General features: G+C 60.6%; 50 protein-coding genes and 1 tRNA gene (1 of these 51 only partly in view). 16 read left to right on the top strand and 35 right to left on the bottom strand.

The annotated features are described in order from the left end of the window. Both GRI69_RS13030 and GRI69_RS13035 read left to right on the top strand, forming a co-directional pair. Positions 1 to 1,078, top strand: partial view of an ABCB family ABC transporter ATP-binding protein/permease gene (locus GRI69_RS13030; protein ID WP_160728714.1) — the 3' portion only. Its footprint begins 743 nt before the window's first position; only the last 1,078 of its 1,821 coding nucleotides appear in the window; its start codon lies beyond the left edge, outside the window; it ends in the stop codon at positions 1,076 to 1,078. Positions 1,079 to 1,178: 100 nt separating this feature from the next. Then, a complete protein-coding gene (locus GRI69_RS13035) occupies positions 1,179 to 2,684 on the top strand; it encodes a SulP family inorganic anion transporter (RefSeq protein ID WP_160728715.1) in 1,506 nt (501 codons plus the stop codon). Positions 2,685 to 3,143: 459 nt separating this feature from the next. On the opposite strand, the gene hslU is transcribed toward GRI69_RS13035, so the two are convergent. Genes hslU through GRI69_RS13050 form a run of 3 tightly spaced genes read right to left on the bottom strand, consistent with a single transcriptional unit; the run spans position 3,144 to position 5,545 of the window. Continuing rightward, positions 3,144 to 4,442: an ATP-dependent protease ATPase subunit HslU gene (gene hslU / locus GRI69_RS13040; RefSeq protein ID WP_160728716.1), complete on the bottom strand. Its 1,299-nt coding sequence runs from the start codon at positions 4,440 to 4,442 to the stop codon at positions 3,144 to 3,146. Positions 4,443 to 4,462: 20 nt separating this feature from the next. Beyond that, entirely contained in the window at positions 4,463 to 5,023 is a 561-nt protein-coding gene (hslV, locus tag GRI69_RS13045; protein ID WP_160728717.1) for an ATP-dependent protease subunit HslV, read from the bottom strand. A gap of 42 nt (positions 5,024 to 5,065) precedes the next feature. Continuing rightward, on the bottom strand, positions 5,066 to 5,545 hold the full coding sequence (locus GRI69_RS13050) for an outer membrane protein assembly factor BamE (protein ID WP_160728718.1): 480 nt from the start codon (positions 5,543 to 5,545) through the stop codon (positions 5,066 to 5,068). A gap of 174 nt (positions 5,546 to 5,719) precedes the next feature. Here GRI69_RS13050 and GRI69_RS13055 point away from each other — a divergent pair, with 174 nt between their 5' ends. Then, positions 5,720 to 6,238, top strand: a complete 519-nt coding sequence (locus GRI69_RS13055) for a ubiquinol-cytochrome C chaperone family protein (protein WP_160728719.1) — start codon at positions 5,720 to 5,722, stop codon at positions 6,236 to 6,238. Next, the gene (locus tag GRI69_RS13060) at positions 6,235 to 6,768 is read left to right on the top strand and encodes a YceD family protein (RefSeq protein ID WP_160728720.1); all 534 of its coding nucleotides are present in this window, start codon (positions 6,235 to 6,237) and stop codon (positions 6,766 to 6,768) included. The genes GRI69_RS13055 and GRI69_RS13060 overlap by 4 nt, the downstream gene beginning before the upstream one ends. A gap of 94 nt (positions 6,769 to 6,862) precedes the next feature. On the opposite strand, the gene GRI69_RS13065 is transcribed toward GRI69_RS13060, so the two are convergent. The 12 genes from GRI69_RS13065 to GRI69_RS13120 all read right to left on the bottom strand — a co-directional run bounded on the left by GRI69_RS13065 (position 6,863) and on the right by GRI69_RS13120 (position 25,453). After that, complete coding sequence (locus GRI69_RS13065; RefSeq protein WP_160728721.1) at positions 6,863 to 13,369, bottom strand: peroxidase family protein; 6,507 nt, start codon at positions 13,367 to 13,369, stop codon at positions 6,863 to 6,865. 423 nt (positions 13,370 to 13,792) lie between these two features. After that, complete coding sequence (locus tag GRI69_RS13070) at positions 13,793 to 14,428, bottom strand: response regulator transcription factor (RefSeq protein WP_160728722.1); 636 nt, start codon at positions 14,426 to 14,428, stop codon at positions 13,793 to 13,795. A 337-nt stretch (positions 14,429 to 14,765) separates the two neighbouring features. Continuing rightward, positions 14,766 to 15,491, bottom strand: a complete 726-nt coding sequence (locus GRI69_RS13075) for an SCO family protein (RefSeq protein ID WP_160728723.1) — start codon at positions 15,489 to 15,491, stop codon at positions 14,766 to 14,768. Beyond that, a complete protein-coding gene (locus GRI69_RS13080; RefSeq protein ID WP_160728724.1) occupies positions 15,488 to 16,519 on the bottom strand; it encodes a copper oxidase in 1,032 nt (343 codons plus the stop codon). The genes GRI69_RS13075 and GRI69_RS13080 overlap by 4 nt, the downstream gene beginning before the upstream one ends. Before the next feature lie 24 nt (positions 16,520 to 16,543). Then, positions 16,544 to 17,695 (bottom strand): multicopper oxidase domain-containing protein, encoded by a 1,152-nt coding sequence (locus GRI69_RS13085; RefSeq protein WP_160728725.1) that lies wholly within the window; start codon positions 17,693 to 17,695, stop codon positions 16,544 to 16,546. Positions 17,696 to 17,968: 273 nt separating this feature from the next. Beyond that, positions 17,969 to 18,934 carry a P-type DNA transfer ATPase VirB11 gene (virB11, locus tag GRI69_RS13090; protein ID WP_160728726.1) on the bottom strand — a complete coding sequence of 322 codons (966 nt, stop codon included), beginning with the start codon at positions 18,932 to 18,934 and terminating at the stop codon, positions 17,969 to 17,971. After that, on the bottom strand, positions 18,931 to 19,983 hold the full coding sequence (locus GRI69_RS13095) for a TrbI/VirB10 family protein (RefSeq protein ID WP_237453112.1): 1,053 nt from the start codon (positions 19,981 to 19,983) through the stop codon (positions 18,931 to 18,933). Before GRI69_RS13095 ends, virB11 begins: the two co-directional genes overlap by 4 nt. Further along, positions 19,980 to 20,669, bottom strand: a complete 690-nt coding sequence (locus GRI69_RS13100; protein WP_160728727.1) for a TrbG/VirB9 family P-type conjugative transfer protein — start codon at positions 20,667 to 20,669, stop codon at positions 19,980 to 19,982. Before GRI69_RS13100 ends, GRI69_RS13095 begins: the two co-directional genes overlap by 4 nt. Then, positions 20,666 to 21,496 carry a VirB8 family type IV secretion system protein gene (locus GRI69_RS13105; protein ID WP_160728728.1) on the bottom strand — a complete coding sequence of 277 codons (831 nt, stop codon included), beginning with the start codon at positions 21,494 to 21,496 and terminating at the stop codon, positions 20,666 to 20,668. The genes GRI69_RS13100 and GRI69_RS13105 overlap by 4 nt, the downstream gene beginning before the upstream one ends. Next, a complete protein-coding gene (locus GRI69_RS13110; protein ID WP_160728729.1) occupies positions 21,493 to 22,662 on the bottom strand; it encodes a TrbL/VirB6 family protein in 1,170 nt (389 codons plus the stop codon). The genes GRI69_RS13105 and GRI69_RS13110 overlap by 4 nt, the downstream gene beginning before the upstream one ends. A 1-nt stretch (position 22,663) precedes the next feature. Beyond that, positions 22,664 to 25,036, bottom strand: a complete 2,373-nt coding sequence (locus GRI69_RS13115) for a VirB4 family type IV secretion/conjugal transfer ATPase (RefSeq protein WP_160728730.1) — start codon at positions 25,034 to 25,036, stop codon at positions 22,664 to 22,666. 138 nt (positions 25,037 to 25,174) lie between these two features. Then, positions 25,175 to 25,453, bottom strand: coding sequence for a TrbC/VirB2 family protein (locus GRI69_RS13120; protein WP_160728807.1), 279 nt, complete (start codon positions 25,451 to 25,453; stop codon positions 25,175 to 25,177). Between the two features lie 233 nt (positions 25,454 to 25,686). Between GRI69_RS13120 and GRI69_RS13125 the strand changes: the two genes are divergently transcribed. Both GRI69_RS13125 and fumC read left to right on the top strand, forming a co-directional pair. Next, entirely contained in the window at positions 25,687 to 25,974 is a 288-nt protein-coding gene (locus tag GRI69_RS13125) for a VirB3 family type IV secretion system protein (RefSeq protein WP_160728731.1), read from the top strand. Between the two features lie 60 nt (positions 25,975 to 26,034). Beyond that, entirely contained in the window at positions 26,035 to 27,426 is a 1,392-nt protein-coding gene (gene fumC, locus GRI69_RS13130; RefSeq protein WP_160728732.1) for a class II fumarate hydratase, read from the top strand. 18 nt (positions 27,427 to 27,444) lie between these two features. Here fumC and GRI69_RS13135 read toward each other — a convergent pair whose 3' ends face one another. Genes GRI69_RS13135 through GRI69_RS13145 form a run of 3 tightly spaced genes read right to left on the bottom strand, consistent with a single transcriptional unit; the run spans position 27,445 to position 33,326 of the window. Then, the gene (locus GRI69_RS13135) at positions 27,445 to 28,905 is read right to left on the bottom strand and encodes an efflux transporter outer membrane subunit (protein WP_160728733.1); all 1,461 of its coding nucleotides are present in this window, start codon (positions 28,903 to 28,905) and stop codon (positions 27,445 to 27,447) included. Continuing rightward, the gene (locus tag GRI69_RS13140; RefSeq protein ID WP_160728734.1) at positions 28,902 to 32,156 is read right to left on the bottom strand and encodes an efflux RND transporter permease subunit; all 3,255 of its coding nucleotides are present in this window, start codon (positions 32,154 to 32,156) and stop codon (positions 28,902 to 28,904) included. Before GRI69_RS13140 ends, GRI69_RS13135 begins: the two co-directional genes overlap by 4 nt. A 3-nt stretch (positions 32,157 to 32,159) precedes the next feature. Then, positions 32,160 to 33,326, bottom strand: a complete 1,167-nt coding sequence (locus GRI69_RS13145; RefSeq protein WP_160728735.1) for an efflux RND transporter periplasmic adaptor subunit — start codon at positions 33,324 to 33,326, stop codon at positions 32,160 to 32,162. A gap of 95 nt (positions 33,327 to 33,421) precedes the next feature. Here GRI69_RS13145 and GRI69_RS13150 point away from each other — a divergent pair, with 95 nt between their 5' ends. Next, positions 33,422 to 34,039 (top strand): TetR/AcrR family transcriptional regulator, encoded by a 618-nt coding sequence (locus GRI69_RS13150; RefSeq protein ID WP_160728736.1) that lies wholly within the window; start codon positions 33,422 to 33,424, stop codon positions 34,037 to 34,039. Between the two features lie 206 nt (positions 34,040 to 34,245). Here GRI69_RS13150 and ssb read toward each other — a convergent pair whose 3' ends face one another. From ssb to GRI69_RS13175, 5 genes are all read right to left on the bottom strand, one after another. After that, positions 34,246 to 34,773 carry a single-stranded DNA-binding protein gene (gene ssb / locus GRI69_RS13155; RefSeq protein WP_160728737.1) on the bottom strand — a complete coding sequence of 176 codons (528 nt, stop codon included), beginning with the start codon at positions 34,771 to 34,773 and terminating at the stop codon, positions 34,246 to 34,248. 91 nt (positions 34,774 to 34,864) lie between these two features. Next, entirely contained in the window at positions 34,865 to 36,712 is a 1,848-nt protein-coding gene (gene feoB / locus GRI69_RS13160) for a ferrous iron transporter B (RefSeq protein ID WP_160728738.1), read from the bottom strand. Next, positions 36,709 to 36,948 (bottom strand): FeoA family protein, encoded by a 240-nt coding sequence (locus GRI69_RS13165; RefSeq protein WP_160728739.1) that lies wholly within the window; start codon positions 36,946 to 36,948, stop codon positions 36,709 to 36,711. Before GRI69_RS13165 ends, feoB begins: the two co-directional genes overlap by 4 nt. A gap of 53 nt (positions 36,949 to 37,001) precedes the next feature. Then, entirely contained in the window at positions 37,002 to 37,673 is a 672-nt protein-coding gene (locus GRI69_RS13170) for a COQ9 family protein (protein WP_160728740.1), read from the bottom strand. Further along, entirely contained in the window at positions 37,673 to 38,257 is a 585-nt protein-coding gene (locus GRI69_RS13175; RefSeq protein ID WP_237453113.1) for an ankyrin repeat domain-containing protein, read from the bottom strand. Before GRI69_RS13175 ends, GRI69_RS13170 begins: the two co-directional genes overlap by 1 nt. Positions 38,258 to 38,371: 114 nt before the next feature. Between GRI69_RS13175 and GRI69_RS13180 the strand changes: the two genes are divergently transcribed. From GRI69_RS13180 to GRI69_RS13205, 6 genes are read left to right on the top strand one after another with little or no spacing between them, the layout of a single operon-like run. Beyond that, entirely contained in the window at positions 38,372 to 38,965 is a 594-nt protein-coding gene (locus tag GRI69_RS13180; RefSeq protein ID WP_237453114.1) for an SCO family protein, read from the top strand. Next, positions 38,953 to 39,423, top strand: coding sequence for a YcgN family cysteine cluster protein (locus GRI69_RS13185; protein ID WP_160728742.1), 471 nt, complete (start codon positions 38,953 to 38,955; stop codon positions 39,421 to 39,423). The genes GRI69_RS13180 and GRI69_RS13185 overlap by 13 nt, the downstream gene beginning before the upstream one ends. Continuing rightward, the gene (locus GRI69_RS13190; protein ID WP_160728743.1) at positions 39,420 to 40,142 is read left to right on the top strand and encodes a M48 family metallopeptidase; all 723 of its coding nucleotides are present in this window, start codon (positions 39,420 to 39,422) and stop codon (positions 40,140 to 40,142) included. Before GRI69_RS13185 ends, GRI69_RS13190 begins: the two co-directional genes overlap by 4 nt. A 32-nt stretch (positions 40,143 to 40,174) precedes the next feature. Next, the gene (locus GRI69_RS13195; protein WP_160728744.1) at positions 40,175 to 40,645 is read left to right on the top strand and encodes a hypothetical protein; all 471 of its coding nucleotides are present in this window, start codon (positions 40,175 to 40,177) and stop codon (positions 40,643 to 40,645) included. Position 40,646: 1 nt separating this feature from the next. Then, positions 40,647 to 41,609: a bifunctional diaminohydroxyphosphoribosylaminopyrimidine deaminase/5-amino-6-(5-phosphoribosylamino)uracil reductase RibD gene (gene ribD / locus GRI69_RS13200; protein WP_160728745.1), complete on the top strand. Its 963-nt coding sequence runs from the start codon at positions 40,647 to 40,649 to the stop codon at positions 41,607 to 41,609. A gap of 7 nt (positions 41,610 to 41,616) precedes the next feature. Beyond that, positions 41,617 to 42,234 carry a riboflavin synthase gene (locus tag GRI69_RS13205; protein WP_160728746.1) on the top strand — a complete coding sequence of 206 codons (618 nt, stop codon included), beginning with the start codon at positions 41,617 to 41,619 and terminating at the stop codon, positions 42,232 to 42,234. Between the two features lie 33 nt (positions 42,235 to 42,267). On the opposite strand, the gene GRI69_RS13210 is transcribed toward GRI69_RS13205, so the two are convergent. Beyond that, entirely contained in the window at positions 42,268 to 43,023 is a 756-nt protein-coding gene (locus tag GRI69_RS13210) for a hypothetical protein (protein WP_160728747.1), read from the bottom strand. A 108-nt stretch (positions 43,024 to 43,131) separates the two neighbouring features. Here GRI69_RS13210 and GRI69_RS13215 point away from each other — a divergent pair, with 108 nt between their 5' ends. Beyond that, positions 43,132 to 43,716 (top strand): helix-turn-helix domain-containing protein, encoded by a 585-nt coding sequence (locus tag GRI69_RS13215; protein ID WP_160728748.1) that lies wholly within the window; start codon positions 43,132 to 43,134, stop codon positions 43,714 to 43,716. A gap of 19 nt (positions 43,717 to 43,735) precedes the next feature. Here the strand turns inward: GRI69_RS13215 and GRI69_RS13220 are convergent, their stop codons facing one another. From GRI69_RS13220 to GRI69_RS13230, 3 genes are all read right to left on the bottom strand, one after another. Then, positions 43,736 to 44,290, bottom strand: a complete 555-nt coding sequence (locus tag GRI69_RS13220) for a GNAT family N-acetyltransferase (protein WP_160728749.1) — start codon at positions 44,288 to 44,290, stop codon at positions 43,736 to 43,738. A gap of 6 nt (positions 44,291 to 44,296) precedes the next feature. Continuing rightward, positions 44,297 to 45,478 carry an amino acid aminotransferase gene (locus tag GRI69_RS13225; protein WP_160728750.1) on the bottom strand — a complete coding sequence of 394 codons (1,182 nt, stop codon included), beginning with the start codon at positions 45,476 to 45,478 and terminating at the stop codon, positions 44,297 to 44,299. An 87-nt stretch (positions 45,479 to 45,565) separates the two neighbouring features. Then, complete coding sequence (locus GRI69_RS13230; protein ID WP_160728751.1) at positions 45,566 to 46,366, bottom strand: DUF1134 domain-containing protein; 801 nt, start codon at positions 46,364 to 46,366, stop codon at positions 45,566 to 45,568. Positions 46,367 to 46,593: 227 nt separating this feature from the next. Between GRI69_RS13230 and GRI69_RS13235 the strand changes: the two genes are divergently transcribed. Continuing rightward, positions 46,594 to 46,685 (top strand) — tRNA-Ser (locus GRI69_RS13235). Between the two features lie 390 nt (positions 46,686 to 47,075). Here the strand turns inward: GRI69_RS13235 and GRI69_RS13240 are convergent. After that, entirely contained in the window at positions 47,076 to 47,753 is a 678-nt protein-coding gene (locus tag GRI69_RS13240) for a phytanoyl-CoA dioxygenase family protein (protein WP_160728752.1), read from the bottom strand. 504 nt (positions 47,754 to 48,257) lie between these two features. Here GRI69_RS13240 and GRI69_RS13250 point away from each other — a divergent pair. Next, positions 48,258 to 48,632: a hypothetical protein gene (locus tag GRI69_RS13250; RefSeq protein ID WP_160728754.1), complete on the top strand. Its 375-nt coding sequence runs from the start codon at positions 48,258 to 48,260 to the stop codon at positions 48,630 to 48,632. Between the two features lie 613 nt (positions 48,633 to 49,245). On the opposite strand, the gene GRI69_RS13255 is transcribed toward GRI69_RS13250, so the two are convergent. The 7 genes from GRI69_RS13255 to GRI69_RS13285 all read right to left on the bottom strand — a co-directional run bounded on the left by GRI69_RS13255 (position 49,246) and on the right by GRI69_RS13285 (position 57,469). After that, positions 49,246 to 49,605 carry a hypothetical protein gene (locus GRI69_RS13255; RefSeq protein ID WP_160728755.1) on the bottom strand — a complete coding sequence of 120 codons (360 nt, stop codon included), beginning with the start codon at positions 49,603 to 49,605 and terminating at the stop codon, positions 49,246 to 49,248. 269 nt (positions 49,606 to 49,874) lie between these two features. Further along, positions 49,875 to 50,393 carry a hypothetical protein gene (locus tag GRI69_RS13260; RefSeq protein WP_160728756.1) on the bottom strand — a complete coding sequence of 173 codons (519 nt, stop codon included), beginning with the start codon at positions 50,391 to 50,393 and terminating at the stop codon, positions 49,875 to 49,877. Positions 50,394 to 50,747: 354 nt separating this feature from the next. Continuing rightward, positions 50,748 to 50,957 carry a PC4/YdbC family ssDNA-binding protein gene (locus GRI69_RS13265; RefSeq protein ID WP_160728757.1) on the bottom strand — a complete coding sequence of 70 codons (210 nt, stop codon included), beginning with the start codon at positions 50,955 to 50,957 and terminating at the stop codon, positions 50,748 to 50,750. A 578-nt stretch (positions 50,958 to 51,535) separates the two neighbouring features. Next, positions 51,536 to 51,745, bottom strand: a complete 210-nt coding sequence (locus tag GRI69_RS13270) for a helix-turn-helix domain-containing protein (protein WP_160728758.1) — start codon at positions 51,743 to 51,745, stop codon at positions 51,536 to 51,538. 183 nt (positions 51,746 to 51,928) lie between these two features. Further along, positions 51,929 to 53,263, bottom strand: a complete 1,335-nt coding sequence (locus GRI69_RS13275; RefSeq protein ID WP_160728759.1) for a tyrosine-type recombinase/integrase — start codon at positions 53,261 to 53,263, stop codon at positions 51,929 to 51,931. 199 nt (positions 53,264 to 53,462) lie between these two features. After that, a complete protein-coding gene (gene acs, locus GRI69_RS13280) occupies positions 53,463 to 55,349 on the bottom strand; it encodes an acetate--CoA ligase (RefSeq protein WP_160728760.1) in 1,887 nt (628 codons plus the stop codon). A 71-nt stretch (positions 55,350 to 55,420) separates the two neighbouring features. After that, complete coding sequence (locus tag GRI69_RS13285; protein WP_237453115.1) at positions 55,421 to 57,469, bottom strand: TonB-dependent receptor plug domain-containing protein; 2,049 nt, start codon at positions 57,467 to 57,469, stop codon at positions 55,421 to 55,423. Between the last annotated feature and the right edge of the window lie 202 nt (positions 57,470 to 57,671).

A 57,671-nucleotide genomic window follows, 5' to 3' on the forward strand; every position in this document is an offset into this window, starting at 1 on the left:
GGCGCGCGCCTATAGCGAGGCGGCGATCAAGTCCGACGCGTCACTCGGCATGCTCAATATCGCGCAGGCTTTCATAACCGGCGGCCTCATGGCCGGGGCCATGGCCTATACGGTATGGGGCTGGAGCCGCGGGGAATTGACGGTGGGCGATCTCGTTTTCGTGAACACCTATCTCGTCCAGCTCTTCCGACCGCTCGATCTGCTTGGGTTCGTATATCGCACTATTCGTCAGGGACTGGTCGACATGGCCGAGATGTACCGGCTGATCGATGCACCGGTAGAAGTCGAAGACGCGCCGGGCGCCCCTGCGCTGATTGTGAAACGCCCCTCGATCATCTTCGACAATGTCGTTTTCGGCTACGAGCCGGAACGCACCATTCTTCACGGCCTCACCTTCGAAGTCCCGGCCGGTAGCCACGTGGCCATCGTTGGTCCGTCCGGTGCGGGCAAAAGCACGATCGCGCGGCTGCTGTTCCGCTTCTACGATCCGCAGAAGGGCCGCATCCTGATCGACGGGCAGGATATTTCGCGGGTGGCGCAGCAAAGCCTTCGGTCCCACATCGGCATCGTCCCCCAGGACAGCGTCCTGTTCAACGATACGATCGGCTATAACATCGCCTATGGCCGCGAGGATGCGAGCGTCGAAGATATCGAGCGCGCATCCCGCGCTGCATCGATCATGCCGTTCATCGAACGCCTGCTCGACGGCTTCGAGACCGAGGTGGGAGAACGGGGTCTGAAATTGTCCGGCGGCGAGAAGCAGCGCGTCGCCATTGCGCGGACGCTGGTCAAGGATCCACCCATCCTCCTGCTCGACGAGGCGACCAGCGCTCTCGACAGCCGGACCGAGCAGGACATCCTGCGCACGCTTCACAAAGTGAGCGAACACCGCACCACCCTCGCCATCGCGCATCGTCTGTCCACCATCGCCGATGCCGACCGCATCCTCGTGCTCGACCACGGACGGCTAGCCGAAACGGGGACGCATCGGGAGCTGTTGAGGAAAGGCGAGCTCTATGCCGAGATGTGGGCGCGCCAGCAGGCGGAGGAAAGCGAAGAAGAGACGGCTCCTACCTGAAATTCCCCTCCGGCTTGTGGTGCAGTGCACAATCGCTAAAGAGGAGCGGATTTTTGCGGGCCCCTGCCCGCCTCTTCCTTTTCAAGGCCGGATAGCTGCAATGCCCAACCTCGATACGGTCAAACGCGATTGGTTCTCCAACGTCCGTGCAGACATCCTCGCCGGGATCGTCGTGGCGCTGGCGCTGATCCCCGAAGCCATCGGCTTCTCCATCATCGCCGGTGTCGATCCGCGGGTGGGCCTGTACGCCTCGGTCGCGATCGCCATGGTCATCGCTTTCACCGGCGGCCGTCCGGGCATGATCAGCGCCGCGACCGCCGCGGTCGCCGTGGTCGTGGTGCCTCTGGTCCGCGATCACGGGGTCGAATATCTCTTCGCAGCGACGATCCTGATGGGTGTATTCCAAGGCATTGCGGCACTCCTGCGGCTCGACCTGTTGATGCAGTTCGTTTCGCGCTCGGTCATCACCGGTTTCGTCAACGCGCTCGCCATACTCATCTTCATGGCACAGCTGCCGCAGCTGGATCCCACGGCCAGCGGCATCGGCTGGATGACCTATACGATGGTGATTGCCGGCCTCGCCATGATATACATTATTCCACGCTTCACGACGGCCCTGCCCAGCCCGTTGATCGCCATCATCATACTGACTGCGCTGACCATCTGGCTGGATGCGCCGGTCAACACGGTGTCCGACATGGGCGAGCTTCCCGAAGGCCTGCCCTACTTCATGCTGCCCGATGTGCCGCTGACGTGGGAGACGCTGGCCATCATCGCACCCTATTCTGCGACCATGGCGGCGGTCGGCCTGCTCGAATCGCTGCTGACCGCGCAGATCGTCGACGACATGACGCACACCGGCTCGAACAAGCGCCGCGAGAGCGCTGGCCAGGGGGTTGCGAATATTGCCGCAGCCCTGGTCGGCGGCATGGGCGGCTGCGCAATGATCGGCCAGTCTGTCATTAACGTGACAAGCGGAGGCCGCGGGCGTCTTTCGACATTCACTGCGGGCCTTTCGCTGCTTATCCTGCTCGCCGTGCTCGGCGGGCTTGTCGGCCAGGTTCCCATGCCCGCGCTGGTGGCGATCATGATCATGGTTTCGATCGGGACCTTTTCCTGGAATTCGATCCCCAATCTGTCCAAGCATCCCTGGCAGTCGAGCGTGGTCATGCTCACCACAGTTGTGGTCGTGGTGGCGACGCACAATCTTGCTTTGGGCGTGCTTGCAGGTGTCGTCCTTTCGGGCGTGTTCTTTACTCACAAGGTAATGACGATGTTCGAGGTCGTGCGCGAACGCCATGGCGAGACAGCGATCTACCGGGCAAAGGGCCAGATCTTCTACGCCAGCGTCGAGCGCTTCGAAGCCGCACTAGGCCCTGAAAGCATCCTGCCGGATCCGGCCGACCACGTAATCATCGATGTCAGCAAGGCACACTTCTGGGACATTTCCGCGGTGGGCGCGTTGGACAAGGTCGTCGAACGCATGCGGAGGAACGGTCGCAGCGTCCAGGTTCGCGGGCTCAACCGGGCCAGCAGCGACCTTGTCGACAAGTTCGCACTGACCGACAAGACCGGGGTCGAGATCGGGCTGGCGCCCCATCCTTGAATTATAAAGAAGGTGGCCAACGAGCGATCATCGCCCTTGGAAAGTTTGGGGACGTTCGGCAAATCCGTAGCGTTACCGTTCGGAACAGCCGGAGCGTCCCCGACACCCATTTAGGGCAGCAAGTTTTCAGAAACTCCCTAGAAACGGGGTAACCCCAAGGTTAATTTCCATGGTTAATTTGTTTATCAGATTGGTCGCAGCACGAAGTTTGATCGAGGTGAGGAAACAATTAAGGAGACATTTCCAATCATATCGAGCCATGCAACGTGGCACACGACCGGCCTATCAATCGTCGCGATCCCAAGCCTACAACGTGGTCCTACAGCGGCATAAGGACAGCAAACGCAGTGGCGCAAAGGCCCTCGATCATCTCGGGATTGGGGTATAAGCGCGCAAATAGGGCGCTGAATTCTTCCATCCGGCCTGCATCGCAGAAACGGGGCGAACCGATCCGCTAATCTACAGGATATACTTACTCAGATCCGCGTCACCTGCGAGATCGTCGAGCCGTTCGCGCACATAGGCGGCGTCGACGGTGATCGTCTCGCCCTTATGCTCCTCGGCTTCGAAGCTGATATCCTCGAGCAGGCGCTCCATAACCGTCTGCAGGCGCCGGGCACCGATATTCTCGACGCTTTCGTTCACGCGCGCGGCGATCTTCGCCACTTCGGTGATCGCCTCGTCGGTAATGACGAGTGTTACGTCCTCGGTCCCGATCAGCGCCGTGTACTGCTGCGGCAGGTTTGCCCGCGTCTCGGTCAGGATGCGGACGAAATCTTCTTCGGTCAGCGCGCGCAATTCGACGCGGATCGGCAGGCGGCCTTGGAGTTCGGGGAGCATGTCCGACGGTTTCGAGACGTGAAAGGCACCGCTGGCAATAAAGAGCACGTGATCGGTCTTCATCGGTCCGTATTTGGTGGCAACCGTGGTGCCTTCGATGAGCGGCAACAGGTCGCGCTGAACGCCTTCACGGCTTGCAGAGCCGCCGCGCACATCGCTGACGGCAATCTTGTCGATCTCATCCAGGAAGACGATGCCGTTGGTTTCCGCATTCTCCAGTGCGACGCGGTTCACATCGTCCTGATCCATGCGCTTTTCGGCCTCTTCTTCTACCAGCCGGTCCCAGGCTTCGGGGACCTTGAGCTTGCGCCGCTTGAGATTGGACTTGCCCATCGCCTTACCGAGCATGTCGCTGAGGTCGATCATGCCGACGTTGCCGGGCATGCCGGGAATTTCCATGTTGCCCGCAGGTTGGTCCTTGACCTCGATTTCGACCTCGGTGTCGTTCATCGCGTTCTGGACCACGCGTTCGCGGAAGGCCTCGCGTGTCGCCTCGCTGGCGTTCTCACCGACCAAGGCATTGAGGAGCCGTTCCATAGCCGCCTGGCTGGCGCTTTCGCGGACGGCCTCGCGGCGGCGTTCCTTCTCCAGCCGGATAGCTTCCTCGGCAAGGTCGCGCGCGATCTGTTCGACATCCCGGCCGACATAGCCGACTTCAGTGAACTTGGTCGCTTCTACCTTCACGAAAGGAGCTTCGGCGAGCTTCGCCAGCCGGCGGCTGATTTCGGTTTTGCCGCAACCGGTGGGGCCGATCATGAGGATGTTCTTGGGCGTTACTTCGTCACGCAAGTCGCGATCAAGTCGCTGGCGGCGCCAGCGGTTGCGCAGGGCCACGGCGACAGCGCGCTTGGCGTCCTTCTGGCCGATGATGTGTTCGTCAAGGGCGGCGACGATCGCCTTGGGGGTCAAATTGTCCATGAAATCTTTCAGACCGCTGTTTAGACGGTTTCTAGGGTCACATTGCCATTGGTGAAAACGCAAATTTCGGCGGCGACCTGCATCGCCTTGCGCGCGATAACCTCTGGATCGTCCTCATATTCGGAAATCGCCTTGGCAGCGGCGAGCGCATAGTTCCCGCCAGATCCAATCGCGGTAATCCCGCCTTCGGGTTCGAGCACGTCGCCATTGCCGGTTAGGACGAGAAGGTTTTCCTTGTCCGCCACGATCATCAATGCCTCGAGATTGCGCAGGTACTTGTCGGTGCGCCAGTCCTTGGTCAGTTCGACCGCGGCACGCAGCAGCTGCCCGCTATATTGTTCGAGCTTCTTTTCGAGCCGTTCGAACAGGGTGAAAGCGTCTGCCGTCGCACCTGCGAACCCGGCGACGACTTTGCCGCCCTCACCAATCCGGCGGACCTTGCGGGCATTGGGTTTCATTACCGTATTGCCCATGGAGACCTGCCCGTCCCCGGCAATGACGATCCGGTCGCCCTTACGAACGCCGATGATGGTGGTTCCGTGCCACTGGGTCAGCCCGTGGCGATTGTCCTGATCACTCATGCCGCGCGATATGGGGTGCGCGGAATTAGGGTCAAGACGCGCTCAGGTTCCGGGGCCGCCGGGACCGCCCTGTCCGCCGAGACCCGGCTGGCCGACCGTGCCGATATTGCCGAACAAGTCTTCGAGGAAGCCGCGTTCACGGCCCAGGGTAGGAGTCTCGTCGCCATCCGGCGTGAGATAGACCACCTGATCGAGCCCGGAACGCTCAGCCGACACGACATCACCGTCCGGACCGAACTTTACCGCCAGAACCTGATGCGCCTGGACGCGCGGGCGCACGAAAGGCTTACGACCCGTGGTCGAGGACACGTAATACCAGGTCGGATCGCCGAACTGGCTGGTGAAAGTCGGACGGCCAAGCGTCATTTCAACGCTGCGCTGGTTGTCGATCCCCGGCTGTACCGAGCTCAGCAAGACATTGTCGACGACATAGCCCCGCGATTCGCGGATCGAGGAGCACGCGCCCAGTGTCAGGCCGACTGCGACCATCAAGGTGGCACCAAGGATTTTCGTGGTCCTCATGGGAACTGCTTCAACTCCGTATCTCCGGCGCGCTTGGCCTGTGAGGCCTTGCGCCCTATATGCGCGAGCGAGGCCCTAAACCGCCGCGCCGCCGCTTGCAACGTGCGTGTTCTCGCGCGGTGGGGATGGCGATTTGAATTGCCGCTGAACGAACCGCAACGAAAGCACTTTCTCATGTCTCTTTTCGCCCGTCTATTCGGCACCCAGCCAAATCCGCGCGAGCAGTGGCGACCGCTCTGGCATACGATTGTGGAGCAGGCCCGCGAGCCGGACTGGTACCGCATGTGCGGTGTGGCTGACACGGTCGAAGGCCGCTTCGACATGATTACGCTGGTGCTGAGCCTGGTGCTGTTGCGGATGGAAAAGGACGAGGAGCTCGCCCCGCATACCTCGCTGGTTACCGAACTGTTCGTCGAGGATATGGAAGGCCAGTTGCGCGAGGCTGGGATCGGCGACCCCACGGTTGGCAAGAAGATCGGCAACCTCATGAGCAGCATGGGCGGACGCTTGGGTACCTACCGTCAAAGGCTGGCAGATGAGGACCGCGCCGCGCTGGCCGACGCTCTGAAGCGCAATGTCACCATGGCGCAGGAAGACGAAGCGGAAGCGCTGGCCGACCGTATGATAAGGCTGCACAAGCGGCTTGAGCGCACCGACGCAGAGCAGCTTCGGGCCGGGGAAATTGCCGCGTGACCGAGGGCAGAGAGCTTGTCCGGCTGGTGAAGCCGCGTGCCTTGCCAGCCGGCGCCTTGACCGTGGAAGCAAGCGAAGCGGAGTGTGCCGCGCTGGCGCAGCGGTTCAGTGTCACGGCCATCCATGCCCTGAAGGCAAAGGTCGACTTCGACGAGAAAGATGACGCCGTCCTGGTCGACGGCACGCTTACCGCGACGATCGAACAGCCCTGCGCCGTCACGCGCGACAGCCTGACCTATAAAGCTTCAGAGCCGTTTTCACTCTGTTTCGTGCCCGCAGGTCGAATGCCCGAATATGACGAGGACGCGGAATTCGAACTGTCCGAAGAGGATCTCGACGAGATCGAGTACGAGGGTGGAAGTTTCGACCTTGGCGAGGCGATTGCGCAGACCCTTGGTCTTGCCATCGACCCTTATCGCGAAGGCCCCGGCGCCGATGCATTGCGGGAAAAAGTTGGGATCGAAACCGACGAGGAAGCTCGTCCGACCGGACCTATGGCAGAGGCGCTCGCGGCGCTGAAGAAGGAATGAATTCGGTCAGGGGTCTCCGTACGAGACATACGATCGCCTCTTGCAACGTAGAAACCGGAGCCCAGGGCTTAGCCTGGGCTCCGGCAGGGCGACCTTAGAAAAGGAAGGTCTCGAAGATCATGTCTTCGAAGGGGGCAGTCTCCGCAATTCCAAAATCGTCCCTTGGTTGATGGGTAGGCGAGAGCCCGAATGGGCTGCCGGCGCTTTCATTGAAAGCCTGATTGATAGGTCGTTCCCATGCGACCAAATCAAACTCTCCGTTGAATCTCCCACCTCGCATCCCGAAGTCGAACCAATCTGAGAAACCTCCGAAGAGTTCGTATTTCGGCGTCCAGTCCTCGAAGCCGTCGACAAGCTCGCGAACCGGGCGGTTGAACAGCGCATCCTCACCTTCCGGGAACAGTATGGTGTCCTGAGGCCGTATAGTCCCGATTACCTGATCGAATCCTTGGCTTGCATCGAACACGAGGCGGTGGCCCGAGCTAAGTTGGCTGATATCGACCGTATCGTTCCCGGAACCTCCGTTCACCGTGATGGTGTTGAGATCGAGGCTGGTAGAATTGAAGTTCCCGACAACGGTAATCGATGCGCCGCTAGCGGTAGGCCCGCCATTCACGCCGCCGCCCGAAGCGACATCTACCGAGTCGATCACGATCTCCTCGATATTGTCGAGTTCGGCGATGATCGAGGCATTGTCCGATCCATTGAGGGTCACCACGATCTCGGTATTCCCGGCCAGTCCCGTCATGCCCGCGGCGATTGCTTCGCTCCGGGTATAGATGGTGTAATCCTCACCAGCACCGGCATTGAGCTGCCAGGTATCGATTCCGGCGCCGCCGTTGATCCAGTCGCGGCCATCGGTGGCCCCCGTCTGGACGATGGTGTCGTTACCGGCACCGCCCTGGATTACGTCGTTACCGGCCCCGCCGACGATTGTATCGTCACCAGCAAGGCCCCAGAGCCGGTCGTCGCCAGCACCACCATTCAAGGTGTTTGCGCCGGAGTTGCCCCATAGCGTATTGGCGATTTCATTGCCGGTTAGCTGGAGATTTCCAGTCCCCTTGGCGAACATTACTTCGACTTCCACACCGGCGGCGAGGACGTAATTCGCGCCCGAATATATCCGGTCAAAACCTTCCCCTGCCGCTTCCAGGACGATGTCGCCGGCGCTGTTGACGTGGAAGACATCATTTCCTAGCCCGCCACTGACGGTATCGTTACCTCCGCCGCCATCCATGAAGTCGTCCCCTGCTCCGCCCTGAAGGTTGTCGTTCCCTCCCTGACCGCGAAGCGTATCGTTTCCATCGCCACCGATGAGGGTATCTGCTCCGGCCAGACCAGCCAGAGTGTCGTCACCTCCACCTCCGTCGAGCGTGTTGGCTCCGGCGTTACCGCGGATGAAGTTCGCAAATTCATTACCCGTCAGCGAGAGATTGTTGGCACCTTTCGCAAACATCATTTCGACTTCCGAGCCGGCCACAAGAACGTAGTTTACAGAGGAGTAGAGCCGATCGGCATCGCCCTCGCCGACAGCTTCCAGCACCACATCAGCTACGTTGTCGACATGATGGGTATCGTTTCCAAGCCCGCCTGTCGAATTGTCGGCTCCTACTCCGCCCCAAAGGACGTCGTCGCCTACGCCGCCAAAGAGCGTGTCATCGCCGGCAAGCCCGCGAAGCTCGTCATTACCCGAGCCTCCGTCGAGAATGTTGGCGCCGGAATTACCCCATAAGGTATTTCCGAACTCATTGCCGGTTAGCGAGAGGTCGTCAGCGCCCCTTGCAAACATGATCTCGACTTCGGACCCTGCGGTCAGAACATAGTTGACGGAAGAGTAGACTCGGTCTGCATTGCCCTCACCCACAGCCTCGACGACGATATCATTCACGCTCTCGACATGGTGCGTGTCGTTGCCAAGCCCACCGATGGTCGTATCGTTACCGGTGTAGCCACTAAGCAGGTCATCTCCACCGCCGCCGATGAGCAAGTCATTACCGGCAAAGCCAAGCAATTCTTCGCCAAATGCGCTTCCGACTGCAATATCGTCACCATCGGTGCCGATGAAGTTCGTCGCAACTGCCGCCTCCCAATTGGCACCGACAGGCGCGGTTGAGGGCGTGACGACCGAACCCGTGAAACCAAGGCCGTCGACATAGTTGAACGAGGCCCTGACCATCAGACCGGCCTGCGCGCCGAAGGTGGTGCCTGGCAGGTCTTCCGGCGTAAACTCGTTGCCTGTAGCCCCCGGAATGTCGGTCCAGTCGACACCATTGGCAGACTGCTGCCACTGGATCGTCGCAGACGCGATCCCGTTGCTGGCGGCAATCGTGCTGACATCAACAGTGAGTGCCTGACCTTCCGTGGGGGTCATGTCATCCAATGTCGCTGCCCCGGTGATTGTCGGGTTAAGCGTCGAAACATCGATCGTCTGATCGGCAAACTGCAGGAATTCGACGTTGCGAACAGTATCCATCCCATCCGAAAGGCGTGCTCGACCAGTAAATGGATCGATCACTCCATCAGTCGGGGTGATATGTGTGACCAGCAGGCCACCTCCTGGCGCAGCGGTGATCTGATAGTTGGCAAAATCATCGTAGAATACTGCGGTATCTACATCGCCGTTCTCACCGTCGTCCACGATCTCGCGGACGATGTGCATTTGTCCTGGTGACACCGTCCCATCGATCAGGTGCGCGCTCAATGGCTTGGTTACACCGTCAATCGTTACGATATTCCGCAAGCTAGTGACCGTAGCAATTTCGTTCTCGCCGCCCTGTTCGGTGATGCTGATGCGGACATGAAGACGCAGGTCGCCGTCGATGATGTCGTCACCACCGCGACCTTCGATGAAGTCGCTGCCCCCACCGCCGAACAGGATGTTCCCCGAGTCGAACACCACCTCATCATCCGGCGCATCGCCGCGTGGTGCCAGACCCAGCGCTTCGCGCAAGCCATCGATCCGATCGACACCCGCCTGAGTCAGTTCGTGACCTTCCATGTCGACTTCTGGATCCACGACATCCGTAGTGCCGCGATCGTCGCCGCGCAGGATGTCGTTGTGATCCGACCCCGAAAGTGCTTCCACTTGGTCGAACCGGTTGCGCAGCACATCCGCCTGGTCATTGACGAAGATGCTCACCGTCATGTCTGCATTGGCCGACACCGGGCTCCCCTGATGGCTTGCCCAGTCGAATCCACTCATGCCCTCGTTGCGCATAACGCTGACACCCTGGACCATGATGTCATCGCCGGCTTCCGCATCGAAATCGTTTTCATCGGCACCCGCGAACATCACGTCGTGGCCAATGATCGTCGAGTTGAAGAACAGTTCCGAATTGTCGCCGGAGATAACGTCGAAGCCGCCGCCGCCTTCGATCCAGTCATTGCCCTCGTTGCCCATCAGGCCGTCACCATCGTCACCGCCAAGGATGAAGTCGTCACCTTCACCGCCGAAGACTTCGGTCAGATCGACACCGACAATGAAGGCGTCCTTGCCATCTCCACCCATCAAAATGTCAAGACCATTGGAATTGGCGATTACGTCGTCGCCATCTTCACCCTTTATGAAGTCTCCGCTGTCGCCACTGTCGGTGATAATATCGTTACCGGCACCGCCAAGAATGAGATCCACACCCTGGCCGCCCTCAATCCGGTCGTTGCCAAGACCGCCCCAAATACCGTCATCGCCAGCGCCGGATATGATCGTGTCATCTCCGTCGGTGCCGTTGATGGCAATATGTTCGTCGCCAATGAACTTGATGTAGTTCGTTTCGACACCAGGAGTGGCGAGATCGTCGCGTTGGACCAGGGTCTGGCCGATGGCATTCAGTATCGGATCATCATGTTGAGGATCCGGCCCCACCTGCTTCGAAGGATCCACATGAAGGATATAATCCGGCATAGCGAAGGCATCGACGTGACCGTGGAAGTTTAGGATATCGTCAGCCGTCCCGCGAATACCGTCAGCCCCCGCATCTGCCATGTCGGTATTGGCCAAGATGAGCTTGGAAAACGCGTTGTTTTCTAGCTCGTTGAGTAGATTGAGCCCTTGCGTTCGAGTCAAATAATAGAATCGGTCGTTATCTTGCAGGATCTCCATCTGGGCTTCGAAGACGGCGTTGAAGGTGGCCCCGAGGAACCCCCCGAACAACATCGGCGCTTCCGCAAGGCCGCCCACCCAGAAATCAATGTCATTGACCCCGGTTTCTGCGGCAGGTCCATTGAGGAAAGCCAAGCGGTCTGCAGTTTGCTGGGCTGTCTCGCCCACGGCACCAAGGACGAGGTCGGTCGCAGCCGCCCTGCGATCTTCCACATTGTCGCCAGCGTCGATGATCGATTGATGCGTGCCGTATGCCGCAATGAAATTTATCACTGACAGAGGGTTCTTCAAATTCTCTGCGAACTCCGCCCAGCTACCGTAAGGTGCTACGAAGGTCGAACCCGTGGCGTCGAAGAGTTGGGCCCGCGCTTCGTTCAATGTCGGCATCCCGGTATCGCGGCCGCGAGCGATATTGATCGCAGCGAGGTCCAGCGGAAGGCCGAGAAGGTTGTTGCGCAGCGCATCGGTGACGAATTCATCGATATGGTTGCCGTGCTCGCGGCTCAGGCCGCGAAAGATTGCACCCGCAGCCTGATCCGCCGTGATTGCGCCATCCAGGTCGTAATCGACCGGGTTCAGGAAGGCTTCGATCAAGCCCATGTTGTTGCCCCAGGCCGACATATCGGTGACAGGAGTCTCGTTCCCGAACTCGTCGTAGAAGACAGGCTCCCCAGCATCGTTCAGGAACATTCGATTCACATCTTCGGTCAGCATGGAATGACCGAAGCGATAGACGACGTGGGCGAACTCGGCGAAGATCGCCGGGTCGATATCGGTCGTAGTATTGAAGACGAAGGGATCGATGTTCGGCTGAAGCTTCCGGCCGAACTCCTCGAAAACGAGGTGCTGGTATTGCATCTCCGTCGCGAACTTCGCCACTTGGAACAACCGTTCGCCATCCCAGTCGAGCATCGCACCATAAGCGGCGAGCTGTGCGTCGCTCATGCTGCCCAGTCCGCTGACTTCGGGCTGAGTCAGGTCGATATCGAGCCATTCATTGATGAACTCAAGATCGCCGGACTTCAGGATTTCGACCTTGTTAGCCTCGACCTGCCGGTTGTGTTCGGAATGGAAGACGTGGTGAACCGCGGTAAGCGCAATGTTTTCGTTGCCGCGCCCGTCACCGGTAATGAAATGGCGGTCCAGAAGCTCATCATCGTACTCGAGGTTTTCGCCCCTCGTGCCAACAGGAACCGAATTGCCGGTAAGCGTGTCCGCATCGGCAGCTAGCGATCCATCTGCGTTGAAGACCGGAACCGCATTGTGCGCGATGTCGTCCAAGAATGCATGAGCTGTTCGAACAGCATAGGCGTAAATTCCGCCATCGGCTGGTTCTGCATCACCCGGCATCAACAGTTGTACGGGATTATCCGGCGTACCGCTCACAAAAGCGTTAGGGACGCCGTTTTCATCGAACCCGACGACTACCTGAGCGAAACCGTTCTCATCCGGAATGAAATTTCCGTACGGATCCGAAAGTATCAGGGGAATCCCGCCGATATCCGCGTCGGTCAGCTCGATACCGAGCATCTCGAGCGCCTGCGCCTTTATGTCGGCCCAAGTGGCGAGTCCGCCGCTGGAACCTTCGAGCAGATGGCCCGTGGCCTGCGGCGCACCATCGACAATCTCGTACTCGCGCATGAAAATCTGCTTCGATGCGTGTGAGCCATAGGTCTGGTTCTGGTCGACAAAAGGAGTCGTCGTGTTCACGGTCTCGCCGTTTTCGTCGATCTGCGCACGGGTCATCGCCATGAAGTTCGTCCGGCCGTCGTCGGCTGTGAACGGAATTCCGTCAAAGCCAGCGTCGAACAGCGGGTCATCCGGCTGCAAAGGGATGTAGACCGTACCATTATCGGCCTTCGGGATAAGATCGAGGCCGTGATCGAAGAACTGGCCGAAATAGGTCATCCAGGCATTGAAGGGTGCAGACAGGCCTTCGTCCGGAGCACTATTGGGAATCATCAGGGTGTCGCCCTGCATCGACAGTCCATAGGTTTCTGCCAAGGCGACAAAGTCTTCAAATGTATTGATCGCCGGATCGGCTTCATGAGCATTCCAGGCAGCGTTCAACGCCTGAACTGCAGCCATTACGTCGCCTTCATATCCCGTTTGCGTGAGCGCTGCGGAAATTGCAGCAGGATTGCCTGCGGTCTGGTCGACGATCAGATTTGAAATGATGCGTGGGTCGACATCGGCTACGTCGCCTGCTGCCCCGTAATCGTTGTTCGTAATGGTCATGCCAGGACCGAACGACATTGTGTCGCCGTCCTGGTCATTACGATAGTACTGCGTGAACATGCGCGGCAGGATCTCGTCCGCCGCGCCCCAGCGCTCGCGCCCCTCGACCAGGTTGTTGTAACTGCCGTCCACCGTTCGGAGACCGTAGGGGAGATGATAGTTGCCGATGATGTCGACTAGGCTCTCACCAGCGGCATGGCGCTCGGCGATCTTGATCTGGTCAAGAATGAACTTCAGGTCGTGAAGGTTGAGCTTAACAGCCATTGTACTTCCCCCTAAAAATGGCGGCGGAAGGACAAACTCTCATGGGCGCAAAAGCGCACACTGCCTAAAGCATCATGAAATCCCTCCGCGCCCGTTTATCACGAAATGAGTCTTTCGTGGATTGATGAGAGATATTCATACTGTTTGCTAAATTAGTCTACACGCATGATGGATTAATTCGTAACGCCAATTGTACATAGTGCAAAATCTATATCTTTACTCTAAAGTATATAGATAGATCGGCATATGATCCGAAATGCACCTGAATCTACAGGAAAGGTAGCGCGCGGAGCGTCCATATCCGTCGAAAATCAGTGACCTGAAATTGGAAAAAACCATCCGCCCCGTCGCGAGCCCGGAGATCGCCAGTCCTCGATTACATCGCCACTAATCTAGCGTGGACCTTGCGAGGTAAATCTAACGTCAAGCAGCTACTGGAGAATGCCCTCGGTCACGCAGGACCGAGACCGCCGCGACACGATTGTGCACGCCTAGAGCGCGATACGCCGCGTTTACATGGACCTTTACCGTACCCTCACAGATACCCAGCTCCCTGGCGATTTCCTTATTGGATTTACCCGCCGCCATGACGGTCAAGACTTTGCGTTGCTGACGCGTAAGAGCACCGGCAGGGGCCGCCTCCAATCCGCAATCGGAACTGGTTTCGCCGAGCTTCGAAAGATAAGGTCGGCCTTCGGAGATCGCGGCAATTGCATCCAGGATCTCTGCAGCGGTGCACGATTTATCAACATACCCCATTACGCCGACATCCAGATATTCTGAAACGATCTCGCGCGTCACCACGTCGAACAAGACGCAGACCTTCAGGCTAGGGTGGTCTTGCAGAATTTTACTCAAACCGTCTGGCCCATTCAGACCAGGCAAATGAATGTCGACGATGGCGATGTCGGAACTTTCATCCGGAATCGCAGCGGCAAGTTCTGAGAAACTGGTGGCATCCCCAATCGGCTCGCGGAATCCCCCATCCCTGAGAACTGCTCTCAAACCTATACGGCTCAAGCTATCGCTATCCGCGACAACAATCGAAAAGAACGTCATTATCCTGCCCCTAAGCGTCGAAACACAGAGGCGACCCCACCTATCGGTGCAGCAGCTGATTACATATTTGGGTGTATCAGCATGTCTTGCAGTATTGATTATGGCCTAAGCATACCAAAGCTGACCGATTCCAACAACACGCTTGAGGCGGTTTCAAACTATCTCGGAATTTCATTGCTTTACTTGAAACAGAAGCGGTCTTGCTTGGCGGGTTCGGGCGAATCGACACCGAGAACGTATTGGTTTTCTTCGCAATAATCCTCTGCCAAGCAGCTATGTCGGCGTTGCCTTTTTTGTCACAACCGCGCGGAATTCCGCGTCACCGAAACGAAAAACGTTACGCAGCGCTCCCGCAGGCGCCCCGCAAATAGCGTCGCTTCGCTGCAGCAAAATCGATTGCGGCACGTTCGACTCGGTCGAGTTCCCGCACGAGTGATACCAGCGCTCGCGCGCCGATATCGTGATAGCCGTAGGCAGCGACGAAGGTATCGCGCCCGAGGAGGTAGATCATCGAACTGTGATTAATGCTCATGGCCTCCTCCCCCGGTCGCGCCGTCGTGTGTTCACGCAGCACATGATAGGCCATGGTCGCTTGGGCCAGCTGCACCCGATTGCCGGTGAGCACATCGATTTGTCCTGAGTGTCTGTCGAAAAGGTCCGACTGAGCCATGCGCATGGACCAGTTGTAGGAATGCCGGTGTTCCTCACCAGTCCTTTTGATCGGCTGCGGAGCGGTGACAGGGTGCGTCTCGATGTCGACAAACGCTGCCCGCGCCGGAAATCCGGCCGCTCGTAACTCGCTGGCCGCTTGTGCCAGGACCGGCGCGGCGGCCCGGCACGAGCCCATGCACCTGCTGTATCCGAAATACAGCATCGTCCAGCGGCCAAGGAAATAGGACTGATCGATCTTTCGCCCCCGCCAGTCAGTGAAATCGAAATATCCGCCCATCTCGTCGGGCGCGACCTGCGCAGCGCCGTAGACAATGTCCGATTTCTCAAGCGCCGACCGCTGCGATTCCGGAACGATGTAGGATTCGGAGATGCGTATTGCCGAATGTCTCATGTCACCCTCACCTTCGCCTTGAGCTGGCCCTTGCCGTTGTCGTGTACCTTGTTAGTGATCCAGTGCCGGAACTGCATGAAGACCGGGAAGTGGCCAGTCTTTGTCGGCTCCACGATGATGTCGTACCGCTGCGCCGTGACCAACTCGAGCACGGTATTAGCAGGTACCCGCCGCGTAGTGGGGCACCATGTTTCACGGCCCCATGAATGCCCATCAGCTGCGACGATCTCGATGGGGCAGGTGAACTTCACTCGCAGGATTGTATAGCTGGCATTCAGAAGACGGATGAGGACACGCTCGCCGACCTGCGCCTTTATAAGGGTGGTGGGGTCATAGTGGGCACGGTTCCCCCATACTCCCGACAGCATGAAGTACTTCGGCTCGTAGCGGTTCAGGCCTACGTCCAGTCCGCACAGGCCGGCGTCGTGATCCTGGATAAGATGCCATCGCGGATCTACCGCATGGGCCACCCAGGTCATCTCCGAATCGTAGGTCGGGCCATCTTCGTACAGTCGCTTCTTGCCGTCGCCCTGATCGGGCGCCTCCACAATAAGCGGTCCCCACATGCCCAGTTCGAAGTGCAGTGCCGTGTTGCGGTGGCAGTGATAGAAAAAGGATCCGGCCCGCGCAGGCTGCCACTGATAAGTGTAGCCATCACCCACCTCGAAAGACACGTGGCCGACACCGTCGTTGGCAGTGGTCGGTTCGATACCGTGATGATGGATCGTATGGGGGCCGGTCGAAGTGGTGAGATGGGTATGGACGATCTGACCTTGCGTTACCCGGATTTCAGGAGCCGGGTGGGTCACACGCTGATTCGGCGCTGCCGGGTCGGTATCCCGGAACGTCCAGAACCTGATCCTGCGCCCGTCAGGTGCGATTCTGTCCAGCTTCTCCGCGCCCTCGCGATAGATATGGACGTCCGGTTCGAGGCGATCCGGTGTTTGCGGATCGGCCTTGAATACGTCGCAGCCGAAGGTCGAATAGGTGATCTCCTCACCGAAAGCCGTGTCTTCCCAATCGAACATGTTCTGCTCCATTCCCCAGGCCGCTCAGAGCGGATCCGTCATTTGCCAGTGTGTGACAGCGCCCTGCGGGTAGTTCCCCCCACCAGCTGTCTGTGAAAGTTCGAAATGGCAGTGCATCACATAGCGCAGGGGAAAGGGCTCCTCGACCGGTGGCCAGCGATCCAGCGGGATATCGGGCGGCCGTTCGAACGGCAGGAGGAGTTCGGCACGCTGCAGGGGCAAAAGCTCCCACGTGTCGTGTTCGTAGATGTTGCTGCTTATTTCGGTCCGAAATTTGTAGTCCGAACGCGCCAGCTCGAAGCAATGGTTGCCATGTATGTGGCACGCATGGGTGGCGAGGCCGGCATTGATGCATCGCAGCAGGCAAGGTTCGCCCTGCTTTCCGGATGGCATGATCCGCCCGGCCCTGCCGTCGTGTGCAGCATTGCCATCCTCGAGGTGATGGTTTGCCGTGTCGAATCCTGACAGCCCATTTATCGTAAAATAGCGGGGCAGGAAGTTGTCAGGGATCGAGGCGGGATCCACCAGTTCGCCTGCTGCAACGCGCTCGTTCAATGTCGGATCGACCTGTGAAAAGATCCAGAGCTTTTCACGCCTGAGATCGCCCGCCCTCCACCTGTCCCCGGGAAAGCGGGGATGGTTGCCGAAAGCGTCGAACAGGGCCTGCAATTGTGGATTATGATCGGCCACGGAATATGGCGTTTCGGAACCTGCAGGAGTCTTCCCGTCGCCCTCCGGTTCCACGATGAACGCGCCATGCAAGCCCATCAAGCGGTTCAGTTGGCCCTTGTAGTGATCGAGATAAAGGTAGGTCCCCCCGTTCGGGGCAGTGAAGGTCGTCGTCCCGGTCTGTCCGGGCTGCATCGTATGAATGTACGATCCGGCAACCCCGCGAATGATGAAACCATGCGGCTGGCTGTCGTTATTGGTCACGGTAACGGTGATCTGCTTACCTTCCCGCACACGCATTTCAGGGCTCGGATTGTCGAAACCGTGAAAGTACTGCAGCGTATAGACCATCGTACCGTCGATCATTTCGGCATTGGCCGGAGCGATCGTAAGTTCGAAATTCGTTTCGGTTGTGGTCGAGTTCGCCCGACTGGGTGTCGGTGACAGACCTATGGTTGCAATCGTGCCGCCAACGGCACTCAGCTGCAAAAAACGTCTTCTCTTCATAATGCCTACCCCTGAGAATTTTGGGGGCCGGCCGGAGAATTCTTCTGTGTTACCCGCGAATTACGGGCCGCAACCTCGTTCCAGCCAAGCCGGACCTTCTTCGTGCGGGGAAATCATTCAGTCACGATCCCTGTTTTGCCCCTACCGCCTGCAATCAATGTTGCAGATGGTGTATAAATACAGTCCACGCAGCCGGGTTTCAATTTGCCATTCGTAATAGTGCTACGGGTCTATATCCAACTGCATATGCATGCGGCCCCGCGATTTGAACGGCTAAACGGCCAGGATATTGCGAACTTTCCTCTGGCCGCACTGGCGGTCGAGCTGGACCACGATATCGACTGATCGCCGCACGTATTCGGTTATATCTTCCCACGCCATGCGAGGCCCGGTTTGCAGAACCAGCAGCGCCATCTGGTCGATCGCTCTTTCGGGAGTATCGGCATGGATGGTGCAGAGCGATCCGGGATGACCGGTGTTCGCCGCACGCAGGAACGTCATCGCCTCGCTACCGCGTACCTCGCCCAGGATTATCCGGTCGGGACGCATTCTGAGCGATGCGACGAGGAGGTCTTCAGGTGTCACTTCGGCTTCGCCCATGGAGCCTCGCGCCGCGACCAGACCTACCGCATTCGGGTGCGTAAGTCGCAGTTCGGGAGTGTCCTCGATCAGGATCAACCGCTCTCCCACGGGTATCTCTCCTAACAGGGCATTGAGCATGGTGGTCTTACCGGTCGAGGCCCCGCCGCAAACCAAGATTGTCCGGCGCTCCCTTATCGCCGCCCGCAACAGTTCTTCAGTATCGGCGTACTTCGCCGTATCGAACCGCTCCTGCGCAGCTTGCGAGCGGACTGATATCTGAGCTTCTTCCAAATTCCCCAGTCGAGCCATGTCCCCAAGCGAAAGATCGGCCATTACGTGCTTGCGGATTGCCAGTGCGATCTCGCCCCGCGTGGCAGGAGGAAGGATGATCTGGATCCGCGAGCCGTCGGGCAGGTTGGCAGCCAACAGCGGATGTTCCCGGCTGATACCCTGCGAGCAATGCGCCGCGACCTGGCGCGCGAGCCTCGCCATTACTCTCGATGTTAACCCGCCGGCTTCAATACGTTCGATCTGGCCGCCCAGACGTTCGATCCAGATCTCCTGTGGGCGGTTAACGTAGATGTCGGTGACATCGTCCTGCGACAGGAAAGGCGCCAGCGGCGCCAGGAAAGTGTCGAGATATACGGGCTGCGTCACCGCGGTTCACGAAACCGGTCGGAAAAATCGAGGTCGTGCGCCACGAATACGGAAACGCTGGTGCCGTGCTTGACCTTCAGCGTGGGCTGAAATGTCGTGCTTGTCCCGCCATCGATCTGGGTGGCATTCGGAACGTTGACGATCACCGTATCGCCGCCGATCTCCCGCCCCGCCAGTTGCACGCCCGTATCGAGGATGGACCGCATCAGTGCGTCCCCGAAGCGGCCGAAGAAATGCGAATTCACCTTGCCCCTGACCCCCGCCCGGCCAAGCGGGTCCGCCGATGGCGAATCCAGTTCCATGATGATCCCCTCGGGGAGCATCAGCCTAGTCCACTGGATGAGCGCGCGCTTCTGGCCCCGGGCCAGATCGGCTTCGTAATTGCCCAGCAGCCTGCTCCCCTTCGGGATCAGTACCCGCGTTCCATCGAAGCTGCTAACTTCACGCGAGACGATCGCCCGCACGGAACCCGGCCGCGTGGAATCGAGCGCGGATTCGAGCACGGCGTGAATCACCGTGCCCTTCGGAATGGTGGTCGAAGGATTGTCGAACCGTACAAGGAATTTGCGCTCGGCATCGGTCGGTTCAGGCAGCAAATCGTCGGCCGGTTCGCGCTGCGCAGGCGGGGTAAATTCCGTTTGCGGGCGGGGCCGGGTAATCTGACGGACTGGAGGCGGATCGACGTATTCTTCCTCCAGCGGAGGTTCGGCTGTGCGGATGCGCTGCACAGGCTGTGGCTGCGGCATCTGGAATGCCGGTTTCGGGGGGGTACGGCGCGGGATGACAAGGGCAAATTCCGGTTCCGGCTCGCCAAAGTCGGGAATGTTCAATTCCGGAGGCGATGCAATGGGGCTTCCGCTGGATTCGGCAGGAACGGTGACGTTCGGGCTGCTGAGGGCGCTGCGACGGGATTCGAGGCCATAGAACAGCAGGGCCGTGGCGATCGCCAAACCCACCCCGAAAATCCAGATGCCGACATTGCTGCCATTGCCGGCCACTAGCGGCAGCGCGGTTCCGCGATCGTCAGCGGCGGAAGTTGCTTCGCTCATCGCCGCGCTCCCCCATCTCTACGCTTCGCCCGGGCTCTTTCTTTATCGATGCGGAATACCAGTTCCGCGTAGACCCGGTCGATGGTGAACACCTCGCCCCGCATGTGACCATCGACCATTTCCTCGTCACCCGATGGTCCGATCCCGAAGACCGCCGGCATGGCTTGTGCTGCATGCCAGCGGATGTAGGTCTTGCTCCCGTCATCGGAAATTGCTGCAGGGCGGAGAACCTGATCACCCGACAGGCGATACTGGCCTGTATCCGGGGGGACCTCTTGCTCCGTGGCCGGGGGAAAGAACTCGCCCCTGGCATGGCTAATACGGATGACCAGAGGAGCCTCGGACGAAGGGACGGGGACCAGATCGAACTCATAGATTGCTGCCTCGGTCTCAACGACCATCTCGGCGACTTCGATCTCACTGCTGGGCACCAAGATCAGGCTGTCCCCGGTCGCGGTAATTCCGGATCGGTACGCCAGTGGGGCGGTGATCGAGACGTCGAGGATCTGCTCGCCGTCCGGAAAAAGAATCGTCTGCGCCGTCCGCGTTGCCGTGTGCAGGACCCAGCGAGTGTCGGAATCCGGCCGCAGGTCCGCTACCCGTGCGTCGGCTTGCGCCTGCAGTGTGCCGGGCTGGAACGCCGCCGGGGCTCCGATCATCAGGGCAAGAGCGAGCGCGGCTCTCAACGTTGCTCTCCCTCCGCCTCGGGTTGTGGAACGCGGACGGTTCGCGGTTCGAGGACGATTGCGCGTTCCGACGCACCGGCAGCGCCTTTTTCAATCTTAGGAGTTGCTTGCGGCTCGTCGATCAGTTCCGCATTTCGCCGGTAACGGACGACCTGGAATCCCAGCGGGTTCACCAGTCGATCCTTCGCGCTCATTGCATCGCCTGAGAAGCGATACCGCAAGATCGCCACCCACGGCTGCGGCGGACTGCGCTGGCCGCCGGGACCGGTCTGGATCGTGACATAGCGAACCATGGCGGTCTCGGCATTGATCGACGAGATCGAGCGCACCTCTACCTCGACCCGAGTCTGGCGCCCCAGCGTGGCAAGCTTGCTCGCCGGATTGCTGGCCTGCACTTCGGCTACATACCTGCTGCGTGCGTCCCCGGCCGACCACAGGGCGACCTTGCGATAATCTTCCTGCAAAGTGTCGATATCGAAGCCTTCGCGGGCGATGACATATTGCGCCAGGAAAGACCGCTCCATCGCCTCGCTCGGCCGGATCGATTCTCCTTCGAGCGGATCGAGCGCCTGGATGTAACCAGTCTGGCGGTCCACCAGAAGCGCATAGGGTTCGATGGTCTTCAGTGGCAGCAGGACCACCAGAGCGATCGCTTCAAGCAGCGCGATTACACCAAGAACGCCTGCCACGATCCATGCGGTCTTGCGGGAAGAGGCAATCGCCTTCTCGCGATCGGCCGACCAGCTTTGTGCTTCGCGGTAATAGTCTCCCAGCTCGTCATCGCGCTCGATCTCGCCCACCTCTCTTACCTCGCTGAACTGGTTCATCGCGTCTCATCCCTGCTTGTTCGAGAGCGTGAAACCGTCATGCCCGGCCGCCTGTAAGTGCTGCCCAGCGGCTCGTAGCGCGGTTGAGCGCCCGACCGATATTCCGCAGCTGGTGCCACGCGATGCGTAGCTGCTCCCTGGACCACCTCCACGCGGCTATCGCGCCCAAGGCGTCCATCGCGCTCCATCGATCTCGTTACGGAAGCGGCGACGGCCTGGCTGTGCAGGGTCCTCGCCTGTCCCGGCGCGAGCGAACTCGTGTACGAACGGTTGTCTGCCTGTGCCCGCTGAACGCTCGAAGTGCTGCTGGCGAACAGCCTGGTCGCAATCGAGGCGTTGAACGCGATCCATGCAGAAAAGGCGATGGCTCCGAAGCACATCAGTGCAAAGGCGAGGGTCATCGTCAGTCCCTCGGTCGGGGCCGACAGCGCTTCCTGATCTGCAGCACGCAGACGGAGCACTTCCTGGAGCCATGGCTCGAGCAGGGCGAGCTCAACCGCAAGCAAGAGCGACACCGTTATTGTCGACAGGAAGACCGCGACCAGCGCCTTGGCCCAGCCGGAGAAGATCGAGCGGGTAATCCCGAACAGAAGCAGCCCTGCGACGAGAGGTGCCAGGGCAATCAGGATTCCTCCGGCAAGCCGGACCAGCGCCAGCGGCCCGATGGTGCCGGTAAGAAACGCACTGCGCGTGAAGCCAAGCTGGAACCAGTCGCCGGTCTGGACACCGCGCCGGCCCGCCCCAGTCTCGTTCAGTACTGCCAGCCCCTCGTCGACGCGCTGCAGCCGGCCGGCCAGGCTCCCATCGGACCCGGGTAGCTGCGCTGAAGTGCCTATCGACTGCACCACTTCTGCAGGCCCACTGACGAGGACGTCGTAACCGATGACCCGCCACGCAGGCCAACTGGTGGCGAGCGTGAGCACGATCACAAGCCGGATCGCGTGGCCCGCAAGATCGTGACCGGCGAGCGGATAACCCAGCGCGATCCTTATACCGAACAGGGCGACGAAGATCACCAGTATGGCTGTCAGAGCGATGGATATGGTCGATCCGGGATCCGACAGAGCAAGATACCCAAGGCCGCCGATCGACTGTGCCTGGCAATCGATATGCTGGAGGACCGTTTCCAGATACCGTTCCCCGGTGCGGATCGGAGGACACCCCATATCAGACCCTCTCCATCAGGGGAGCCATCCACACTTCCGGATCGGTGCCGGTTTCCTTGATCAGCTCGTCGAAGACGCGCACCGTGCTTTCCCGGCCCGAAAGAATGGCGAGAATATCCTTCTCCCCTTCTAGGTTGAGGCGGGCCACCACGCTTTCGTTGCCTCGCTTGATCAGGAAGCAATGCGACCGGTCGGGCAATTTGCGGACCAGTTCCAGTTCGTGCGGGGTCAGGCCGAAGCCACCGATGTAATCCTCGGCGCGGGCCTTCGGATTCACCATGAATATCTGTACGGCCGCCTGCTCTATGATCGCGCTGGCGATCTGGCTTTCCAGCGCATCGCGCGCGCTCTGGGTTGCGAAGCCGACGATCCCGTTGCGCTTGCGGACGGTCTTTTCCCAATCCTTGATCCGGCGGACGAAGACCTCATCGTCGAGCGCTTTCCAGCCTTCGTCGATGACAATGATGGTAGGTGAACCGTCCAGCCGTTCTTCCACCCGGTTGAAGAAATAGAGCAGCGCGGGAGTTCGCTCGACCGGGTCATCAAGTAGCGAAGTAATGTCGAAGCCGATCGTTTTCGCATCCAGGTCCGTGTGATCGATGTCGTTATCGAACAGCCAGGCCCTTTCGCCTTCACCCCACCAGGGCCGCATGCGCGAATAGAGATCACCCGATTTCGGCCGTGTTTGGCCACGAAAGAGTTCGACCAGATTGCGCAGGCGGCGATGCTCTGCAGCCTGTTCGAAGTTGGCATCGATTGCATCACGGATGAGTTCCGCCTCTTCAGTATCCGCGCCTGCTGCCAGCAAGGTCAGCCAGTCTATCAGGAACTGGCGGTTGACCGGCGTATCCTCGATCTGGAGGGGATTGAGGCCGGATGCCGTACCGGGCCGCAGGCGATCATATTGCCCCCCGATCGCCCGTATGAACAGTTCTGCTCCCCGGTCCTTGTCGAAGAATATGATCCGCGGAGAAATCTTGCGCGCCTGCGCCAGAAGGAAATTGAGCACGACGGTCTTGCCCGATCCGGACGGTCCTATGACTGTGAAATTGCCGAGATCGTTCAGGTGGAAACTGAAGAAATAGGGGCCCGCCGCGGTCGTTTCGAACAGCGTGATCGCATCGCCCCAGTGGTTGCCGTGCGGGGTGCCCACCGGGAAGTTGTGTAGGCTCGCCAGACCGGCGAAATTACGGGTGGAGATCAGCCCGCGCCGCGAAATGAATTTGAAGTTTCCGGGAAACTGGGCCCAGAACGAAGGCTCCAGCGCAATCTCCTCACGCACGCCCACGATACCCAGATCCGACAGGGCGGCAATCACTTCAGCCACCTGGCGGTCGAGGGTTTCGAGGCTGTCGGCGTGAATGGCGATCGTGGCATGATGCTGCCCGAAACCGGCTCGCCCCGCCGCGACATCGTCTTTCGCATTTGCCAGGTCATCGCGCAGCGAAAGGGCTTCGTCTTCGCTCGAACGCATGCGGCGAAGGACGTAATTCATCTCCCGCAATGCCTCCCCGCGTTCAATGAAGGCGAATGACTGGGTCACGACCATTTCGAAAGGCATCCGGTAAAGTTCGTCGAACATGCCCGGCATGGTCAGCGTGGGATAATCCTTGATCGAAACGATGGCACCGAAACTACGGGGGATTCCACCGAACTCGTCGCGCTCGAACGCCCGGTGGCCAAAGCTGATCCTGCGGGCCGGCAAGTGATCTCCGATCCTCCCACGCGGTAAGACGATCGGTCTCATCTCCGCATTGAACAGATACGAGAGAAATTCGAGCGGTTCGGAGCGGTACCCGCTGCCAGTATCGTAAACGCTCAGCACATGCGGCGAATAATGCCCGAGCGCAGCGGTAAGGGCCTGGGTCGCATTGTGGAGCGATCGCAGTTCGCCGACGCGTTCGGCGCCCCTGTCTGCCACTTGCCGGGTCACGAATGCCCGCGCACGGTCGAGCAGCCCGGCCCGCCCCTGCATCGGACGCCGCACGATGGTCAGGAACAGGTCGTTCACATACATATGGCGCGCAGCCAGCCGCTCGCGCCAACGCTTATTCAGCGAACGGGAAAAATCGTCGGGAAATTCGGCATCGAGAACCTGTTCTGCCCGCCGCCGCACGACATGGTGATAAATGGCGAATTGCGAAGTCCCGACGGCCCGCATCATGGCGTCGCGGAGTTCGGCGCGATAGTTCAGTTCGTCGGTATCGGAGGTCTCGAACAGAAGTCCGCCCAACCGGATCGTCTGCATCAGCAGGCCATCCTGCGTTTCGAGAGTTACGTCGTCGACATGCGACAGATATGGCAGGTGTTCTCCTGCACCCTTCTCGCGCGCAGCGGCGCCGGGGTCGAGGGTCAGGCGCGGAGCGAGAGCCATCCGCTTCGGCCGGGCCCGGAACGATGCTGGAAAACATCGTCCATCCGCGCGCGCGACCACAAGCGCCTGATTTCATGGAATTCGGCGTCCGGTTTTCCGGCATTCGTCGAACCTGTCGTAAAAGTCTCCGCGGCCACCTCAGCCCCCTCCTGCTGCAGACCGGATACCGCCGACGATCGTGGCAGCACCGAACAGGATGAAGCATCCTAGGATGACCACCGCGCCGTGCCGCCAGTTTATCCGGCCAGTCAGCATCGCAAATCCGACGGCGGCCACAGCAATTACGGCGACAACAGTGGCGGCAGTGCCGAGCAGTGTGCCCTGAAGCCATGACAGCGCATCGACTATCACGCTCGATCCTTCCGGATCCGCAGGAATACCCGCCGCAACAGGGCTCGCCGTCGCTGCCGCGAGCAGCGCAACCGATCTTTTCCAATCAACACGAGCCAAGGTCTCTATCCCCCCATGGAAAGTTCGACCTGGCAACAAAATGCCACAAAAATGCCTTTGATGCCAAATGTTTTTCGAAATTACCTTCTTCAGCAGAATACTATGACGCAGAGCGAAAGAACCGGATGCGCGGAATCTTTTCAGGCAGCTAGGAAAGTGGTATCGCTATACAAGAAATTGCGATTGGTCGGATAACGAGAATGGCAGACCGCCTGAAGCAGGACACGGTTTTCGTCGCGCTGACGCGGCCGCAGATGTTCGCGGGCGTCACTTTCACTTTCTTCGTCATAAACGCGGTGATCTCGATGGAGCTTTTCCTGATCTTCCGCACATGGTGGGTGCTATTGGCAGCGGTCGCGATTCACGCCCTGGGAGTCCTCGCCTGCCTCCGCGAACCCCGGATTTTCGATCTGTGGCTGACGCGCGTTCGCACTTGCCCGCGGGTGCGGAATCACAAGCTCTGGCGCTGCAATTCCTATCGCCCCTGACGACTCGCGTCCGTTAGTCGGGCCCGGAACGCAAATGGCCGCTGGCGGGTTCGAACAGCCATGAACGATACCCGCATCGAAACCGACTCCATGGGCGAAATCCGCGTACCGGCAGAACGCCTTTACGGCGCGCAGACCCAACGCTCGCGGGAAAATTTCCGCATCGGTGAGGAGCGCATGCCGCGCGAACTGATCCACGCCCTGGGATTGGTGAAGTGTTCGGCAGCGGCCGCCAATCGAAAGCTGGGCCTGCTCGACGATGCGATCGCCGAAGCGATTGAAAAGGCGGCGCGGCGTGTCGCGTCAGGCGAGCTCGGCGAGGAATTCCCGCTGTCCGTGTGGCAGACCGGCTCGGGCACTCAGACCAACATGAACGCCAACGAGGTGATTGCCAATCTTGCCAGTCGGGCGCTGGGCGGGGAACTCGGCAGCAAGAAGCCCGTCCACCCCAACGATCACGTCAACAAGAGCCAGTCTTCTAACGATACGATACCGACCGCGATCCATGTCGCGGCTGTCCAAGCTCTCAACGAGAAGCTGCTACCGGCACTAGAGTTCATGCTCGCCGAACTGGACGCCAAGGCGAACGCCTGGGGCGATCTCGTCAAGATCGGCCGCACGCATACGCAGGATGCAGTTCCTCTCACGCTGGGTCAGGAGTTCTCCGGCTATGCACAGCAGGTGCGCGGCGGCATTGAGCGGATCGGGCGAGTTCTGCCCGGCCTGCTCGAAATCGCACAGGGCGGCACCGCCGTCGGAACCGGCCTCAATGCCCCGAACGACTTCGGGCAACTGGTTGCAGATGAACTGACAGAAGCCACCGGGCACCCCTTCACCTGCGCGCCGAACCGCTTCGAGGCGCTGGCGGCCCAGGACGCGCTGGTCTTCGCCCATGGCGCGCTGAACACGCTGGCTGCAAGCCTCTACAAGATCGCCAATGACATCCGCCTGCTCGGCTCCGGCCCACGGTCGGGCCTGGGCGAACTCGCCCTCCCCGCCAACGAACCGGGCAGCTCCATCATGCCGGGCAAGGTCAATCCGACACAGGTCGAAGCCCTGACCCAGGTCTGCGCGCAGGTCTTCGGCAACCATGCCGCGATCACTTTCGCAGGCAGTCAGGGGCAATTCGAGCTCAACGTCTATCGCCCGCTGGTGGCGTATAATTTCCTCCAGTCCGTAACGCTGGTTGCGGATGTCTCGCGTAGCTTCACCAATCACCTCCTGAAGGGGCTCGAGCCCCGGCGGGAGAATATTGCCGCAGGGGTCGAGAACTCACTCATGCTGGTAACCGCCCTCGCGCCCGAGATTGGCTATGACAAGGCGGCCGAAATCGCCAAACGTGCCCACTCGGAAGGTTCGACGCTGCGCGAGGCGGCCATAGCTAGCGGCTTGGTGAGCCAAGCGGACTACGACCGCATTGTGCGTCCCGAGGACATGGTCGGTCGGAACTAGCGAGCTCTACAACTCGACTCAGTTTGACCGGCTTGGCACAATCTCGCGTCCTGAGCCGCCGCCGAGGGCAACGAACAGCGTCGCACGATTTTGCAACCAAGCACGCTGAACGGCAAGAAGCTGTTGCTGAGCGCTGAAGAGATTGCGTTCGGCGTCGAGGACCTCGAGATAGTCTGCCACCCCTTCGCGGTAGCGCAACCGGGCAATGCGGGCGATTTGCTGCTGCGCCTCTACGGAGGCTTCGAGGGTCGCCAATTGTTCGGCAAGATAGCGCCTCCCTGCCAGCGCATCCGATACTTCGCGGAAGGCGTTCTGGACGGTGCGGTCGTAATTCGCGACCTGTTCGACTTCGAGCGCCTGAGCCAGATCAAGATCGGCCTCGCGAGCTCCCCAGTCGAAGATCGGCAGAGATATGGACGGCCCGAAACTCCAGCCCAGCCCATCGCTCGAAAACAAGCCGTCGAGACTGTTCGAGGACAGTCCCGCGCTTCCGGTGAGCGAAATGGTCGGGAAGAAGGCCGCGCGCGCGGCCCCGATATTCGCGCGCGCAGCACGCAGCTGTTCTTCGGCAGCGATAATGTCCGGGCGCACCAGCAGCAGATCAGACGGCAATCCAGCCGCAAGCCTGCGCTCGTCACCCTGCTCGGCAAGAGATACGCCTTCCGGCAAGGTTTCGGGAATGGTCCCGCCCACCAGAACGGCGAGCTGGTTGCGCAGTTGCGCCAGGGACAGTCGTTCGCTTGCCAATTGCTGTTCGGCCTGGGTCAGCAGGGTTTCGGCCTGCCGATATGGAAGTGCCGATGTCACCCCGTTTTCGAGACGGAGCCGCGCGATCCGCAAACCTTCGCGCCTGCTTTCGGCGGTCGCTTGGGCCAGTGCGATCTGCTCTTCGGTTTCCACGATCTCGAAATAGGTGTTGGCGGTGTCGGCGATCAGCGACAGGTAAAAGGCTCGCTGCGCGGCGGCCGTGGCCAGATATTCTGCACGGGCGGCTTCGCTCAAGCTGGCAATTCGACCCCAGAAATCGAGCTCGAAAGAGGTAACGCCTACGCCCACATCGAAGCGGTTGAAGGTGACTGAGTCGGGGGCACCCTCGACATCCCCGGTGTCCAGCGCCGGATTGGTCGAGAGCGGCTGCCGCGTCCGTACGGCGCTGCCATCTGCAACCAGCGCCGGCAATCGCCGGCTGCCCTCTATCCGATAGCGCGCACGTGCCTGTTCGACCCTTGCCGTTGCGGCAAGGAGATCGCGATTGTTTTCGAGTGCACTCGCAATGAGGTCCTGCAGCCGCGGGTCGCCGAACCACTCGCGATAGGACAGTTGCGAGGCGACGACTGTCCCGTCGGGTCCGTACTCGGCATCGAAGGCCGGCGCGGTGGCTGCCTCCGGGCGGGTGTACTGGGGGGCCATGCTCGCGCAGCTGGCAAGCAGACTGGAACCGATGGCCAGAGCGACCAGCTTTCTCGTCGATCGCGTCATGGAGCGCGCCCTTCTTCGATTGCAGAACCGGATTTCTCGACTGAGTCTGTATCGCCGTCATGACCGCCGGTTGCGACAGGCTGCTTGCGGCTGACGTTTCGCCGCACCAGGAGATACAGCATCGGGATCAGGAAGATGCCGAGCACGGTCGCGGCGATCATTCCTCCCATCACTCCTGTACCAACCGCGATGCGGCTTGCGGCCCCGGCACCACTCGCGAGCACGAGCGGAACCATACCCATCGTGAAGGCCAGCGAGGTCATGATGATCGGACGCAGGCGCAGGCGCGCGGCCGCTTTCACTGCATCGATCCGCCTTAGGCCACGTTCTTCTTCCTCGATGGCGAATTCCACGATGAGAATTGCGTTTTTTGCCGCGAGGCCGATGATCGTGATCAATCCGACATTGAAATAGACGTCCGCCGAAAGACCGCGCAGCATCGAGAACAACACCGCACCGAGTACGCCCATGGGCACGATCAACAGCACCGCGAGAGGAACAGCCCAGCTTTCGTAGAGCGCCGCAAGCACCAGGAATACCACGACGACCGACAGGCCGAGCAGCAGGCCAATCTGCCCGCCGGCCTGCTTTTCCTCGTAAGAGATACCCGTCCATTCATAGCCGATACCCTGCGGCAGCTGTTCCGCCAGGCGTTCCATTTCCGCGAGTGCAGCGCCGGACGATTCACCGGGAGCAGCCATGCCGGAAAGGGTCATGGCGGGGTAGCCGTTGTAGCGCGCAAGGCTGGCCGGAGCTGCCGACCAATCGGCAGTGGCGAAGGCGCTCAAGGGCACAAGCTGCCCCTCGGCATTCGGAATGCGCAGCGACAGCACGTCTTCGGGGGTCATTCGATAAGGTGCGTCCGCTTGCACGAGCACCTGCAAGACACGCCCGTCGCGGTTGAAGTCGTTGGCATAGGCCGAGCCGAAGGTGATCGACAGGGCGGCATTCACATCGGTAAGCGAGAGGCCAAGTGCTCGCGCCTGGACACGGTCGATCTCGAGCGCGAGCTGCGGGCTTGGTCCCTGATCTTCGGGTCGCAAATTGGCGATCATCGGGCTTTGCGACGCCATGCCGAGCAACTGGTCGCGCGCCGCCGTCAATGCCTCTCGGCCAAGCCCTGCGCGATCCTGCAGCTTCAGCGTGAAGCCGCTTGCCTGCCCGAGCGACTGGATCGCGGGCGGCTGGATGACGAATGCGATCGCACTGTCCAACTGGCTGAAAGTGCCCATGGCCTGGCCGAGGATTTCGGCCGCGCCGCTTCCTTCGGCGGTACGCTCTTCCCATGGCTTGAAGGATGCGAACATGATCGCATTGTTCTGACCCTGCCCGAAGAAACTGAATCCGCGCACGACAACGAGGTTTTCCACCTCTTCGCGAGCCAACCAGAAGTCCTCGATCGGTTTCAGAGCTTCGTCGGTGCGCTCTTGCGTTGCTCCCGGCGGCGCCTGAACTGCGGTGATGAGGAACCCCTGGTCCTCCGTCGGCAGAAAGGCAGACGGGAGGCGCATGAACAGCAGAATCGTTACTGCGCTCAGCGCCAGAAATACGGCGAAACCGCGCCATGGCCGCGACAGGATGCGGTCATTCGCCCGCCCGTATTTCTCCTGCATCCGCGCGAACCAGCGATTGAACCGGCCAAAGAATCGGGCGGCCGAGTTGCGCACCTGGGCGACGCGTCCTCGCCAGCCGGGTTGCATTTCGGCTTCGGTATCGACGGCGACTTGTCCGCCCTCCCCATGACCTTTAGCGATCGGCTTCAGGAAGGTGGCGCAAAGTGCCGGCGTCAGGGAAAGCGCCAGGAACGCGGAGAAGAAGATCGCAATGGCAAGCGTGACCGAAAACTGACGATAGATACCGCCGGTGGAGCCGGGGAAGAAAGCCATCGGCACGAAAACCGCGATCAGCACCAGCGTGATGCCGATGATCGCTCCGGTAATCTGGCCCATCGCCTTGCGTGTCGCCTGCAGGGGCGGGAGGCCTTCTTCGCGCATGATGCGCTCTACATTCTCGATCACCACGATCGCATCGTCGACCAGGATGCCGATCGCGAGGACCATTCCGAAGAGCGAGAGCACGTTGATCGAAAAGCCGAACAACCACAAACCGAGACAGGCGCCCGCAAGGGCAATCGGAACGACCAGTGTCGGTATCAGTGTCGCGCGCCAGTTCTGCAGGAACAGGAACATGACGAGGAAGACCAGCACCATGGCTTCGACTAGGGTCTTGACCACTTCTTCGACCGAAGCCTGAACGAATGGCGTCGTATCGTAAGGGATTGACCAGGTTACATCCCCCGGGAGTCCGGGCGCAATTTCGGCCAGACGCTCCTTTACACCCTCTGCCGCGGCAAGCGCGTTGGCACCGGTCCCCAACTGGATTGCCATCCCTGCCATCGGCTGGCCGTTGAGCGTGGTGGAAGTGGCGTAGCTTTGCGCACCGATTTCGACGCGGGCAACCTCGCCAAGCCTTACCACTGCCGCGCCGGAATTGGCGCGAAGAATGATGTTCTCGAACTCTTCGACGGTGGTGAACCGGCCTTCGGTCGAGATGGTCGCGCTGATCTGTTGCCCATCGGCGAGCGGCCGGGCGCCGATCGAGCCGCCGGCGGTCTGCGAATTCTGCTCGCGAATGGCGGCAAGTACTGCGCTGGGGGACAGGTTGTAGGATGCCAGCGCTTCGGGATCGAGCCAGATACGCATGGCATATTGCGAACCGAAGAGCGTGACATCGCCAACACCGGTCACACGCCGCAACTCGTCCACAACCTGGTTTGCGGCGATGTTGCCCAGATCGGTAGTCGTAAGGTCGCCGCTTTCCGATGTGAGCGCGACGATCATCAGGAAGCCGGCATTCGCCTGCCGTACGGTGATACCCTGTCGCCGCACCTCTTCAGGCAGTCGCGCTTCGACCGTGCTCAGGCGGTTCTGCACCTCGGTCTGGGCGATATCGATGTCGGTACCCGCCTCGAAGGTCAGCGTGATACTCGCCGCCCCATTCGATCCGCTGGACGAGGACATGTAGAGGAAACCCTCCACCCCGTTGAGCTGCTGTTCGATCACCTGCGTGACGTTCTGTTCGAGCGTCTCTGCGTCCGCACCGGGATAGACGACGCTGATGGTCAGCGATGGTGGGGCGACCTCTGGATACTGTTCGATCGGAAGTGCGCGCAGGGCGATAAAGCCCGCCAGCAGGATGCCGAGCGAAACCACCCACGCGAAAATCGGCCTGTCGATGAAGAACCGCGCCATGGTCTATTGCGCCCCGCGATCGGTTTGCGCGGGAGCTTTTGCAGGCTTGTTCTGCCCGGTCGGCGTGTTCGAGACTTTCACCGGCACCCCAGGCCTAATCTTCTGAAGGTTGCTGGTGATGACGACATCGCCGGGGCGAAGGCCGCCCTCCACGATCCAGTTTCCATCGACCATCGCGCCGAGCTGGATCGGGCGGATTGCAGCCAACCCCTCGCTATCGACGACGAACACGGTCCCGCCTTCCTCGGTGAGGGAAACGGCGCGCTGCGGCACGGTCAGGCCGTCCTGTATTTCGCCGGCGTATATCTGCGCCCGCACGAATTCGCCGGGTAGCAGCAGCCGTTGGGGATTAGGAAACTCGGCCCGTAGCTCGACGGTCCCTGTCTGCTGGTCGACGGAGAAGGCAAGGAAATCGATATAGCCCGGAATCGGGTATTCGGTCCCGTCGCTGAAGGTCAGGCGCACCTCGACGCGGTCGTTTTCGTCCAGGTCGATCTCGCCTGCGGCGATGGCCCGGCGCAACCTGAGGACCTCGCTAGCCGCCTGGGCGAAGCTGACATAGACCGGCGAAATCTGCTCGATCCGGGTCATCAGCGTGCCTTCCGGCTGACTGACAAGCGCGCCTTCGGTAATCTGTGCCCGGCCGGCCCGCCCGGCGATCGGGGCACGCACGGTGGTGTAGCCAAGTTGGAGTGATGCCGATTCGAGCTGCGCGCGGATCTGCGCGACATTCGCCTCTGCCTCCCGCGATGCGGCGAGCGCCGCGTCGTATTCTTGCCCGCTGATAGCATTCTCGTCGACCAGAGGACGATAGCGTTCGACGACAGCCTTGGCGTTCGCCGCGGTGGCCTGCGCACTTGCCAGTGCGGCCTGCGTCTGGGCATAGCTTGCGCGCAATTCCCGTGGATCGATGCGGAACAGCGGCTGACCGGCGCGAACGTCGGTCCCTTCTTCATACAGCCGTTCCTGCACGATGCCGGTAACGCGAGCGCGGACTTCGGCAGCGCGCACCGGTTCGACCCGGCCCGGCAGTTCGATCACGTTGGGCACCGCGGCGCTGGCAACGGTAACCGTCTTGACCGGGATTGGCTGCTGCTCCGCAGGCGCATCGGCAGCCGAACAGGCGGAGAGGAGGAGGCAGGCGGCCAGGCCGGCTAGGATGGGCTTCATGGCGAAGTGGCTTTCAGTCAGCTTTTGTGCAGGTGCGAAGGTGTAATAGGTATTACACCCTTGCCACGCAACCCGTTATCGTAGAGCCCTGTCAAATGATCGAACATGACGAATTCTGCCGTCTCGACCGCCGGAAACGCGCGGTTGTCGAGGCTGCTCGAACCCTCTTCGTCGAGCAAGGTTTCGAACGTACGACACTCGGCGACATCGTCGATCGTGCCGGGGGATCACTGGCTACGATCTACAAGCTCTTCGGAAACAAGGACGGCCTGCTCGAAGCAGTGGTTTTCGAGAAAGCTTCTTCCGGCGAAACGCTGATACTCGACGCAGTGCGCCAGGGAGGGTCACCGGCGACAATCCTCCATCGCCTCTCCGAACAATTACGCGCGCACTTTCTCGATCCCGAAGTGGTGTCCCTCGTGCGCATCGTGATTGCGCGCAGCATCAATGACCGCGACTTCGCCCGGCTGTTCTTCGAACGCACCGCGACGCGGACCCGAACCTCTCTCGAGCGCATGTTCGTTTCATGGCTGGATCGAGGCGTGGAAATGAATGGCGATCCCGCGATGCTCGCGGAAATGTTTCTCGGCCTGTTCGTGAGCGATGTTCACGCGGCAGCGATCAGCCACGGTATCGGCGTGGAACATTCGCACGAACGCCTCCGGGCCCGGACAGACTTCTTCATCGCGGGTGCGGGACTGCCCCGCCATTAGTCTCTGGTCGAGCCAGCGATCAGTTGAGACTGCCTCGAAGCGTCAGTCGAAGAGACAATACGTAAGGGCCTCCTACAGTTACATCTGGAGGAAGCCCTTACTCATCGCTCCTGATGGAGAGGGAATAGTTACGGCGCGAATTTCAACTTCCCGAAATCGACCAACAGCTTAACAAGCTTTTGTTACGAATCGAGAGATACCCCTAACTAGAACGGGATATCGTCGTCCAGATCGTCGTAGTTCGAACCGCCGCCCGAAGAACCGGACTTGTCGCCACCGCTGCGCCAGTTGTCACCGCCGCCCGAGGACTGGCCGCCACCGTGATCGCCGCCGCGCGAGGAACCGCCGCCGCCATAGCCGGCACCCGATCCGCCGCCGCCCTGCGCGCCATCAAGCATGGTCAGCGTGCCATTGAGGCCGCGCAGCACGACTTCCGTCGAATAACGATCGTTACCCTGCTGGTCCTGCCATTTGCGCGTCTGGAGCTGGCCTTCGATGAAGACCTTGCTGCCCTTGCGCAGGAAACGTTCCACCACGCCGATCAAACCTTCGGAGAAGATCGAGACGGTGTGCCACTCGGTGCGTTCCTGTTTTTCGCCAGTGTTCTTGTCTTTCCAGGTTTCGCTGGTGGCAATGCGCAGGTTCGCGACCTTGCCGCCGTTCTGGAAGCTGCGGATTTCCGGGTCTGCGCCCAGATTTCCTATCAGCATGACTTTGTTGAGGCTACCGGCCATCGAATCGTTCCTTCGTGATTACTTGCGCATGGCCTAACCGAGCCTGCGGTCCGGTTCTAGGCTGCAGAAAGGCGTTTCCACCAGAGCGGAGCTAAAGCCCGAGGCTGACCGCAACCCAATAGGTGGCTCCGGCTGCAATCCATGCCAGCGCAAAGAGGTAGATGACCATCACCGTCGGCCATTTCCATCCATTGGTTTCCCGCCGGGCCACCGCGATGGTCGACAGGCACTGCGGCGCAAAGACAAACCACGCAAGGAAAGCGAGCGCGGTGGGAAGGCTCCACAGGGCCGCGATCTTTTCGGTAACACCCTGGGCGGCGACTTCCTCGTCCTCGGCATCGACTGCATAGGTCGTCGCCAGAGCGGAGACGGCTACTTCGCGTGCGGCGATTGCGGGAACCAGCGCAAGGCTCATCTCGCGATTGAAACCCACCGGTTCGAGGATGGGATGCAACGTGTCGGCGACAGCACCTGCATAGCTTGCATCGAGCTGGCTTTCGCCCGGCTCGGCCTGCGGGAAGCTCAGCAGAACCCACAGGGCGATGGTCGCCATGAAGATAATCGTGCCCGCGCGCCGCAGGAAGACCCAGGCACGCTGCCACAGACCGATCGCGAGGTCCCGGATGAGCGGGATCTGGTAGCGCGGCAATTCCATGATGAAGCCCGATGCCGCGCCCTTGGTCACCGTGCTGCGGAGCACCAGCGCGACCACCATCGCTCCGACAATGCCGGCGACATAGAGCGCGAACAGAACCAGTCCCTGCAACCCGACCCCGGGCCCGACCGTGGTCTGCGGAATGACTGCGGCGATGATGACCGCATAGACCGGCAGGCGCGCCGAACAGGTCATCAGCGGGGCGATCAGGATCGTGGTCAGCCGGTCCTTCGGATCGCTGATGCTGCGTGTCGCCATGATGCCGGGGATGGCGCAGGCGAAGCTCGAAAGCAGCGGAATGAAGCTCTTTCCGGAAAGGCCGACGCCCGCCATCAAGCGGTCCATCAGGAAGGCGGCACGCGCCATGTATCCGCTTGCCTCCATCACGAGGATGAAGGCGAAGAGGATCACGATCTGCGGCAGGAAGACGACAACCGAGCCGACGCCTGCCAGCACACCCTCTGTAAGGAAGTCGCGTGCCAGGCCCGGCCCCATGGCCGAAATGACACCTTCGGACATGGCGCCCACGCCGCCTTCGAGTGCATCGGCAAAGGGCGTGGCCCAGGCGAAGACCGCCTGGAAAATCACGAACAGCAATCCGAACAGCACGACCGGCCCGATCCAGGGATTGAGCAGGATCTTGTCGACGCCGTTTTCGATCGTGTGGCGGGTAGATTTCGAAAGTGTGGCCCCGCGCGTCATGTGCTTCGCCGAAAGCCGCCGCTCGGGCAGCGTCAGATGCCAGCGGGTGTGCGCATCCTCGTGCGCGTGAGTCTCCGCTTCGGCTATCGCGGCACGCAATTCCTCGATTCCCCGGCGGCGCACCGCGACGGTCGGGATCACCGGAACACCGAGCGCCTCCGAAAGCGCAGCCGGATCGAGCGTCAATCCGTCGCGTTCGGCGAGATCAACCATGTTGAGCGCGACCACGGTCGGACGCCCGAGTTCGAGCACTTCCTGCGCGAAGACCAGATGCTGTTCGAGATTCGCGGCATCGATCACGATCACCAGCACATCGGGAACCGCCTCGCCTTCGAACGTGCCCTTCACCACGTCGCGGGTTACCGCTTCGTCCGGACTGGCAGCATCGAAGCTGTAGGACCCCGGCAGGTCGAGCAGTTCGACCGGCTCGCCGCTGGGCAGCGCCAGGCGTCCTGCCTTACGTTCGACCGTAACCCCGGCATAATTGGCGATCTTCTGCCGCGCGCCGGTAAGCGCGTTGAACAGCGCGGACTTGCCCGAATTGGGATTGCCGACGAGGGCGGCGGTCAATTTGCGCGTCATACCGCCTCGACCGAGATGGCGTGCGCGTGCACGCGGCGAATGGCGACAGTCATGTTGCCGAGCCGCATGGCAATCGGATCGCGGCCTCCAAATACACCGCGGTGAAGGATGGCGACTTCCGCACCTTCATCTATGCCCAGCGCCTGGAGCCGCTTTGCCTCATCCTCGGCAAGGCTGGTCCAGTCCACGCCCGTGATGCGCGCGTTACGTCCGCTTTCGAAACCGTCCAAAGTCATGAGCCGCCCCTGTCAGATCGGTCAATCTATTGCAACCGATTATCAATAGCGGCTCAGCGCGCCGGATAGCGAAGCCTGCCCAGGAAACGGGTGACGCTGAAGGTCTCGCGATCAGGATTGAGCCACTTCGCTTTCACCTTCTCGAACTTCATCACACCGTCGATTCGCCGATCGAGAAAGGCGCGGGTTTCCGCCTTGCCCTCGCTCGCATCGTCTACGAACACGGCCACCGTCGCACCGTAGATAGAGGCCAGTATCGCCCGCTTGGTATAGTGATTGTAATCGGTCGCGGTATCGCCGGCGAGTCGCCACATCAGATCCGCGGACCGCCAGCCCCGCTTGGCCGACTGCGCAACGTTCTGAGGCAGGGCCATGATGGCAAGTGCGCGGCGCAGGGCCTCTTCCTGACCAGCCACCGCATCAAGCCTGAACTGAACCAGCGCGCGAATTCGTTCGCGGATTTTCATCGGTGCAATCACGTCCTCCGGAAAGGCTGCGGCCATGGAGATATCGACGGCTTCGATCCAGGCGAAGACCATCTCGATCGGGCCGCCCTTGAAGGCCAGGCGGGCCACATCGACATCGGCCCCCATCTGCTGGGCCGCCATGCTCACCGCCTCCTCGCTCCAGCCGTCGAATATTGCGGCGTCGGCGACAGCGGGGGCGAGCGCGAGGCGAAGTTCGTCGAGCGTGAGATCGGCTATTTCGGTTGCGGCTTCGACCATCAATTGGGCCCGTAGGTTTCGGCTTCGCCCTGATCCGCGCCTTCGGCCTTTTCGATGGCCTCGAGAACGCCCGAACGCCCTCCCATCAGCGCGGCATAGTCCCGCGCCGAGCGGCCGGAATTATCCGTACGGTCAGGACTTGCGCCATTTTCGATGAGTATCTCGATCATCTTCAGATCGCGGCGATGGACGGCGCTGATGAGCGGCGTTTCGCCGGTGGTGGCGGATACGTCGACGTCCGCCCCGCCTTCGATAAGCCGCTCGACCCCTTCGATAAAGCCGAGCTGAGCGGCAATCTGGATGGGATAGACGCCGTTCTTGTCGGCGATATCGGGATTGGCGCCGCGCTGGAGCAGGAACTTGACCCAGGTGAGGTCGCGGCGCTGGACCACTGCATGCAGCGCAGTCTCGCCGGTCGTGACTTCGCGCGCATTGACAATGGTCGAGCCCGGTTCGTCGAGTAGCTGCGTCGCTACTGTTCCATCACGATCGCGCACAGCCTTAATGAACTTGTATCCGTCGGTCTCGAATTGTGCGGCCAGCGGACTTGCCAGCATGGCCAGCGCCGAGCCTGCAATGATCAAACCCCGTTTTACCCCTATCGTGCGCACAGCCGCATTCTCCGTTGGATTATTCGCAAATTCATTGGGTGCGTCCCCTTGAACACTCGCCGTTAGCAGACCATGAACCACCCTGTCATGTCCCGCTTTGCACATCTCGCCATCGCCGCGCTCATGCTGTCCGCATGTTCGCAGGAACCGCAGTCGGAATCGACCGGTGCGCCTCCGCTCGAAGGCGCGGCCATTGGCGGCGATTTCACGCTGACGGGCGAGACCGGCGAACCGGTCAGCTTTTCCGATTTCGACGGGCAGTACCGCACCGTTTATTTCGGTTATGCCTATTGCCCCGATGTCTGTCCGACGGACAACCAGCGGGCCATGGCGGGCCTCAAGCGGTTCGAGGAGCAGAACCCGGAACTCGGCGCGAATGTCCAGCCGCTCTTCGTAAGCGTCGATCCGGAGCGTGATACGCCCGAAGTCCTCACCGAATTCACTGATGCCTTCCATCCGCGCCTGATCGGCATGACCGGGACGAAGGAACAGCTCGACGACGCAGCCAATGCCTTTGCCGTCTACTACAGCCGGGGCGAGGAAACGGAAGCCGGCGGCTATCTCATGGACCATTCCAACGTCACCTACCTCTTCGGGCCTGAGGGAGAGCCGCTGGCCATGCTGCCGACCCAGGAAGGCCCCGAAGCGGTGGCCGCGGAACTGGCGAAATGGGTGCATTGAGGGAACGCTTCTGGGAGCGCCCCCTGGCCGACCTTTCGCGCGAGGAATGGGAAGCCCTGTGCGATGGCTGCGGGCGCTGCTGCCTGCACAAGGTCGAATATGAAGACACGGGCGAGATCGAGGAGACCAACGTCGCCTGCAGCCTGCTCGACTGCCAGACCGCGCGCTGCAAGGACTATAGGAACCGCAAGAGCTTCGTCCCCGATTGCCTGCGCCTGACGCTGAAGCTGGTCGACCGCGTGCCGTGGCTGCCCGATACCTGCGCCTATCGCAGGCGGGCGGAAGACCGGCCGCTGCCGCGCTGGCATTACCTGATCTCGGGCGACCGCGAAGCCGTGGTCCGCGCAGGCGTATCTGTCGCCGGGCGCGTGATCAGCGAGAACGATGCGGGCCCGCTCGAACATCATATCGTCGAATGGGGCGATGGCGAGGATTGCGCCGAGGAAGGCGCCGCATGATCGAATGGCTGCGCGACTGGAAGGCGGAGCCGCAGATCGAGATCGCCGGGCACGTCCTGCCGATCGAACTGCGCCGCCATGCGACTGCCCGGCGCCTCACGCTCCGCCTCGCCCCGGACGGCAGCACGGTCAAGATCACCCTGCCGCGCTGGTGCACCGCGAAGGAAGCGATCGCCTTTGCCCATGCGCGGACCGAATGGCTCGCGAGCCAGCTCGCCAAGGTTCCCCAGCCTCGCGATCCGGTTTCCGAGCGCGCCCTGGATTATCGCGGAGATCAGATCGCCATCGAGTGGAGTGCCGACGCGCCGCGCAAACCGTCGCTCGACGGGAGCCGGCTGATCCTCGGCGGCCCAGAGGAAACGCTGGGCAAGCGCCTTTCCCGCTGGCTCGAACAGCAGGCGCTGTCGCTCTTCGAGGAAGACGCTGCCTTTTATTGCGCGCGCGCCGACCTTCCTCCCGCCCCCGTCCGCCTGACCCGGGCACACCGCCGCTGGGGGAGTTGTTCGAGAGAGGGCGTCCTCCGCCTCAACTGGCGACTGGTACAGGCTCCCGACCATATCCGCCGCTCGGTCGTCGCGCACGAAGTCGCCCACCTCGTCCATTTCGATCATTCGCCCGCGTTCCACGCGCTCCTGGACCTGATCTACGAAGGTGAGATCGATGTCGCCAACCGCTGGCTTTCGCAGCGCGGCCGCGCACTCTACGCCAGCTTCAGCTAGCGGAAAGCCGCCAAGGCTACTATCTCCCCCCTATGCGCTTTCGATCGAGATTCAATGCAGCCGGCGGGATTGCCGATTTCTGGAACGAGTGGAAAAAGCCGACGCCCTATCGCTGGCCGATCCTCGCCCTCTCCTTCGCAGTTTCCGGCACGATGTTCTACTGGCTGACGAAGGAAGAGTATTACTATCCTCCCGAGGTGCCGCAGGTCACCTACATTACCACCTTCGCCGAAGGCCGCACTGAAGAGGAAATCCGCCGGTCGAACATCGAGAACCAGCGGATCCAGGACGAACTTCAGGCGGAGCGCGAGCGTATCGAACAGCGCCGCCGCGATCTCTACAAGAGCCTTGGCGCGGCGACCGGCCTCGATGTCGAGGCGATGGAAGCCGAGGCGGAAGCCGAACGCGCTGCGGAAGAACGGGCCGAGCGCGAACGGCTGGAAAGCCTCTTCGGCGACGGACAAGAACAGACGGACGGCACGGTTGAACCCGCAGGCGAGTGACATGCGCTGGCTCGAGGCCGCGGCCCGGCTCGCGTCGCGCGCGCGCGCGCAGTCCTGCCCCAATCCCGCCGTCGGCTGCATCCTGCTGAAGGACGCCCGCCCCATCGGGCGCGGCTGGACGCAGGAAGGCGGCAGGCCCCATGCGGAAGCCATGGCGCTGAAGCTGGTAGGCGAAGGGGCGTCGGGCGCGACTGCCTATGTCACACTCGAACCCTGCGCCCACCGCTCGGATCGCGGCTCTGCCTGTGCCGACCTGCTGGTCGAAGCCGGCGTCGCGCGCGTGGTCATCGGGGCGCAGGATCCCGATCCGCGGACGGCCGGGGAAGGCATCGCCCGGCTCCGGGCCGCCGGGATCGAGGCGAGCCTTCTTCCCTCGCCCCAGGTCGAGAACAGCCTCGCAGGCTATTTCACCCGGGCGCGGCATGGCCGGCCTTTCGTAACGCTCAAGCTCGCCATGTCGCTAGACGGCTGCATCGCGCTTGCCGACGGTTCCAGCCAGTGGATCACCGGCGAGGAAGCCCGCGCACATGTCCATTCGCGCCGCGCCATGAACGATGCGATCCTCGTCGGCGGGGCAACGTGGCGGCAGGACCGGCCCCGACTCGACGTGCGCCTGGACGGCCTGCAGGATCGCAGCCCCCGGCGCGTCCTGCTGACCCGCGGCATCCCGCCCGACGGGGTGAAGGTCATCAACGATCCCGCACAGATCGCCGCGCTGGGCGACGTACAATATCTCTATGTCGAAGGCGGCGCGGGTGCAGCGGCCAGCTTCCTGTCCGCAGACCTCGTCGACCGGCTGGAAATCTACCGTGCGCCGATCCTGCTCGGCAAGGGAATGCCTGCGCTGGGCGACATCGGGCTGCAAAGCCTCGCCGCGGCGCACGGCCGCTGGCAGAACGTTGAGAGCCGCCAGCTTGGCAGCGACAGCTTCACCGCCTATCGCCGCACCAGACAGGAGGCTTAGCGCAGATATGTTCACCGGCATCGTCACCGCCATCGGCACCATCGAAAGCGTCGAGCAGCGCGGCGATACGCGCATCCTCGTGGCCTGCCCTTTCGATCCGGGCGCGATCGAGGTCGGCGCCTCCATCTCCTGCTCCGGCGTGTGCCTCACCGTGGTCACGCTGGGCGGCGAAAAGGGCGCTGCGCGGATCGGCTTCGACGTCTCGGGCGAAACAGTCTCGCGCACCGTGCGCGGCATGTGGGAAGAAGGCCGCAGGCTCAATCTCGAACCTGCGCTGCGCCTCGGCGACGAACTCGGCGGCCACTTGGTCACCGGCCATGTTGATACCGTCGGTGAAGTGGTCGCGAAAAACGAAAAGGGCGGCTCCTGGCAGCTCGCCATCCGCATCAGCCGCGCCTTCGCTCCTTTCGTGGCCGAAAAAGGCTCCATCACCGTCGATGGCGTCTCGCTCACCGTCAACGACCTGCGCGACCGTAGCGACGGCACCTGCGACTTCTCGCTGAACATCATCCCCCACACCGCAGAAGTGACGACGCTCGGCGATCTGGCGACAGGCGACCGTGTCAATCTCGAGATCGACGTGCTGGCAAGGTATCTGAAGCGGATGCAGAGTTTGGCGGGGTAACGTCGTTACGCGGACCTATTCCTTTTGGGCATCCTATTCGGGCTGACTCGCCGGTTCGGGCAAACTAAACTGAACTTCGTAGCGCCGCACATGCGAGACCGGTTCGCCAGCGACCACTAGCGGCTCGAGTTGCTCACCCGCGAGGAAACTGCAGGCAGTCTTCGCGTAAGCTGCATACTTCGATGTTTCGAACTTCGCATCTGGTTGGCACTGAGCTACCGTGCCGTCATGATTCACTTGCACAATCAGATTCTGGTGTAACGCCCTTCCCTCCACGCCGGGCAATGCCTCGACCGTGAGCGCGGCGTCGGCGCTCAGGATGTTTTGCGCCTCTCCGACCAATGCCTCGAATTCCCCGAAATCTGGGGGCCGCGTCCCGGGACGGAAACGAATCCCAGTTACGGTGTGAGTATAACCCGGCGCCTGCAGACGGTAGATATCCCGCCCGTCTTCTGTCTGGATGATCGAATATCTAATTAGCACTCTTAGCACGCCATATGATGCATTGCCCTCCGCATTCCGCCCCGCCGTCATTTCAGCATCGGACTGAAGTTTGCAGATATCCTCCGCCAATTCCTCATCGCCGAACGTGGCGCGACTTATGCAATCGACCAGGTCACCTTCCGGATCGACAATCAGCTCCAGGAGAGCAGCGGCAGACTGGTTCTTCCTTAAAGCAGACGAAGGATAATCAATCTGGTTCGGCACTATCTGAGGCAGCGCAAGCATAGCGGTCATTAGCTCTATCATCATCTCCGGAAGCCTAGTTGCTTGCTTCTCAAGGCGCAACTTGCATGCGAAAGAGGGGCTGGTTCGCGCCGTAAGGTTCAGCCTCCGCTCCCCCCCTGTAGCCGACAACAGTTTCCTACACGCGCCGCCTCTGCTCCAAGCTGGGCAATGAACCGGACAAGCGACACCCCCTTCCCGCGCGGCACCTCGCCGCATTCCCTCCTTCACATCACCCCGGGCCGCACGCGCGGCGATGGGTGGACACCCGTGACGCAGGCCGAATTCATCGGCGAGCTGGCGGAGACGCGCTCGGTGACGGAGGCTGCACGGCGGATGGGCATGACGCGCGAGACAGCCTATCGCCTGCGCCGCCGCAAATGGTCGGCCAGCTTCTGCGCGGCATGGGATACGGCGATGGGGCGGCCGGTCATGCCATTCCGGCCCAAGTTCGAAGGCGCAGGGCTGATGGTGGCGCGACTGGAGAAGCTTGGTCTGCGCGGGCGGGCGCTGGGCATGACACCGCCGGGACCGATCTCTGCCGACGAAGCAGCACCCATCTCAAGGGTCACGAATGCCGAACTGGCATGGCGCTGCGAAACGGGAATCTGGAGCGTTATTCTGAGGCGCGGAAAGTATGCCGTTGTGATCCGAAAAGCCGACGATTTCGCGCTTCTCCGGCTGGTCGCCCGCACCGACCGCCTTGCACGCCGCTGCGACGCGGAGGCAAGCGCCAGTGGAAAGTCACGGGTTTGAAAACAGTCTGGGCGTCAACCTATTCCGCTGGTCCTAACGGCCCTTGCGCAAAGCCCTCGCGGCCGATCTCGTAGATCAGGTGGACCACGCGTTTGTTCTGATAGCGCTCCAGTTCGTACCGCTCCGTGCGCACCGCCCCGATGGCCTCCAGCGCATTGCGTGAGCGGTAGTTGGTGTCGCCGACGCGGAATTCGACCGTGGCGACCTCCTCGAAGGCGTGGGCGAGCATGGAGCGCTTCATTTCGGCATTGATGCCTTTCCCCCAGAATTGCGGGGCGAGGAAGGTCCAGCCGATCTCCACCACGCCCCGTTCTTGCGGGTCGTAACCATCATAGCGGGTGTGGCCAATGATCCGCTCGTCGCTCTTGCGCAGCACCGCCAGCGCGCCGCCGGACTTCAGCCCTTCGTCGAAGAACGCATCGAACACCTCGCGCCGCCAGCGGTCGTGGATCGGGTGCTGTTCCCAGACAGCGGGATCGGAGGCGATTGCATAGAGCGCCTCGCGGTCATCCTCTGCCAGCGGGCGCAAGACCAGACGCTTGGTCTCCAGCCTGGGTTGCCGGTCGAACGTCACCCCGGGTCAGCCCTTGGCGACTTCGCCCAGTGCGGCAATGAACTTCTCGGTATTGCCCGCGTGGAGGCCCGCCACGTTGATGCGCCCGGAACCGGCCATGTAGATGCCGTGATCCTCGCGCAGCTTGGCGATCTGCGCCTTGCCGAGCGGCAGCATGGCGAAGAGGCCGTTCTGACCGGCCAGAGCGGCAAGGTTGAGGCCGGGCACCTCGCTATCCGCGGCGGCCAGCCGGTCCCGCACTCGCCGCATCCGCGCACGCATCTCGTCCAGCTCTTCGAGCCAGGTGGCGGTCATGCCCGCGTCTTCGAGCAGCAGGCGCACCGCCGCTCCGCCGTGATCGGGCGGCATCGACCAGTTGGCCCGGGCCAGCGCATTGGCATTGGAGGCGATGGCAGAGAGCTGTCCCTCTTCGCGGGCCAACATGTAGAAGGCGCCCACACGGTCGCGGTAGAGGCCGAAGTTCTTGTCGCAGCTATAGGCCACCAGCGACTCGGGGACATGAGCCAGCACGGTACGGACGCCCGCGACGTCCTCATCCATGCCCTGTCCCAGCCCCTGGTAAGCGATGTCGAGGATCGGAAGTACGTCACTATCGGCAAAGGCCTCGGCGATGGTGGTCCACTGCTCTGCCGTGTAATCGATGCCGGTCGGATTGTGGCAGCAGCCGTGCAGCAGCACCGCATCGGCATAGCCAGCCCCGCGGATAGCGCCGAGCACTGCGTCGAGATTGGCCGTCCCGTCGGCATTGGCGTGATCGAAGGGCACGATCTCCACGCCCACGTCTTCGAGGATTTGCGCATGGTTGGGCCAGCTGGGCATGCCAAGATGGATGCGCTTCACGCCCGCCCTCGCGGCGAGCGATACGGCGAGCCGGACCGCTCCCGTGCCGCCGGGGGTCTGCATTCCCTCGATCCGGTTCGTGAGGGGGGAACCCTTGCCGAAGATATAGGGCATCAGTGCCTCGACGAACCCACTGTCGCCTTCCGGCCCGAGGTAGCTCTTGGAATCCTGGACCTCGAGCAGTTTCCTCTCGGCCTGCTTGATCGCGCGGAAAACCGGGGTCGCCCCTTCATTAGTGCGATAGACCCCCACGCCAAGGTCGATCTTGTCCTCGCGCGGGTCCGCCGCATGCATCTTGATCAGGGCGAGAAGGGCGTCGGGAGCCTGTGCGTCGAGTTTGTCCAGCATGCCGCGGTCTTTGCGCAGATATGCTTGAGGCCGCAACCTCAATCGCGGTTGCGGCCCCTCAAACCCGGCTTGTTTTCCCCTGTGCGATCAGAAGGGGAGCCACTTATGCTCCTTGGTAAACTTCATGTAGCCGGCATTCACGCCCAGCCGCAGGCCTGCGCCGACGCGGATCGGGATCAGCACCACGTCGCCCTTGCGCACGTAGCTGGCATTGAGCCCGCCGACCGCATAGGCCGTGCCTTCCGCCGCCGGGAAGCGTTCATAGAGTTCTTCAGTATCGTAAAGGTTGTAGACCAGCACGAAGGTACTGCCCGCATTGGCGCCTGCATCGAAGCCGATCGAAGGGCCGGTCCAGTATACCGGCATCTCGCCTTCGATCTTGTGGAACAGCGTGCCGGAACCGTAACGCGCGCCCACGATGAAGGCACCGCCAGCTTCGCGGCCCACGATATAGCCATTGGGTTCGCCCTGATCGGCGAGCAGCTTGCTGATCATGTCGGCCACACCCTTTGCGCCCTTGCCGAATACGCCCTCTGCCGCACCGATCAGGTCGTCCTCGCGATACGTCGTGGCAGGATCGTCGACCTGTGCGGCCTCTACGGCACTGCTTGCTGCAGTCTCTGCCTGCTGCTCGTTCCACTGCGGCTGCTCGGTGGGAGCGGCAGGCGCTTGCCAATCGTAACCAGGCTCGCTGGTTTGGGGCGCGGCTTCGGGATCTTGCGCGTCGAGCGGAGGCAGTTCGCCCTGCGAACCGGTTTCAAGGTCCCCATCGATCGGCGCATCCCATGCGGCATCGGGGTCGACGCTCTCCACCTGCGCAGCGAGCGGTGTCGCGGCGAAGGAGAAGGCAGCCAAGAGGCTGGCGGCGAATTTGGTGGCGGTGTTCATTTCGATCCCTTTTCCCGGCTTCGCGGCTGGCGAGCAAAGCGCTGCACCGCAAACAGAATCCTATTCGAGCAGCCTCGCAATGAAAGGGCGATGAACCGAATCCGAAATGCGCCGAAACGAGTCCACCCCGCGCCCATCGGAAGGAATTGAAGACGCGCCGATTTCTTCCTTGATGGGCGGGGGAGTGCTGGCTATAGCGCGCCCCTCGCAGCCGATGCGCGTCTTGCGGAGACGTGGGTGAGTGGCTGAAACCAGCTCCCTGCTAAGGAGCCATACCTGGTAACGGGTATCGAGGGTTCGAATCCCTCCGTCTCCGCCACTACTTCCCTAAATGCCTAGGGTTGCGGCCCTGTCTTCCGCCCGATGCCACAAAGGGTGCGCTAATGGGCCAGCCGTAGCGGTTACTCCAAGCTCGATTTGAATTGATTGTTTTTCAAACATTGTCGGTGCTCGATCGGTGTATGATCACCGGAAGGGCTGCTAGTTTTTGCTACTCTAGCACCGGCAAACGGTCTGCGCTCAGTTCTCTATCCGCCTCTATTTTAGAAATCTTGCGCGGGCGAGAAACTGTAGTAGCGTCGCTATGCCGGATCAGATGCGGCCGCATGTCATGTTGGGCTCAGCAGTTCGGCCACCCCCCAAAGAAATGTCCGCTTAGTGGCGTCTATCAGAGAGGCGCGAACGACCGGCTTGGGGTGGAAAACGGACATCAGATTCCCAGCCATTTTAGTCCGTGGGGAAGATCCTCAGCAGCAAAATCCACCTGTAGCACTCGCCGACTCTTGGGCTCAAATGCTGCCTCGGAAGCATGAAGAATGGGTGTGGCGTAAAGCCAGATGTCTCCTGCCTCTGCTGTGCAAACCGCGATGCCAAAACGTTCGACAACTTGTTCGACTTCTTCGACTGGGATCCGGCCCTGCGTATGAGAGCCAGGAGAAACCAGTAGCGGGGCATTGGTCATTGGCACGGGATCAAGGTGAGCGCGCAGAGTCACCATTCGTGTAAGCAGGTCGAATGGTGGAGCAACATGCAGTAAACCGCTCTTGATCGTCCACGGACCGAAACCGTCGGCCTCAAACTTTTCCTTCACGCAGATCGTTCGGTCTTGATGCCATGCCAAAGACCAATTGGTTCCCGGGGTCTTGTCGAAAAGAATGGCTCGAACAGGCTTCGCTTGTTTTCCCAAGACTGATGCCGCGATCGCACCAATGCAGCCATCTGCTTCCATGAACGGCTTGAGTGCCTCAATTCCATGGATGCGCACGCCAGCACTGTCCGTCGGCAGATCAAGAATGGCTACTTCCAACTCAATCAATCGCCGCCCCAAAGCACCTTTGAAAAGCTGCGCACCATCGGAGAAGAATTTGAGCGAGCCAGCATCATCCATAACCAAGCATTAGCCTTTGGCGAACGCCTCACACAATGGCAGCAACCGCGTCAAAGTCCGCAATTGGCACTTACTGCGTGCGATCAATGCGTCGCGAACGGGGTGGCAAGCGGTCGCTAATAATTTTTCTCAACGAACCTGAAAATAGCGAAACAGAAAAAGCGCACGACAAAACCAAATGCCACCATTGAGGGCGCGATCCACAGTACGTTCGGGTCGGATTCCCAGTTTAAACCAAAAACCCAATCTACCAAGGCATGGGCCCAAAACCCCCCCATCACTACGACGAAAAGGGTTAGGAACACGTTCACCGCATTGCGCTGTTGAGTGACAAAGTCCTTTGTCGATTCGGTTTCGTACCTTCTCATGGCTACAGATTGCCAAAATACCGGACTTCCTGCAAAGGCGTCGGCAGCGGAAGGTCCGATTTTAGGATGCGCCGCGTGGGGCAGTTAGGTCACGAATGGGGTGGTAGGCGGACATCGTCTAATGTAGAGCTCAGCAATGCTGAAATGGATCAAGACTTTCGCAGCAAGACGCACGTACCGATATGTGTCGACCTTTCTTACCCTTGCCTTGCTAGCCCTGCCGATCACATTCGCGCTTATGGATGCGCCCAAATGGCTAGGATTCGTACTTGCTCTACCTTTCGCGATTTTTCTGATTATCGTCAGCCACTTCCGAATGATTGATGCGGCAATGTCGCCTGGCTGGGTGGTCTTGATGATTCTCGTGATGAACTTTGGTCCATCGGTCGAGTTGCCCGGCATTACACTCTATCTGAGCCACCTAGTTCATCTTGTTCCCGTAGCCATTGGCTGGATTGCTCCGGCTAGGTCTGAGACCAGTGCAGATAATCTGGCCGAGCCGACAACCTAAAAGTCTTCTATGGCGTCGTTGACAGACAGGCGGCTTTTGGTGAGCATCGCGTTGTGTCGGAACGACTAGAACTGGGTGGAAAGCGGTCGCTAAGAAATTTGGTAGCCTCTGCAGACGATTGTAATCTCCGCGCACCCATAAATTCGGCAAAAGTCAACGGGACCGATGTCTGCTGAGTATTCAGTTCCTCCAATAGAACGAAGCAGGTCCCTACCCTCGCTTACCGATCTAAACTTGTAGTCGATGATCGAAAAACATGCCTCCTCTTCGTCATCCTTAATCATCTTGAAGTGATAGACCTTGCTGAACGTCAGTGACTTCCTCAGCTCACCGTGATTTGGCCAGACTAGATTCAGTTTCAGGTCTCGCGCGAAATTTAGGAAGGTAATATCTTCGATGTGCGCGAGTTGCAGGATTGGGTCCGTGATGAATGTGTAGGCCATCCTCTCAAACTAAATTGAGGCGGTGGGATTGCAACGTCCGCAATGGCGTCGTTAGCGGAATGTCCGGTTTCAGCACAGAACCCTTCGAAAGTAGCCGGTCCGGTTTTGGCGAGACTTTCGGCAGCCGTGAATGACCGATTTTAAGGTGGAAAGCGGACATGCAGTATCCGCTAGTCCAAGACGGCAATATCTTCTCTCGCTTCGAGGTTCGAGAGTATCATTTTGAAGTCCAGTTCTGATGGCTTAACGACCATCAGATATTTAGAAGATTGCTTTAGAGCCAGGCCTACGAAGTCCAACGCACAGCCTGCAAATTCAAGGTTCTCACCCCACTCGATGGTCTCGAAGTCGTCCCGGACTTGTCTCGAAATCGGAGCCAGATCGCGACACATAAAATTGTCCGGTCCAGCTCTCTTGTCCAAGCAATTGATCTTCGCCGGATAAAGCGACGAAACCTTCTGGATTACTTTCAAGGCGTCAGCTCGCGAGATTTGCAGAACCGGTAACTCATCGTTGATAAACTTGCTCATTATCGCCTCCGAGGGACGCAATAGGTAAATAGCTCTTTGTCAGCAATCGGGTCGTTAGCGGTAGGGCAGCTTTTCCCCTTTCCTGAATTACAAAGCAGACATAGCTTCCACAGATGCCCCAAGCCTCGCGCGCCCGCGCGTATTGGTCCCGAAACCCTATGCTCCAGTGCGGGTGTCACGCCTTCTAAAGGTACGCGCTCGCGCGTTAAGGCGTCCAAAAACTCTCGACGTTTCGGGCGCACGTGAAGCGGGCGACGCGAGCCTTGGTGCTAAACCGCAATGTTGCGGCTTGTCCCGCACCGCTTGCCAATTACCTCTCCGCCATGCTCTTGCGCTATGCCAAGTGAAGCCGCAGCTTCCGGCCTCGCGCCCTTCAGGACGTAGGCCAGGACCTTGGAAAGGTTCTGCGCATAGAGCGCCCCGTCCGGCTGGCCCGCTCCCGCTATCTTCCTGCTAAAGATCGCACCCGCGCGATATGTGCGGATTGTGCACCGCTGCACCCAGCGCCGCGAAAGTGCGCCGCTCATTCTTTTGGCGTCCGGTATGTGCGCCAGAATGTGCACATGGGAGCCTTTTCCGCCTCCGTTCTCTCGCGTCCAGAGGTAGGCGGTTTGACCTCGCAGCCATTCGCGCAAGTATTTCAGGAATGCCGTTGTGGCTGCCATTGCTTCCCGATCGGACAGGCCAGCCGCTTCCCAGTGCACACAGATATGGCGGTTTAGCGGGCGTCCGACCGCGATTGCTTTGTCAGCAGCGTTTGCCAGTTTCTTTACTTGTGTGAGGGTCAATCCATCGCTTGTGCGGCTGGCGCTATTTCGTGCTCCGCCATGCTGAAACGGGGGCGCTGGAGAGGGAGGGGACGCATACCCTAGAGGTATATGTAAAATAGCAAGGCCCGTGCCAGTTGGGGAGTTAGCTCCGCAACCGCCCGTTATTTTGCCGTTTTTTACGGGTTTTAAAAACTTGGCGCACCGTTTCGCCCCGTTGTCGTCACCCTCCCGTAAATTTCCCCTATTTACGCGGCTTGCCGCGCGTCTAGCGCTTGGCATCAATGACGGCCTGTCTTGTTTTTCAAGTGAACGGTGACGAACGGTATGGCGAGGGCGTGTGTTTCACCGCCCCCGCTGTTTTTGGCTGTATGATCAGCCGTCGCCGCGCTCCAACGATTGCAGTGCTTCGATCAATTCGGGCAATCTATCGAAGGGGAGCACGAAACCGCCTTTTCCCGGCCTCAGCTTGCCACCATCGCCGGGATCATACCAAGGCCAGAGGTTGAGACGCTGCTGTCCGTTCCATTCGGCCAGTTGGAACTTCCAAACTTGGCCGCGATAGGAGTGCTCGAAGATGATCATGGATTGCGACCCTCCATGACAGCTACACAGCCGCTTGCAGACGTTTGAGAGCGTTTTAGCGCCTTCGCCCCGCTCTGCTCCAGCCTCGCGCCACATGACAACCTCTCGGCGTCATGTGAGCCACTAGAGTGTGCTGTCCGCAGTTCAGACAACGCATCCTCAAATGGGAGCTTGCACCAGCCTCTCGGCAAATCGCCCGGTTCCCGGCTGGCAATCCATGCTGGCGCGGATCGTGACAATGGCCGCACAGGCCATAGATCACACGACAGAGCCGGACAGCACGAGACATGCTCACGCCAGTTCGCTCCCGCGTCACAGGCCCCGCAGTCACGGCAATGGGCGTCGATAGCGCGCCTTAATGAGCGGCCAGTCATTCGCCACCCCCTTGCGATCGCAATACCAAGCCCTCGCCAAAACGAAGACGGCTGAGGGAAGGAATCGTTTGCCCTGCTTTAATGGTGAGGGTATGCGGAATTGTCAGCTTAGGAGCTTCGACAATTCCGGCCCTGTCTTCGACTGCAATCGAGACAGGGCCTTTTACATGCCCGGCCCTTGGCCCGTATGTCCGGCCCACCATGTCACGCTGCCTCGCCGATGTTAGGGGCTTCTACTAGGCGGTGAATGCTGGCCACCTTGACCAGCCGCCGCGAGCCAATGGAAATTGTTTCGAGCAAGCCTTCAGAGATTAAATCGTAAGCTTTAGTCTTGCCGATACCCAAGCAACGGGCGGCATCGGTTACACTGCACAGCACAGGCTTTACATCGGTCACTTCACGCAAATAAGACATTAGTCTTCCTTTCCGTGTCCCGCCCGAGATTGTCCGGGCGCTCTGGAACACGTCGTGAACAATAATGCCGCTTCCGTCGGATCGGAAGGTAGTTGGTATTTTGTGCTGGGGATTACCCTATGGAGGGTTTTTCAATCTCGTGAGGCGGGCTGCATTTTTGTCAAACCCAGAAAACGCAATGTTTCAAAGCTCACCCCTGCGAATAGGCGTCACGTTGTTTGTGGTGTCACCAGCCGCGCCCTTTCCGTCGCAATAGTCCGCCCATGCATCCATGAGCTTGCGGCGCTTGGGCATTAGCGCACCGCGCCGGTATGCCGCCTCCGCCTTATTTCCGATGGTATGGGCCAGCGCCATCTCGCAAACCTCATGGGAAAAGCCCGTACTCTCCGCCGCCCAATCCCGAAAGCTGGAGCGGAAGCCGTGCACCGTGATGCCTTTAGTCATCCTGCGAAGCTGCATAAGCATTGCCATGTTGGATAGGCTCCCGCCGTGGCCAGCGGGGAATAGCGGGCGGTCTGCAATCTCGCCTTTCGCAGCGGCAAGCGGCTGGACCTTGCGCAGCAAGTCGACAGCGCGGGGTGATAGCGGGACGGTGTGCTCTGCCTCTGCTTTCATGCGGCTGGCAGGAATAGTCCAGATTGCTGCCTCCAGATCGACCTCCCGCCAAGTTGCGCCGATCGTCTCTCCAGTTCGTGAAGCGGTCAGGATAGTAAACTCCAGCGCCATTGCGGCGATGCCATCGCGCTCTGCCAGCTTGGCCATGAACGCAGGAACGCCACCATAAGGCATTGCGGCATGGTGGCCTGATCGGCCCAGCCGCTCATTGCGCCGCCTCTTGGCCTTAGTGGGCTTGGGGAGCACGTTGTCCAAGTGGCCCCTCCAGCGCGCCGGGTTTTCGCCCTCGCGCAAGCCCTCAACCTTTGCAGCGTCCAGTATTCGCTCCACCCGCCCGCGCACCCGATTGGCGGTTTCCGGCTTTTCACTCCAGATCGGCTTAAGCGCCGCCATAAGGTGCTCTGTGGCCACTTCTCCAACTGGCAGATCGCCAAAGTGCGGATAGGCGTAAGCCTCCAAAGTGGAGCGCCATTGCTTGCGGTGCTTGTCGTTTTTCCAACCATCCTCATTCAAGGATAGGTAGCTCTCCGCCGCGTCTCGAAAGGTTGTGCCAAATATGCGAGCCGATTGCTCCGCCGCTTTAGCTTCGCGCTGGCGCTTGCGTCGATCGGAGACCGGCACAATGCCAGCCGCCGCATCTTTTGCCTTTTCCCGTGCTGCCTCGCGCGCATCGGCTAGTGACAGCGCGCCAGCACCGGCAGCGCTACCTAATCCAACATAGCGCACCTTACCCGCAACGGTCCCGCGATAAACCCAGCTCCGTGCGCCTCCCGGCTTGACCTGGAGGTAAAGGCCACCGCCGTCCGCATAGCGTTTGACGTATTCCTTTCCGCTCTCACCGATCCCCGGCTTGGCGTTCCTAACGGTCACAGCGGTGAGCGCATTGTGTAGCTGGCGCGGCATTCGATTGGCTCCGTTGCCCTAATAGATGCGCTAACCGTAAGCCGGTTTTAGGACATCTGCAACGGTTATCAGCGGTCTCATGCGAACGACGCTGATCGATACAAACCCCTAAAGCCTTAGATTATTGCGACTTTGGCGGGACGGTGCGAGAGTTGGCGGTCAATTGTTAGGCGGACTCCGTCTCCGCCACTTCCCTCATTCAGCCGGCGACGGCTCCTGCGATCAGCGCTTCGACCACCGCCGGCTCGGCCAGCGTCGAGGTGTCGCCGACCTTGTCGGATTCGCCTTCCGCTATCTTGCGCAGGATGCGGCGCATGATCTTGCCGCTGCGGGTCTTGGGCAGGGCGGATGCAAACTGGATGGCGTCAGGCGATGCGATCGGACCGATCTCGGTGCGCACGAACTGGCGAAGCTCCTGCCGCAAATCCTCACTCTCGGGCTCACCTGCATTTAGGGTGACGAAAGCGTAGATACCTTGTCCCTTCACATCGTGCGGCATCCCGACGACTGCCGCCTCAGCCACTTTGGGATGGGCGACCAGAGCGCTTTCCACTTCCGCGGTTCCCATGCGGTGGCCGGACACGTTGATCACATCGTCGACGCGGCCGGTTATCCAGTAATAGTCATCTTCGTCGCGGCGGCAGCCGTCGCCGGTGAAGTAACGCCCCGGGTAAGTCGTGAAGTAGGTCTGGAAAAATCTATTGGGGTCGCCCCATACGCCCCGCATCTGGCCTGGCCAACTCTGGGTGAGGACGAGATTGCCCTCGGTGGAACCTTCGAGCAGCGCGCCCTCATTGTCGACCAGCGCCGGGAAGACACCGGGCAGCGGTTTGGTGGCGCTGCCGGGCTTGGTTTTCGTTACCCCCGGGACCGGCGCAATCAGCGCCCCGCCGGTTTCGGTCTGCCACCAGGTATCGACAATCTCGCAGCGCCCTTCCCCGACGACATCATGATACCAGTTCCACGCCTCCGGATTGATCGGTTCGCCAACCGTACCGAGCAACCGCAACTGCGAACGGTCATGCCGCTGCACCCAGTCTTTGCCCTCACGCATCAGTGCCCGAATGGCAGTCGGCGCAGTGTAAAAGATCGTGACGCCGAGCCTGTTCGAGGTTTCCCAGAAACGTCCAAAATCGGGATAGCTCGGCACACCGTCGAACATCACCGTCGTCGCGCCGTTGGCGAGTGGGCCGTAGACGACGTAGCTGTGTCCCGTCACCCAGCCCACATCGGCGGTGCACCAGAAGACATCGTCTTCCTTAGCGCCGAACAGCATGTCGAAAGTCGCGGCAACCCATAGCAGGTAGCCGCCCGTGGTGTGCATCACGCCCTTGGGTTTGCCGGTAGAACCACTGGTATAAAGGATAAATAGCGGATCTTCGGCGTTCATGCGTTCCGGCAGACATTCGGCTGGGACCGAGGCACGCAAATCGTGCCACCAGCGATCGCGGCCCTCGACAAAGTTCACTTCGCCGCCCGTGCGCCGAACCATGATGACGGCTTCGCACGGGGCCTTCGCAAGCGCCTTATCCGCATTGGCTTTCAGCGGAATGCGCTTCCCCCCGCGCACGCCCTCATCGGCGGTAACGAGCAGCTTGGCGCCGCAATCCTGGATACGGTCGGCAAGGCTGTCTGGCGAAAAGCCGCCGAAGACCACCGAATGGATCGCACCTATCCGCGCGCAGGCCATCATGGCAAAAGCGGCTTCGGGGATCATCGGCATGTAGATCGCGACACGGTCGCCCTTCCCGACCCCGCATTGCTTCAGCGCATTGGCGAAGCGGCAGGTTTCCTCGTACACTTGGCGATAGGAAAGGCTGTAGCCTTCGCCCGGTTCGTCCCCCTCGAAGACGATCGCAGTCCGGTCGCCGCTCGTATCCAGATGTCGATCGAGGCAGTTGACCGAAACGTTGAGCTCGCCATCTTCGAACCAGCGGATGCCGAAATCGGCTTGATCGAAGGAACTTCTGTCCGCCTTGGTCGGGAAACTGTCCCAGTCGAGGCGCCTCGCTTCCTGCAGCCAATAGCCTTCGGGATCGCGCTGCACTGCTTCGTGCCGGGCCGCCAGTTCCTGTTTCGCATCCATTTCGATTATCTCTCCTCGCTTGCGCCGGGATCATATCGGCCTTGTGCGCGGGTGCAATCGTCCAGCCTCGATTACCGCCCCAGCTTGACGCCGAACCAGATGGTCCGGGGCGTACCCAGATCGATCGATCCGCCCTGATTGCGAGTCACGATTTCTTCGTCGGTCAGGTTCTCGCCGCGCATGACGAATGAGAGATCGCGGCTCAGCGGCAGCTGGACATAGGCGTCTAGCGTAGTGACTGCCGGCAAGAGATCGCTTTCGAGATCGTCTTCGAATTGCTTGCCTATATGACGGACAGTCGCGGCGACTCGGCCCGTATCGCCAATTCGGTAGCTCAATGTAGCGCCGCCGACCCAAGCAGGAGTCTGCGAGGGACGATTCCCGTCGAAGGAAGCTCCCGCCTGTTTCGCCTCGGCATCGGTATAGGCGATCGACCCATCGAATCTTATTAGTCCAAAGTCGAGACCCGCGTTCGCCTCGACCCCGCGGGCGTGGATACCATCGATATTCTGGCGCTCACGCGTCACCGCATCGAGCGTCACATTTGCGATCGCTTCTTTCACCCGGTTGTCGAAAGCGATCACCGAGAATGAAACCGCATCGCTCGGCGAAAAATCAAAGCCTGCCTCAATGCCTTCCAACCGCTCATTCGCAAGCGCGGCATTGGCATTGGTGGTGACAGGAAAGACCACGAACGGACGGTAGAGCTCGTTGAGCGTGGGGAGGCGAAGCCCGGTGTAGGCCGCTGTACGCAGCTTCAAGCCGCCGCCTGCATCGAACAGCGCTCCGCCGCGGAAAGAGTCTGCCCACCCGGCCCGGTTGGGATAGGTTTCGTCGAGAAGAACGACACCCGCAGCATTGCGCGCGGTATAGAAGCCGTCACGGATCGTATAGCGGTCGATCCGTGCCCCCGCGGTGAGGGTTAGTTGCCCCAAAACCAGATCGTCTTCGATGAAAATGCCGAGGTCGGAATTTGTACCGCCTGCATTGCGGCGTTCGTTTACCGCACCGGTAAAGGCACTGATCGCGGTCTCGTAGAGCTCGCCTTCGCTGCGCCGATAGTCGATTCCAAGGCGCAGCACATTGTTCGCGCCCGTGGGCGGGCGGATCTCGAACTTGCCTCCAAGGCCGGTCGATGGCGTGTTGCGCTGGTCGAGCACGGCAACGAACTGGGACGAACTTACGACGATATTCGTGAAATTGCGGGCCTGCACGTAAGCGAGCGCATCGAACTGCCATTCGCCGCGACCGACAAGACGAAGGCTTGCATCCTGGCCGCTGCTGGAACTGTCGGCGCCTTCGAACCGCAAGGTCCGCCTGTCGTCGTAGACCAAACCGCGTGCCTGCAGCTCGATCGTATCAGACACCGGCGCGACACCGCGCGCCTGCACCGACCAGCTATCGTACTCCGCCCTTGCGGAGGCATCGACGCGTTGAGCCTCCGGAGTGGTGAAAAACCCATTGCCTCGGTCCCACCGGCCCGAAACGACGCCAAACCCTTCCCCCAGGCTGCCGGCAAGATGTGCCGCAGTTTCAGTTTCGCCGCGATCATTGAGGTAGAGATGGCCGCCGTAGCTGCCCAGCATTTCCAGATCTGCACTGTTGAGTTCAATCGTCCCAGCCAGCGCTCCTGCTCCAAACGGCCCCGATCCACCGCCCCGCGTGACCACGACATTCGAGAGGCGCTCCGGCGCAATGGCGCTGAACGGGATGAAACCGAAAAAGGGATCGGCCATCGGGACACCGTCGAGGAGGACCAGCGCACGGCTGGTTGCGTTACCGCCCAGTGAACGCAGCGTCGCCCCTTGCGCGCTCGGGTTGGACGATCGGCTGTCGGAGCGGCGGAATTGCTGGAATCCGGCAACCGAGGAAAGGGCATCTTCTATGCGCCCTGAACCAGTGGAGACCAGTTGTTCGCGGTCCAGTTCCAGTGTGTCGTAGGCAGGCGATGCCGGAGAGGGTGGCAAGCCGGTTCCGGTCACCAAGATGACTCGTTCCTCAACAGGAGGATCGGCTTCCGCCGGTTCTTCCTCTTGGGCTGCGGCATCGACGGCGCATATGGCCGTCATCCAGGCAGCTGAAACAATAGGCGCTACAGGTTTGATCTGGAGGAGTTGCATCAATCCTCGCTCCTGAAACGATGAGGTGAGGTGGGTCAACCGAATAAGCTGTGAGCGCCTCATGAACAGTCTGCGTTTCAAAACCCGGATGTCCTTCAAACGCGCCAAAACATCATTGACCAATCACTTCTCGGCAGTGAAGCCGAACGCTTCGGAACTGATAAATCTCAAACATGGTCTTGCTAATTCCCAATCGGGAAGC

The organism is Qipengyuania vulgaris (assembly GCF_009827325.1).
Lineage (GTDB): Bacteria > Pseudomonadota > Alphaproteobacteria > Sphingomonadales > Sphingomonadaceae > Qipengyuania > Qipengyuania vulgaris.

Coding starts and splice junctions, on each gene's coding strand:
- GRI69_RS13035 (WP_160728715.1), top strand. CDS start 1,179: ATGCCCAACCTCGATACGGTCAAACGCGATTGGTTCTCCAACGTCCGT.
- hslU (WP_160728716.1), bottom strand. CDS start 4,442: ATGGACAATTTGACCCCCAAGGCGATCGTCGCCGCCCTTGACGAACAC.
- hslV (WP_160728717.1), bottom strand. CDS start 5,023: ATGAGTGATCAGGACAATCGCCACGGGCTGACCCAGTGGCACGGAACC.
- GRI69_RS13050 (WP_160728718.1), bottom strand. CDS start 5,545: ATGAGGACCACGAAAATCCTTGGTGCCACCTTGATGGTCGCAGTCGGC.
- GRI69_RS13055 (WP_160728719.1), top strand. CDS start 5,720: ATGTCTCTTTTCGCCCGTCTATTCGGCACCCAGCCAAATCCGCGCGAG.
- GRI69_RS13065 (WP_160728721.1), bottom strand. CDS start 13,369: ATGGCTGTTAAGCTCAACCTTCACGACCTGAAGTTCATTCTTGACCAG.
- GRI69_RS13070 (WP_160728722.1), bottom strand. CDS start 14,428: ATGACGTTCTTTTCGATTGTTGTCGCGGATAGCGATAGCTTGAGCCGT.
- GRI69_RS13075 (WP_160728723.1), bottom strand. CDS start 15,491: ATGAGACATTCGGCAATACGCATCTCCGAATCCTACATCGTTCCGGAA.
- GRI69_RS13080 (WP_160728724.1), bottom strand. CDS start 16,519: ATGTTCGATTGGGAAGACACGGCTTTCGGTGAGGAGATCACCTATTCG.
- GRI69_RS13085 (WP_160728725.1), bottom strand. CDS start 17,695: ATGAAGAGAAGACGTTTTTTGCAGCTGAGTGCCGTTGGCGGCACGATT.
- GRI69_RS13095 (WP_237453112.1), bottom strand. CDS start 19,983: ATGAGCGAAGCAACTTCCGCCGCTGACGATCGCGGAACCGCGCTGCCG.
- GRI69_RS13105 (WP_160728728.1), bottom strand. CDS start 21,496: ATGAACCAGTTCAGCGAGGTAAGAGAGGTGGGCGAGATCGAGCGCGAT.
- GRI69_RS13110 (WP_160728729.1), bottom strand. CDS start 22,662: ATGGGGTGTCCTCCGATCCGCACCGGGGAACGGTATCTGGAAACGGTC.
- GRI69_RS13115 (WP_160728730.1), bottom strand. CDS start 25,036: ATGGCTCTCGCTCCGCGCCTGACCCTCGACCCCGGCGCCGCTGCGCGC.
- GRI69_RS13125 (WP_160728731.1), top strand. CDS start 25,687: ATGGCAGACCGCCTGAAGCAGGACACGGTTTTCGTCGCGCTGACGCGG.
- fumC (WP_160728732.1), top strand. CDS start 26,035: ATGAACGATACCCGCATCGAAACCGACTCCATGGGCGAAATCCGCGTA.
- GRI69_RS13135 (WP_160728733.1), bottom strand. CDS start 28,905: ATGACGCGATCGACGAGAAAGCTGGTCGCTCTGGCCATCGGTTCCAGT.
- GRI69_RS13140 (WP_160728734.1), bottom strand. CDS start 32,156: ATGGCGCGGTTCTTCATCGACAGGCCGATTTTCGCGTGGGTGGTTTCG.
- GRI69_RS13145 (WP_160728735.1), bottom strand. CDS start 33,326: ATGAAGCCCATCCTAGCCGGCCTGGCCGCCTGCCTCCTCCTCTCCGCC.
- GRI69_RS13150 (WP_160728736.1), top strand. CDS start 33,422: ATGATCGAACATGACGAATTCTGCCGTCTCGACCGCCGGAAACGCGCG.
- ssb (WP_160728737.1), bottom strand. CDS start 34,773: ATGGCCGGTAGCCTCAACAAAGTCATGCTGATAGGAAATCTGGGCGCA.
- feoB (WP_160728738.1), bottom strand. CDS start 36,712: ATGACGCGCAAATTGACCGCCGCCCTCGTCGGCAATCCCAATTCGGGC.
- GRI69_RS13165 (WP_160728739.1), bottom strand. CDS start 36,948: ATGACTTTGGACGGTTTCGAAAGCGGACGTAACGCGCGCATCACGGGC.
- GRI69_RS13170 (WP_160728740.1), bottom strand. CDS start 37,673: ATGGTCGAAGCCGCAACCGAAATAGCCGATCTCACGCTCGACGAACTT.
- GRI69_RS13180 (WP_237453114.1), top strand. CDS start 38,372: ATGTCCCGCTTTGCACATCTCGCCATCGCCGCGCTCATGCTGTCCGCA.
- GRI69_RS13185 (WP_160728742.1), top strand. CDS start 38,953: ATGGGTGCATTGAGGGAACGCTTCTGGGAGCGCCCCCTGGCCGACCTT.
- GRI69_RS13190 (WP_160728743.1), top strand. CDS start 39,420: ATGATCGAATGGCTGCGCGACTGGAAGGCGGAGCCGCAGATCGAGATC.
- GRI69_RS13195 (WP_160728744.1), top strand. CDS start 40,175: ATGCGCTTTCGATCGAGATTCAATGCAGCCGGCGGGATTGCCGATTTC.
- ribD (WP_160728745.1), top strand. CDS start 40,647: ATGCGCTGGCTCGAGGCCGCGGCCCGGCTCGCGTCGCGCGCGCGCGCG.
- GRI69_RS13205 (WP_160728746.1), top strand. CDS start 41,617: ATGTTCACCGGCATCGTCACCGCCATCGGCACCATCGAAAGCGTCGAG.
- GRI69_RS13215 (WP_160728748.1), top strand. CDS start 43,132: ATGAACCGGACAAGCGACACCCCCTTCCCGCGCGGCACCTCGCCGCAT.
- GRI69_RS13225 (WP_160728750.1), bottom strand. CDS start 45,478: ATGCTGGACAAACTCGACGCACAGGCTCCCGACGCCCTTCTCGCCCTG.
- GRI69_RS13230 (WP_160728751.1), bottom strand. CDS start 46,366: ATGAACACCGCCACCAAATTCGCCGCCAGCCTCTTGGCTGCCTTCTCC.
- GRI69_RS13240 (WP_160728752.1), bottom strand. CDS start 47,753: ATGGATGATGCTGGCTCGCTCAAATTCTTCTCCGATGGTGCGCAGCTT.
- GRI69_RS13250 (WP_160728754.1), top strand. CDS start 48,258: ATGCTGAAATGGATCAAGACTTTCGCAGCAAGACGCACGTACCGATAT.
- GRI69_RS13255 (WP_160728755.1), bottom strand. CDS start 49,605: ATGAGCAAGTTTATCAACGATGAGTTACCGGTTCTGCAAATCTCGCGA.
- GRI69_RS13265 (WP_160728757.1), bottom strand. CDS start 50,957: ATGATCATCTTCGAGCACTCCTATCGCGGCCAAGTTTGGAAGTTCCAA.
- GRI69_RS13270 (WP_160728758.1), bottom strand. CDS start 51,745: ATGTCTTATTTGCGTGAAGTGACCGATGTAAAGCCTGTGCTGTGCAGT.
- GRI69_RS13275 (WP_160728759.1), bottom strand. CDS start 53,263: ATGCCGCGCCAGCTACACAATGCGCTCACCGCTGTGACCGTTAGGAAC.
- acs (WP_160728760.1), bottom strand. CDS start 55,349: ATGGATGCGAAACAGGAACTGGCGGCCCGGCACGAAGCAGTGCAGCGC.
- GRI69_RS13285 (WP_237453115.1), bottom strand. CDS start 57,469: ATGCAACTCCTCCAGATCAAACCTGTAGCGCCTATTGTTTCAGCTGCC.